Annotated in this window: 51 protein-coding genes and 3 pseudogenes (1 of these 54 cut by a window edge); 37 read left to right on the top strand and 17 right to left on the bottom strand. The window is 72.1% G+C overall.

What is annotated here, in order from left to right:
* On the bottom strand, positions 1–70 hold the beginning of the coding sequence (locus ABD999_RS32835) for a Vgb family protein (RefSeq protein WP_271276531.1). The gene continues 767 nt to the left of window position 1, outside the view; 70 of the gene's 837 nt are visible here — the first part of the coding sequence; the start codon lies at positions 68–70; its stop codon lies off the left edge, out of view.
* Positions 64–1,539, bottom strand: coding sequence for an ABC-F family ATP-binding cassette domain-containing protein (locus tag ABD999_RS32830; protein ID WP_246640305.1), 1,476 nt, complete (start codon positions 1,537–1,539; stop codon positions 64–66). The genes ABD999_RS32835 and ABD999_RS32830 overlap by 7 nt, the downstream gene beginning before the upstream one ends.
* A gap of 72 nt (positions 1,540–1,611) precedes the next feature.
* Here ABD999_RS32830 and ABD999_RS32825 point away from each other — a divergent pair, with 72 nt between their 5' ends.
* Entirely contained in the window at positions 1,612–2,199 is a 588-nt protein-coding gene (locus tag ABD999_RS32825) for a TetR/AcrR family transcriptional regulator (protein WP_271276530.1), read from the top strand.
* A gap of 630 nt (positions 2,200–2,829) precedes the next feature.
* Here ABD999_RS32825 and ABD999_RS32820 read toward each other — a convergent pair.
* The gene (locus ABD999_RS32820) at positions 2,830–6,333 is read right to left on the bottom strand and encodes an ATP-binding protein (RefSeq protein ID WP_271276529.1); all 3,504 of its coding nucleotides are present in this window, start codon (positions 6,331–6,333) and stop codon (positions 2,830–2,832) included.
* A 121-nt stretch (positions 6,334–6,454) separates the two neighbouring features.
* Between ABD999_RS32820 and ABD999_RS32815 the strand changes: the two genes are divergently transcribed.
* From ABD999_RS32815 to ABD999_RS32715, 21 genes are all read left to right on the top strand, one after another.
* Entirely contained in the window at positions 6,455–6,865 is a 411-nt protein-coding gene (locus tag ABD999_RS32815; RefSeq protein WP_246640304.1) for a YciI family protein, read from the top strand.
* On the top strand, positions 6,862–8,097 hold the full coding sequence (locus tag ABD999_RS32810) for an RNA polymerase sigma factor (RefSeq protein ID WP_271276528.1): 1,236 nt from the start codon (positions 6,862–6,864) through the stop codon (positions 8,095–8,097). The genes ABD999_RS32815 and ABD999_RS32810 overlap by 4 nt, the downstream gene beginning before the upstream one ends.
* A gap of 73 nt (positions 8,098–8,170) precedes the next feature.
* Positions 8,171–8,356, top strand: a complete 186-nt coding sequence (locus ABD999_RS32805; protein ID WP_271276527.1) for a hypothetical protein — start codon at positions 8,171–8,173, stop codon at positions 8,354–8,356.
* Positions 8,353–8,697, top strand: a complete 345-nt coding sequence (locus tag ABD999_RS32800) for an ArsR/SmtB family transcription factor (RefSeq protein ID WP_148031654.1) — start codon at positions 8,353–8,355, stop codon at positions 8,695–8,697. The genes ABD999_RS32805 and ABD999_RS32800 overlap by 4 nt, the downstream gene beginning before the upstream one ends.
* Before the next feature lie 56 nt (positions 8,698–8,753).
* Complete coding sequence (locus tag ABD999_RS32795) at positions 8,754–10,376, top strand: SulP family inorganic anion transporter (protein ID WP_271276539.1); 1,623 nt, start codon at positions 8,754–8,756, stop codon at positions 10,374–10,376.
* An 82-nt stretch (positions 10,377–10,458) separates the two neighbouring features.
* Positions 10,459–12,066, top strand: a complete 1,608-nt coding sequence (locus ABD999_RS32790; RefSeq protein WP_271276526.1) for an FAD-dependent oxidoreductase — start codon at positions 10,459–10,461, stop codon at positions 12,064–12,066.
* A 17-nt stretch (positions 12,067–12,083) separates the two neighbouring features.
* On the top strand, positions 12,084–13,142 hold the full coding sequence (locus ABD999_RS32785) for a pyridoxal-phosphate dependent enzyme (protein WP_271276525.1): 1,059 nt from the start codon (positions 12,084–12,086) through the stop codon (positions 13,140–13,142).
* Positions 13,143–13,189: 47 nt separating this feature from the next.
* Entirely contained in the window at positions 13,190–13,879 is a 690-nt protein-coding gene (locus ABD999_RS32780; protein ID WP_219546311.1) for a response regulator transcription factor, read from the top strand.
* Entirely contained in the window at positions 13,876–15,315 is a 1,440-nt protein-coding gene (locus ABD999_RS32775) for a sensor histidine kinase (protein ID WP_148031658.1), read from the top strand. Before ABD999_RS32780 ends, ABD999_RS32775 begins: the two co-directional genes overlap by 4 nt.
* Before the next feature lie 53 nt (positions 15,316–15,368).
* Positions 15,369–16,127, top strand: a complete 759-nt coding sequence (locus ABD999_RS32770) for a polyphosphate polymerase domain-containing protein (RefSeq protein ID WP_148031659.1) — start codon at positions 15,369–15,371, stop codon at positions 16,125–16,127.
* A complete protein-coding gene (locus ABD999_RS32765) occupies positions 16,124–16,810 on the top strand; it encodes a DUF4956 domain-containing protein (RefSeq protein WP_271276524.1) in 687 nt (228 codons plus the stop codon). Before ABD999_RS32770 ends, ABD999_RS32765 begins: the two co-directional genes overlap by 4 nt.
* Positions 16,807–18,279 carry a CotH kinase family protein gene (locus ABD999_RS32760; RefSeq protein WP_271276523.1) on the top strand — a complete coding sequence of 491 codons (1,473 nt, stop codon included), beginning with the start codon at positions 16,807–16,809 and terminating at the stop codon, positions 18,277–18,279. Before ABD999_RS32765 ends, ABD999_RS32760 begins: the two co-directional genes overlap by 4 nt.
* An 83-nt stretch (positions 18,280–18,362) precedes the next feature.
* Positions 18,363–19,478 carry an acyltransferase family protein gene (locus tag ABD999_RS32755; RefSeq protein WP_271276522.1) on the top strand — a complete coding sequence of 372 codons (1,116 nt, stop codon included), beginning with the start codon at positions 18,363–18,365 and terminating at the stop codon, positions 19,476–19,478.
* Positions 19,475–20,698 carry a sensor histidine kinase gene (locus ABD999_RS32750; protein ID WP_271276521.1) on the top strand — a complete coding sequence of 408 codons (1,224 nt, stop codon included), beginning with the start codon at positions 19,475–19,477 and terminating at the stop codon, positions 20,696–20,698. Before ABD999_RS32755 ends, ABD999_RS32750 begins: the two co-directional genes overlap by 4 nt.
* Positions 20,695–21,342, top strand: coding sequence for a response regulator (locus tag ABD999_RS32745; RefSeq protein WP_271276520.1), 648 nt, complete (start codon positions 20,695–20,697; stop codon positions 21,340–21,342). The genes ABD999_RS32750 and ABD999_RS32745 overlap by 4 nt, the downstream gene beginning before the upstream one ends.
* Positions 21,343–21,471: 129 nt before the next feature.
* Complete coding sequence (locus ABD999_RS32740) at positions 21,472–24,582, top strand: tetratricopeptide repeat protein (protein WP_148031662.1); 3,111 nt, start codon at positions 21,472–21,474, stop codon at positions 24,580–24,582.
* Positions 24,583–24,652: 70 nt separating this feature from the next.
* On the top strand, positions 24,653–25,057 hold the full coding sequence (locus tag ABD999_RS32735) for a GntR family transcriptional regulator (RefSeq protein WP_148031663.1): 405 nt from the start codon (positions 24,653–24,655) through the stop codon (positions 25,055–25,057).
* Positions 25,054–25,944, top strand: coding sequence for an ABC transporter ATP-binding protein (locus ABD999_RS32730; RefSeq protein WP_148031664.1), 891 nt, complete (start codon positions 25,054–25,056; stop codon positions 25,942–25,944). The genes ABD999_RS32735 and ABD999_RS32730 overlap by 4 nt, the downstream gene beginning before the upstream one ends.
* Positions 25,941–26,975, top strand: coding sequence for an ABC-2 transporter permease (locus ABD999_RS32725; RefSeq protein WP_271276519.1), 1,035 nt, complete (start codon positions 25,941–25,943; stop codon positions 26,973–26,975). The genes ABD999_RS32730 and ABD999_RS32725 overlap by 4 nt, the downstream gene beginning before the upstream one ends.
* On the top strand, positions 26,972–28,387 hold the full coding sequence (locus ABD999_RS32720; protein WP_271276518.1) for a S41 family peptidase: 1,416 nt from the start codon (positions 26,972–26,974) through the stop codon (positions 28,385–28,387). The genes ABD999_RS32725 and ABD999_RS32720 overlap by 4 nt, the downstream gene beginning before the upstream one ends.
* Before the next feature lie 12 nt (positions 28,388–28,399).
* Entirely contained in the window at positions 28,400–29,533 is a 1,134-nt protein-coding gene (locus tag ABD999_RS32715; protein ID WP_271276517.1) for an alpha/beta hydrolase family protein, read from the top strand.
* Positions 29,534–29,573: 40 nt separating this feature from the next.
* Here ABD999_RS32715 and ABD999_RS32710 read toward each other — a convergent pair whose 3' ends face one another.
* Together ABD999_RS32710 and ABD999_RS32705 are read right to left on the bottom strand one after the other, a co-directional pair.
* Positions 29,574–30,449, bottom strand: coding sequence for an SDR family oxidoreductase (locus ABD999_RS32710; RefSeq protein WP_271276516.1), 876 nt, complete (start codon positions 30,447–30,449; stop codon positions 29,574–29,576).
* 17 nt (positions 30,450–30,466) lie between these two features.
* Entirely contained in the window at positions 30,467–31,714 is a 1,248-nt protein-coding gene (locus tag ABD999_RS32705) for an MFS transporter (protein WP_187281162.1), read from the bottom strand.
* An 80-nt stretch (positions 31,715–31,794) separates the two neighbouring features.
* On the opposite strand from ABD999_RS32705, the gene ABD999_RS32700 reads away from it, so the two are divergent.
* Entirely contained in the window at positions 31,795–32,694 is a 900-nt protein-coding gene (locus tag ABD999_RS32700) for a LysR substrate-binding domain-containing protein (protein WP_271276515.1), read from the top strand.
* Positions 32,695–32,709: 15 nt separating this feature from the next.
* Here the strand turns inward: ABD999_RS32700 and ABD999_RS32695 are convergent, their stop codons facing one another.
* On the bottom strand, positions 32,710–33,153 hold the full coding sequence (locus ABD999_RS32695; RefSeq protein WP_271276514.1) for a MarR family winged helix-turn-helix transcriptional regulator: 444 nt from the start codon (positions 33,151–33,153) through the stop codon (positions 32,710–32,712).
* Between the two features lie 83 nt (positions 33,154–33,236).
* On the opposite strand from ABD999_RS32695, the gene ABD999_RS32690 reads away from it, so the two are divergent.
* The gene (locus tag ABD999_RS32690; RefSeq protein WP_425571071.1) at positions 33,237–34,274 is read left to right on the top strand and encodes an NADP-dependent oxidoreductase; all 1,038 of its coding nucleotides are present in this window, start codon (positions 33,237–33,239) and stop codon (positions 34,272–34,274) included.
* Positions 34,271–35,092: a Rossmann-fold NAD(P)-binding domain-containing protein gene (locus ABD999_RS32685; RefSeq protein WP_271276513.1), complete on the top strand. Its 822-nt coding sequence runs from the start codon at positions 34,271–34,273 to the stop codon at positions 35,090–35,092. Before ABD999_RS32690 ends, ABD999_RS32685 begins: the two co-directional genes overlap by 4 nt.
* Positions 35,093–35,095: 3 nt before the next feature.
* On the opposite strand, the gene rox is transcribed toward ABD999_RS32685, so the two are convergent.
* On the bottom strand, positions 35,096–36,526 hold the full coding sequence (gene rox, locus ABD999_RS32680) for a rifampin monooxygenase (protein WP_271276512.1): 1,431 nt from the start codon (positions 36,524–36,526) through the stop codon (positions 35,096–35,098).
* Between the two features lie 226 nt (positions 36,527–36,752).
* Here rox and ABD999_RS32675 point away from each other — a divergent pair, with 226 nt between their 5' ends.
* From ABD999_RS32675 to ABD999_RS32665, 3 genes are read left to right on the top strand one after another with little or no spacing between them, the layout of a single operon-like run.
* A complete protein-coding gene (locus tag ABD999_RS32675) occupies positions 36,753–38,531 on the top strand; it encodes an ABC transporter ATP-binding protein (protein ID WP_271276511.1) in 1,779 nt (592 codons plus the stop codon).
* Positions 38,528–40,264 (top strand): ABC transporter ATP-binding protein, encoded by a 1,737-nt coding sequence (locus tag ABD999_RS32670; RefSeq protein ID WP_271276510.1) that lies wholly within the window; start codon positions 38,528–38,530, stop codon positions 40,262–40,264. Before ABD999_RS32675 ends, ABD999_RS32670 begins: the two co-directional genes overlap by 4 nt.
* Before the next feature lie 39 nt (positions 40,265–40,303).
* Positions 40,304–41,014 carry a VOC family protein gene (locus tag ABD999_RS32665; RefSeq protein WP_271276509.1) on the top strand — a complete coding sequence of 237 codons (711 nt, stop codon included), beginning with the start codon at positions 40,304–40,306 and terminating at the stop codon, positions 41,012–41,014.
* Positions 41,015–41,027: 13 nt separating this feature from the next.
* Here ABD999_RS32665 and ABD999_RS32660 read toward each other — a convergent pair whose 3' ends face one another.
* Positions 41,028–41,630 (bottom strand): histidine phosphatase family protein, encoded by a 603-nt coding sequence (locus tag ABD999_RS32660; protein WP_271276508.1) that lies wholly within the window; start codon positions 41,628–41,630, stop codon positions 41,028–41,030.
* 54 nt (positions 41,631–41,684) lie between these two features.
* Positions 41,685–42,893: a PEP/pyruvate-binding domain-containing protein gene (locus ABD999_RS32655; RefSeq protein WP_271276507.1), complete on the bottom strand. Its 1,209-nt coding sequence runs from the start codon at positions 42,891–42,893 to the stop codon at positions 41,685–41,687.
* 57 nt (positions 42,894–42,950) lie between these two features.
* Between ABD999_RS32655 and ABD999_RS32650 the strand changes: the two genes are divergently transcribed.
* The 5 genes from ABD999_RS32650 to ABD999_RS32630 all read left to right on the top strand — a co-directional run bounded on the left by ABD999_RS32650 (position 42,951) and on the right by ABD999_RS32630 (position 47,537).
* A complete protein-coding gene (locus ABD999_RS32650; protein WP_271276506.1) occupies positions 42,951–43,346 on the top strand; it encodes a DNA-binding protein in 396 nt (131 codons plus the stop codon).
* The gene (locus ABD999_RS32645; RefSeq protein ID WP_219552524.1) at positions 43,343–43,978 is read left to right on the top strand and encodes a transcriptional regulator; all 636 of its coding nucleotides are present in this window, start codon (positions 43,343–43,345) and stop codon (positions 43,976–43,978) included. Before ABD999_RS32650 ends, ABD999_RS32645 begins: the two co-directional genes overlap by 4 nt.
* Positions 43,979–44,007: 29 nt before the next feature.
* Positions 44,008–44,190 carry a hypothetical protein gene (locus ABD999_RS32640; protein WP_271276505.1) on the top strand — a complete coding sequence of 61 codons (183 nt, stop codon included), beginning with the start codon at positions 44,008–44,010 and terminating at the stop codon, positions 44,188–44,190.
* Between the two features lie 128 nt (positions 44,191–44,318).
* Entirely contained in the window at positions 44,319–44,849 is a 531-nt protein-coding gene (locus ABD999_RS32635; protein ID WP_271276504.1) for a pyridoxamine 5'-phosphate oxidase family protein, read from the top strand.
* Positions 44,850–45,020: 171 nt separating this feature from the next.
* Complete coding sequence (locus ABD999_RS32630; RefSeq protein WP_271276503.1) at positions 45,021–47,537, top strand: excinuclease ABC subunit UvrA; 2,517 nt, start codon at positions 45,021–45,023, stop codon at positions 47,535–47,537.
* An 84-nt stretch (positions 47,538–47,621) separates the two neighbouring features.
* On the opposite strand, the gene ABD999_RS32625 is transcribed toward ABD999_RS32630, so the two are convergent.
* The 6 genes and pseudogenes from ABD999_RS32625 to ABD999_RS32600 form a co-directional block, all read right to left on the bottom strand.
* Positions 47,622–47,942 carry a DUF4158 domain-containing protein gene (locus ABD999_RS32625; protein WP_271276502.1) on the bottom strand — a complete coding sequence of 107 codons (321 nt, stop codon included), beginning with the start codon at positions 47,940–47,942 and terminating at the stop codon, positions 47,622–47,624.
* A gap of 93 nt (positions 47,943–48,035) precedes the next feature.
* Positions 48,036–49,259 (bottom strand): coiled-coil domain-containing protein, encoded by a 1,224-nt coding sequence (locus tag ABD999_RS32620; protein ID WP_271276501.1) that lies wholly within the window; start codon positions 49,257–49,259, stop codon positions 48,036–48,038.
* Positions 49,260–49,467: 208 nt separating this feature from the next.
* Complete coding sequence (locus ABD999_RS32615) at positions 49,468–49,875, bottom strand: hypothetical protein (protein ID WP_271276500.1); 408 nt, start codon at positions 49,873–49,875, stop codon at positions 49,468–49,470.
* 44 nt (positions 49,876–49,919) lie between these two features.
* Entirely contained in the window at positions 49,920–50,117 is a 198-nt protein-coding gene (locus ABD999_RS32610; protein ID WP_271276499.1) for a hypothetical protein, read from the bottom strand.
* A 347-nt stretch (positions 50,118–50,464) separates the two neighbouring features.
* Positions 50,465–51,001, bottom strand: a pseudogene (locus tag ABD999_RS44020) (recombinase family protein); the annotation flags it as partial.
* A 356-nt stretch (positions 51,002–51,357) separates the two neighbouring features.
* The gene (locus tag ABD999_RS32600; protein ID WP_271276497.1) at positions 51,358–52,257 is read right to left on the bottom strand and encodes a helix-turn-helix domain-containing protein; all 900 of its coding nucleotides are present in this window, start codon (positions 52,255–52,257) and stop codon (positions 51,358–51,360) included.
* A 334-nt stretch (positions 52,258–52,591) separates the two neighbouring features.
* Here ABD999_RS32600 and ABD999_RS32595 point away from each other — a divergent pair.
* From ABD999_RS32595 to ABD999_RS32580, 4 genes and pseudogenes are all read left to right on the top strand, one after another.
* Positions 52,592–52,684: pseudogene (locus tag ABD999_RS32595) on the top strand (short-chain dehydrogenase); the annotation flags it as partial.
* A 68-nt stretch (positions 52,685–52,752) separates the two neighbouring features.
* A complete protein-coding gene (locus ABD999_RS32590; protein WP_271276496.1) occupies positions 52,753–53,172 on the top strand; it encodes an SDR family oxidoreductase in 420 nt (139 codons plus the stop codon).
* A 193-nt stretch (positions 53,173–53,365) separates the two neighbouring features.
* Positions 53,366–53,737, top strand: a complete 372-nt coding sequence (locus ABD999_RS32585; RefSeq protein WP_271276495.1) for a beta/gamma crystallin domain-containing protein — start codon at positions 53,366–53,368, stop codon at positions 53,735–53,737.
* A gap of 374 nt (positions 53,738–54,111) precedes the next feature.
* Entirely contained in the window at positions 54,112–54,840 is a 729-nt protein-coding gene (locus ABD999_RS32580; RefSeq protein ID WP_271276494.1) for an ISL3 family transposase, read from the top strand.
* Here ABD999_RS32580 and ABD999_RS32575 read toward each other — a convergent pair.
* On the bottom strand, positions 54,822–54,944 hold the full coding sequence (locus tag ABD999_RS32575) for a DUF4158 domain-containing protein (RefSeq protein ID WP_271276493.1): 123 nt from the start codon (positions 54,942–54,944) through the stop codon (positions 54,822–54,824). The genes ABD999_RS32580 and ABD999_RS32575 overlap by 19 nt on opposite strands.
* 368 nt (positions 54,945–55,312) lie before the next feature.
* Positions 55,313–55,604, bottom strand: a pseudogene (locus ABD999_RS32570) (hypothetical protein); the annotation flags it as partial.
* Positions 55,605–56,332 lie beyond the last annotated feature (728 nt).

Below are 56,332 nucleotides of genomic sequence, written 5' to 3'. Positions count from 1 at the left end.
GGACGAGGGTGAACCAGAGCGCGCCGTCGGGGCCGCAGGTGATGCCGTACGGTGAACCGTCGATCAACATGAAAGAGCGATCTCCTTACCGGTGAAGCGACGCCGTAGCGCCCGGTCGTGCGTGACCACCACGAGCGTGCCCTGGTAGTCGCCGAGCGCCTGCTCGAGCTCCTCGACCAGGGTGAGCGAGAGGTGGTTGGTGGGTTCGTCCAGCAGCAGCAGGTCGTGTTCGCCCGCCAGCACTTCGGCCAGCGCCAGTCGCCGCCGCTGGCCCTCGGACAGTGCGCCGACTTTGAGGTGCAGCGCCTCGCGGTGGAACAGGCCCGTCGCGAGCAGGGCTTCTGGGTCGCCGCCGTAGGTCTCCATGACCGTCTTTTCGGGGTCGAAGGTGACTTCCTGCGCGAGGTAACCTGCCCGCCGACCGGCCTGGGCCGCGATAGCCGCCAGCAGCGTCGACTTGCCCGCGCCGTTCGGCCCGGTGATCAGCAACCGGTCGCCCGGTTCGATCCGCAACCTGCCGTGGTCGACGTGCGTGCCGGCGCCCGCGAACCTGCCGCGGAAACACAAAGGTTTGGGCGGTCGCGGTACCGGGTCGGCTTCTAGGCGGCGCAGGCGTTCTGTGGCTTGCCGTACCCGCGAGGCGACCGAGCTTTGCACGCGGCCGGCGTTGCGGTCGTAGGCCATCTTGTTGTTGTCCTTCATCTCGCGGCCCCGCGCGACGCGGCGCGCCGTGGTCGCGGCGAACTCCTTGACCTGCTCAACCTCCTCCCGCCAGGCGGCGTAGGCCTGCTCCCAGCGCTGCCGGGCGGCCGCCTTGTCGGTCAGGAATCCGGTGTAGCCGCCGCCGAACCTGGTGATCGTGCCGCCCTCGACCTCGAGGATCGTCGTGGCCACCCGGTCCAGGAAGGTCCGGTCGTGTGAGATTGCCACCACCGTGCCCTTGTGGGCGCGCAGCCGGTCCTCCAGCCAGGTGAGCGCCGCCTCATCCAGGTGGTTGGTGGGCTCGTCGAGCAGCAGGATCTCTGGTGAGGCGGCCAGCACGCAGGCCAGGCCGAGCCGGGCCTGCTCGCCGCCTGACAGGGTCGACAGCTCGCGTGAGCGCTCGATCTGGGCCAGGCCGAGCCCGTGCATGGCCTTGTCGACACGGGCGTCGGCCTCGTATCCGTCACGGGCCTCGAAGGCGGTGAGCAGCTCGCCGTACAGGGTCAGGTCCTGCTCCTCGGCGGCGCGCTGCATGTCGCGCTCGAGTGCGCGCAGCTCGGCCAGCGCGGCGTCGACGGCCTGCTGGACGGTGTGGTCGTCGGGCAGGTTGAGGGTCTGGCCCAGGTAGCCGACGCCGCCGGCGGCCGCTACCGTCACCTCACCGTCGTCTGGCTGATCCACCCCGGCGATGATCTTGAGCAGCGTGGACTTGCCGGAGCCGTTCTCGCCGACGACTCCGGCGCGCTCGCCGGGCCGGATGCTGAAGGTGAGCTGGTCAAGGACGCGGTGCTCGCCGTAGGACTTCGAGACTCCCCGGAGGGAAAGCTGTGTAGGCAGAGGTACTCCAATCGCAACTACTGTTGCTTTAAGCTAGCATAGAAATCCCTCCTAACGCAACTGGAGTAGACTTTGGGCAAACGTCCCGGCGGTCGCAGCGCCCGCGTGCGCGACGCCGTACGACAGGCGACCCTCACCGAGCTGGCCGAGCACGGCTACAGCGGGTTGACGGTGGAGAACGTGGCGATCCGCTCGGGCGTGCACAAAACCACCGTGTACCGGCGATGGGGCAGCGCGGAGGGCCTGATCGCCGACGCGCTCGAACTGGCCAGGGAGGAGCCGTGGCCGCTGCCCGACACCGGCTCACTCCGCGAGGACCTGCGGGAGATCGCCGGGCTGGTGCGAAGCGGGTTCGCCGATCCGGTCGCCGGGCCGATCTCCGCCGCATTCGTGTCGGCCGCCGTACAGAGCACCGGGCCCGCGCAGGCGCTGCACGACTTCTTCGCCGCCCGCCACGAACAGGCAGCCGAAGTGGTGCGGCGGGCGGTCGCGCGGGGCGAGCTCCCTGCGGACACTGACGTGGCAGACGTGATCAGAACGGCCGTCGCGCCCATCTACTACCGGCTGTTCATCACCCACGAACCGGTCACCGAACGCGACGCTGAACGTGCGGCGGATGCTGCCCTCGCCGCCGCCCGCGCCGGCGTTCTGCACTCCTGACGCCCGATACGCAGGGGGTGGAGAAGCTTCAGGGGTGGAAAGGAAGCCGCAAGGGGGGCCGTTGCGCGTCCGGACAGGCTCGCATGCGTGGCGAACACGCGGCACTCACCGGGCCCCTCCCTGGTCAGTCGCCGCGCATCGACGAAGTAGCGGCCCTTCCCTCACCGCCGGTCGTGTGTCCGGCCGACTGATAGCGGTACTACGGCCGGGCCTCCTGGCAGCTACCCGGGCCGGACTTCCACCGGCAAGCGACGACGAGCTCACGAACAACCGGATCCACCACTACGTCACGGCTTCACCTCCTGCTGGGCGCACGGAAAAGCCTCACTGATCGTGGTGCGACGTGGTGAGCTGACCGACAAGGCGTGGTCGCGGATCGAGCCGTTGCTGCCGGTGACCGATGGCCGGGTTGTCCCTGGCGCGATCAACGGCAGGTGGTCGACGGCATTTTGTGGCGGCTGCGCCCATCAACACGCGGCCGCAGCCCGCAAAAGGGGACGACGGTGGGACGATCGATACGAAGCAATCGCAAAACCGGCAGGCGCTCGGACGATCCCGCGGCGGACTGACCACCAAGCTGCATCTGCTCGTCGAAGCCCGCGTCCGCCACACCGAATTGTCAGGCACTCCCTAGGGGGCCGGGCGCCCGCCCGGGTCGTCGGAGGCTTCCGCCGCGCGCGGGACACGGACCAGCTCCTCCACCCTGGCGCTGATCAGCGCGAGCGCCTCGTCCGGGGTGCGGCCGCGGGCGTAGGCGGTCTCGTACCGCCGCGCGCCGAGGGCGGCGCGGAGTTCGGGGGCGAGGCGTACGAGGTCGTGGTCGAGCGCTTCGAGGGCGCCGATCAGGACGTGGGCGGCGCCGAGCAGCTCAGCCGCCTCGATCCGGCGGCCCTGGAACGCCAGGAGGTGCGCCAGGTGGGCGGCGGTGATGGCGGCCAGCGACGGCTCTCCCGCGCAGGCGTCGAAAGCCCGGGCGAAGCGCTCCCCGGCCCGCACCGGGTCGTCCCGCTCCATGGCCAGTCTGGCCCGCGCGCACGCGAGCGTGACGGCGAAGACGGGGTCCTCGGACGGCCGGAGACGCGCTTCGGCCTGCTCGTAATGGGCCTCCGCGCCCGCCAGGTCGCCGTCTCGGCGGGCCAGGTCGCCGAGCGTGACCCGGATGTAGACCGGCAGGCCGTCGGGAACGCCCGGCAGCGCGGCCAGCGTTTCGAGCTCGGCGCGGGCGGTCGCCGTGTCGCCCGCGCGGGCCCGGGCCTCGGCCAGCCACACCCGCTGGGACGCGGCCTCGTCGGACGGGTCCAGCTCCCGCAGCAGCCGCACCGCCTCCTCCAGCGCGGCCACCGCCTCCGCGTACGCGCCCCCGTTCGTCCGCACGTCGGCCAGCGACGTCAGCGCCCACGCCAGCCCGGCCCGTTCCCCGCCGGCGCGGAACCCGGCGACCGCCACCTCCAGATCGTGGCCCATGCCCGCGGCGTCGCCCGCATTTCCCCGCAGAACGGCTCTGACGAGCCGCAGCATCGCCCTCGTCCAGGCGTCGGGATGCGACAGCCGCCGCTCGATCGCGTCCAGCGCCGCCGCCTCGTCCCCGCACGCGGCAGCCAGCACCGGCTCGACCAGGACGACGAGCGGATGCCCCGAAAAGGACCCGGACTCGGCTCCAGAACCCCGCTCCGCCTGCTCCGGGATCAGGCCGGATTCCGGGTGGCCGGGTGCTTCCTCCGGCAGCAGGTGGCGGACGTGGGCGGCGTCCCGCGCGTCCATTTCCAGGCCCGCCCAAGTGGTGGCCGCCAGCAGGTGGAGGGCGGCCGTCACGGCCCTGGCCTCGGCGGGGGCGCGGCCGGGGGTGTCCAGGGCCAGGCGCGTCCAGGATTCCATGGCCGCCCGGTCGCCTCGTACCAGCCAGAACACCCCCAGCGCCACGCAGAGCCGCAGCGCTCCCGCGGCGTCGCCGGTCTCATGTGCGAAGCGGAGCGCGGCGAGCAGGTTGCCGCGTTCGGCGGCGAGCCGGGTGATCCACCGGAGCTGCCCGGCCTCGCGCAGCTCCGGTTCGGCGCGGGCGGCCAGGCCGGAGAAGTAGGCGGCGTGCGCGGCGCGCACCCGGGCGAGCTCCCCGGACTCGACCAGCTCGCGCAGCCCGTACTCCCTGATCGTCTCCAGCATCCGGTAGCGCTCGCCGTCGAACCGCAGCAGCGACCGGTCGGCGAGGGCCGCCAGCAGGTCAGGGCGGGCGGCGGCGACCGCCTCCGCGCTCTCCACGGTGATGCCGCCGGGGAAGGCCGCCAGCCTGCGGGCCAGCCGCCGCTCGTCCTCGTCCAGCAGGTCCCACGTCCAGGCGACCACCGCGCGCAGCGTACGGTGCCTCGGCTCGGCTGCCCTGCTGACCCCCGAGAGCAGGGCGAACCGGTCGTCCAGCCGGGCCGCCAGCTCGTCCAGCGGGAACGAGCGGAGCCGGGCCGCGGCCAGCTCGATCGCCAGCGGGAGGCCGTCCAGCCGCCGGCACACCTCGTCCACCAGTCCCGGGTCCCGCACCGTGAACCCCGTCCGCGCGGCCGCCGCCCGCTCGGCGAACAGCCGCGCCGCCGCCTCCGGCTCCAGCGGCGGCACCTGCAGCACGGTCTCCCCCGGCACGCCCAGCGGCTCCCTGCTGGTGGCGAGCACGCGCAGCCCCGGCGCGCGGCCCAGCAGGTACGTGACCGCCCGGGCCACCTCGCCGGCCACCCGCTCACATCCGTCGAGCACCAGCAGCGACCCCGACAACGCCTCGGCCACCCGATCGAGCAACCGCCCTCCGCCGAACGCCCCCTCACGCACCCCGGCCACCCGCGCGAGAGCGACCACGACCCCGCCCTCCCCAGCATCCGGGAAGGGCCCCGCACGCCCCCGCTCGGGTGGAGGCGAAGCACCAGCGGATCCGGCAGCGCTGCTCCCGTGGGACCGAAGAGCCTCGCGGGCCTGAGACGGAGAGCTCTCGGCCGCGAGGTCCCCCACGGATCGAGGGGCGCCCCCGGTCGCGCTGCTCTCTCTGGGCTGAGGGGTGCCATGGGAAACGTCATGGGACGGGAAGCCGCCGGCCGCGCCGGGCTCGGGGGTGTCGCGGAAGCCGTCGTGGGGCGGAGAGCCGCCCGCTGCGGGCCGGGCGAGGTTAGCGGAGCCCGCTGTGCCGGGCTCGGAAGGGGCCGCGGGTCCGCGTTCCGGGGCGGTGGGGTCGCTCGTCGGCTCGCCCAGTGGGGACAGCTCGACCAGCCAGGCCGTGGGCGTGTGGCCGGCGACCTCGATGGCCAGGCGGGTCTTGCCGACGCCGCCCGGCCCCGTGAGCGTCACCAGCCGCCCGGCACGCAGCGCCTCGGCCGTCGCCGCCGTGTCGTCCTCTCGGCCCACCAGGGACGTGAGCGGGGAGGGCAGGTTGCCGGAGCGCGGACGCGGCTCGTCGCGCAGCAGCTCCAGGTGGATCTCGCGCAGCTCGGGCCCGGGGTCGGTGCCCAGTTCGTCGGCCAGGAGCCGGCGGACGTCCTCGTACGCGGACAGGGCCTCGGCCCGCCTGCCCTCCGCGTGCAGGGCCCTGATGAGCAGACCGCGCAGCCTCTCCCGCAGCGGGTGCGCGGCCGCGAGCGATTCCAGCTCGGCGACCAGCCCTTCGGCCCGTCCGACGGCGAGCGACGCCTGCGCGTGGTCCTCGCGGGCCGCCAGCCGCAGCTCCTCCAGCCGCCGCCGCACCGGCTCGGGCACCTCGCCGGGCAGGTCGCCCCGCCACAGCCCGAGCCCCTCCCCCAGCAGCCGCAGCGCCGTGTCGGGCCGGCCGCCGGTCAGGGCCCGCCGCCCCTCTCCCGCGAGCCGCTCGAACCGGCGCGCGTCCACCGCGTCCGCCTCGACGTCGAGCCGGTAGCCGCCGTCCGCCGACACCAGCAGCCCGGCGGGCAGCGCCCGCCGCAGCCGGGACACCAGCGAGTGCAGCGAGTTGACCGGATCGCCCGGCGCCCCTTCGGGCCACAGCGCCTCGGCGAGCGCCCCCGCCGTCACGGTGCGCCCGGCGTCGAGCGCGAGCCGGGCCAGCAGCGTACGCAGCCGTCCACCGCCGACGGGCACCCGCTCCCCGCCGGCCACGACCTCGACCGGCCCGAGAATGTGCACCCGCATGCCCTCCAACGTAGTGCCCTGGCGCCCGGTAAAACTTCCGAGAAGGATGTGTCCGGACGGGGCGGGCGGCTCCGACGTCTCCGGTGAAAGGCATCGAGAGAAGGAGAAACCCGTGAAGTACATGATCATGCTGTACGGCTCGCAGCGGGACTACGACATGCTCACCGGCAAGGCCGTCGACGGCAGGCCCGCCTGGACGCAGGAGGAGATCGGCGCCCTGCACGCGTTCATGGGCAAGTGGAACGGCGACCTGGTCGAGTCCGGCGAGTTCGTCGACGCCCAGGGGCTGAACTCCCCGATGCTCACCCGGCGGGTGCGGCTGAAGGACGGGGTCCCGGTCGTCACGGACGGCCCGTACGCCGAGACGCAGGAGGTCCTGGCCGGCTACACGATCGTGGAGTGCGATAGCTTCGACCGGGCGACGGAGGTCGCCGCGAGGCTGGCCGGCGCGCCGTACCCCTACGCCGCGCTCGACTCCGAGTGGCATGTGGACGTGCGGCCCATCCACGGCGGGGTGGACGAGATCGAGTGACTCCAGGCGGGGTCGAGGACCTGCTGCGCGAGCTGGCGCCGCAGGTCCTCGGCGCGCTCGTGCGCCGCTACGGCCACTTCGACACGGCCGAGGACGCCGTCCAGGAGGCGCTGCTCGCGGCGTCCCGGCAGTGGCCGGCGGAGGGCGTGCCGGACAGTCCGCGCGGCTGGCTGATCACCGTGGCCGCGCGCAGGCTCACCGACCTGCTCCGGGCCGAGCAGGCGCGGCGGCGCCGCGAGGACGTCGTGGCCGCGTGGCGGCTGCCCGAGGAGTGGCTGGCCCCGCCGGCCGACCGGCCGCCGCAGAGTGCCGACGACACGCTGGTGCTGCTGTTCATGTGCTGCCACCCGTCGCTGTCGCCGGCCTCGCAGATCGCGCTGACCCTGCGCGCGGTGGGCGGCCTGACCACGGCGGAGATCGCCCGGGCGTTCCTGGTGCCGGAGCCGACCATGACCAGGCGCATCACCCGGGCCAAGCGGCAGATCAGGGAGAGCGGCATCCCGTTCGGCCTGCCGCCCGCCGCCGAACGGGCCGAGCGGCTGCGGGCGGTGCTGCACGTGCTCTACCTGATCTTCAACGAGGGGTACGCGAGCACGTCGGGCCCCCGGCTGCGGCGGGACGAGCTGTCGGCGGAGGCCATCCGGCTGACCCGCGTCGTGCGCCGGCTGGTGCCGGACGATCCGGAGGTCACCGGGCTGCTGGCGCTCATGCTGCTCACCGACGCCCGCCGCCCGGCCCGTACCTCTCCCGACGGGGCGCTGGTCCCGATGGCCGAGCAGGACCGCGGCCGGTGGGACGCCGGGCTGGTCGCCGAGGGCGTCGCGCTGGTCTCCGAGGCGCTGCCGCGCGGCCCGACCGGCCCGTACCAGCTCCAGGCGGCGATCGCCGCCGTGCACGACGAGGCGCCCAGCGCCGCGGAGACCGACTGGCCGCAGATCGTGGCCCTGTACGAGGTGCTGCTGCGGATCTCTGACACCCCGGTCGTCAGACTCAACCACGCGGTCGCCGTCGCCATGGCCCGCGGCCCGCACGAAGGGCTGGAGCTGCTCGGCGAGCTGGCCGCCGACGAGCGCATCGCCGGCGACCACCGGACGCACGCCGTCCGCGCCCACCTGCTGGAGATGGCGGGTGACCGGAAGGCGGCGCGCGAGGCGTACGAGGAGGCGGCGCGTCGCGCCGGCAGTCTGCCCCAGCAGCGGTACCTGAACGGGCGCGCTGCCCGGCTTGAGTGAATGACTTCAATTGCGAATGTTCGCAATTGCTGAGGTACCCTTCCTCATGTCGGACGTAGATATGGGGTGAGATGTGAGCGGGCCTTTCGCCGCCGCCATCAGGGAACGGGCACGCCAGGCGCACGCGGCGCTGGAGACGGCGCGCGCCGAAGACGACCCGGAGGCGCTGATCGTCGCCGAGGGCGAGTGGGACGACGTGAGGCGGATGGCCCGCGAGCACGACATCGAGCTCGGCCCGGATGGCACGGTGGCCGAGTGAGGTCGGTGCCGCTCTACGAGGCCAAGGCGGAGCTGTTCCGCCTCCTCGGTCATCCCGTGCGGATCCGCGTCCTGGAGCTGCTGCAGGAGCGCCCCATGCCGGTGCGCGACCTGCTGGCCGCCATCGAGGTCGAGCCGACCGGGCTCTCGCAGCACCTGGCCGTGCTGCGCCGCTCCGGCATGGTGACCGCCCAGCGCGACGGCTCCACCGTCGTCTACTCCCTGGCCGGCGGTGACGTGGCGGAGCTGCTGCGGGCCGCCCGCCAGCTGCTGACCCAGCTGCTCACCGGGCAGCACGAGCTGCTGAGCGAGCTGTTGCAGGCGGAGACCAAGACCCGGTGAACCAGTTCTTCTCCTCGGTGCGTTCTCTCCTGCCCGCCCGCGCCGACCTGGTCGCGATGACGCGCCGCCCGCGACGCGACCTGCTCGCCGGGCTCACCGTCGCGATCGTGGCGCTGCCGCTGGCGCTCGGCTTCGGCATCTCGTCCGGCATGGGCGCGGAGGCGGGCCTGGCGACCGCGGTGGTCGCCGGCGCGCTGGCGGCCGTGTTCGGCGGTTCGGGGCTGCAGGTGTCCGGGCCGACCGGGGCGATGACCGTGGTGCTGGTGCCGATCATGGCCCAGCACGGCGCGTCCGGCGTGCTGACCGTCGGCGTGCTGGCCGGCCTCATGCTCATCGCGCTCGCGCTGGCCAAGGCCGGCAAGTACATGGCGCTGGTGCCCGCCCCCGTGGTCGAGGGCTTCACCATCGGCATCGCCTGCGTGATCGGCCTCCAGCAGGTGCCCGCCGCGCTGGGCGTGCCCACGCCGGAGGGCGAGAAGGTCGTCGTCGTCGCCTGGGAGGCCGTGCGGGACTTCGCGGCCCGGCCGCAGTGGTGGGCCGTCGGCATCGCGCTGGCCGTCGCCGCGATCATGATCGTGGGGGCGCGGTGGCGGCCGACGGTGCCGTTCTCGCTGCTGGCCGTGGCCGCCGCCACCGTCGCCGTCGCGCTGGCGGACCTGCCGGTGTCGACGATCGGCGAGCTGCCCGCCGGGCTGCCCGCGCCGTCGATCGGCTTCATCGACCCGGCCGCGCTGTCGTCCCTGATCGCCCCGGCGATCGCGGTCGCCGCGCTGGCCGGGCTGGAGTCGCTGCTGTCGGCGGCGGTGGCCGACGGCATGAGCGTCAACCACAAGCACGACCCGGACCGCGAGCTGTTCGGGCAGGGCCTGGCCAACCTGGTCTCACCCATGTTCGGCGGCGTCCCGGCCACCGGCGCCATCGCCCGCACGGCGGTGAACGTCCGCTCCGGCGCCTCCTCCCGGCTGGCGTCCCTGGCGCACGCCGGCATCCTGGCCGTGATCGTCTACACGGCGGCCGGGCTGGTGGCGAAGATCCCGCTGGCCGCGCTGGCCGGGGTGCTGCTGGCCACGGCCGTGCGGATGGTCGAGGTCGGCTCCGTCAAGGCGATGGTCCGCTCGACCCGCGGCGACGCGGTGGTGCTGGTGCTGACCGCGATCGCCACGCTGGCGCTCGACCTGGTCCAGGCCGTCATCCTCGGCCTGCTCGTGGCCGGGGCCCTGGCGCTGCGGTCGATCGCGCGCAACGTCCGCCTGGACGCGATGCCGATCCACGACGACCTGACCGGCGACCACACCGACCAGGAGCTCGACCTGCTGGCCGAGCACATCGTCGCCTACCGGCTGGACGGGCCGCTGTTCTTCGCCGCCGCGCACCGCTTCCTGCTGGAGCTGTCGGAGGTGGCCCACGTGTCGGTGGTGATCCTGCGCATGTCCCGCGTCACCACCATCGACGCCAGCGGCGCGCTCGTCCTCGGCGACGCCATCGCGCGCCTGCGGCACCGCGGCATCACCGTGTACGTCTCCGGCATCAGGAACGGGCACCACAAGCCGCTGCGCGCGCTGGGCGTGATCGAACGGCTGGCGGAGGAGGGCCGCGTGTTCGCCACCACGCCGGAGGCCATCGCCGCCGCCCGCGACCACCTCCACCACAAGGGCGTCATCCCCGCCACCACCGGCTGAGGCCCACGGGTTGCCGTTATGGCAAAGATGTTTGCGATCAGGTGGGGTGCGGGCAGACCATTTCCCCGGAAGGGGAGGTGTCATGAGTCGTACGTACGAGGTGGTCGTGGTCGGCGGTGGGGTCGCCGGGCTGAGCGGGGCGGTCACGCTGGCCAGGGCGCGGCGGACGGTGCTGGTGGTGGACTCGGGCCGGTCGCGCGAGGAGCCCGCGATCCCGGGCGTGGGGCGGGAAGAGGTGGCGCGGTACGGGGGCGAGGTCGCCGACGGGACGGTCACCGAGGTCGGGCGGGTGGACGGCGGCTTCCGCGTCGCGCTGGCCGGCGGTTCCTCGGTGGTGGCGCGGCGGCTGCTGGTGGCCACCGGGGTGAGCGAGGAGCTGCCCGGCGTGCCCGGCCTGGCCGGGCGGTGGGGGCGGGACGTCGTGCACTGCCCGGACCGCCACGGCTGGGAGATGCGCGACCGGCGCGTCGCCGTGCTCGCCACCGGCCCGATCGCGGCGCACCAGGCGCTGACGTGGCGGCAGTGGAGCGCGGACGTCACGCTGTTCCTGCACACCGCGCCCGAGCCTGCGGGCGAGGAGTACGAGCGGCTGGCCGCCCGCGACATCGCCCTGGTCAACGGGAAGGTCACCGGCCTGGAGGTGACCGGAGACGCGCTCACCGGCGTCACCATGGCCGACGGGCGGGTCATCGCCTGCGAGGTGCTGGTGGTCGCCCCGCGCGCCTCCGCCCGGGCCGGCTTCCTCGCCGGGCTCGGCCTGGAGACCGAGGAGCAGCGGGTGGCCGGCGTCCCGGCCGGCGTGCGGCTGGCCGCCGACGCCACGGGCGCGACCGGCGTGCCGGGGGTGTGGGCGGCGGGCGGCGTCACCGACGTGACCGAGACCGCGCTGGGCGCCGCCGCCGCGGGCGCCCGCGCGGCCCGTGCGGTCAACGCCGACCTGATCGCCGAGGAGGCCCGCCACGCGGCCGAGACCCGTCCCGTCCCGTTCTCCGCCGAGGCGGAGCGCGGGGTCTCCGAAGGCGTGCAGAAGCGGCGCCTGCACAACAGGTACGCGGCGGACCAGGAGATGTCCGGTCAGCAGTGGTGGGACGCCCGCTACAGCGGGAGCACCCGGGTCTGGAGCGGCCGGCCGAACATGATCCTTTCCAGGGAGGTCCCGGCGCTGACCCCCGGCACCGCGCTCGACCTGGGGTGCGGTGAGGGCGGCGACGCGATCTGGCTCGCCGGTCAGGGCTGGCGCGTCACCGCGGCCGACATCTCGGGCGTGGCGCTGGAGCGCGCGGCCCGGTTCGCCGCCGAGGCCGGGGTGGCCGATGCGATCGACTTCCAGCGGCACGACTTCGGCGCGTCCTTCCCCGCGGGCAGCTACGACCTGGTCTCGGCGCACTACCTGCATTCGTACCAGGACCTGCCGCGCGAGCGGATCCTGCGCGCGGCAGCCGGTGCGGTCGCGCCCGGCGGCGTGCTGCTGATCGTCGGCCACGCCGGGTGGCCGTCATGGCAGGACGACCACCCGGACGTGCACCTTCCGACCGCGCGGGAGGTGCTGGACTCGCTGGAGCTGGCGGAGGGCGAGTGGGAGGTGGAGCTGTGCGAGGAGTTCGAGCGCGCCCAGGACGCGCCCGACGGCACCCCCGGCACCCGCACCGACAACGTGCTCAAGATCCGCCGACTGGACCCGGGCCGATGATCACGCGACCATGAGATGTGCTCACATCGTTCTGGTACGCCAATCCCGCCGCCCGCCACTGGAGCTGCGCGCTCCCGTCGGACCAGGCCAGGAAACTCCACGCCAAGCTGCCCGGCTACTCCCCCACCCCCCTCACCGAGCTGCCCGCGCTGGCCGGAGACCTGGGCGTGGGGCGGGTGCTGGTCAAGGACGAGTCGTCACGGCTGGGGCTGCCGGCGTTCAAGGCGCTGGGGGCGTCCTGGGCGATCCACCGCATCCTGGAACGGCGGGAGGGGCCGCTGACGCTGGTCACCGCCACCGACGGCAACCACGGCAGGGCCGTCGCCCGGATGGCCCGGCTGCTCGGGCAGCGGGCGCGGGTGTTCACCCCCGGCGGCGTGCACCCCGAGGCCGTGGCGGCCATCGCCGCCGAGGGCGCCGAGGTGACCGAGGTGCGCGGCAGCTACGACGAGGCGGTGCAGCGGGCGGCGTCGGCCGCCGGGGAGCCGGGCGCGGTGCTCGTGCAGGACACGGCCTGGGCCGGGTACGAGGAGACGCCCGGCTGGATCGTGGAAGGGTACGCGACCCTCTTCGCGGAGCTGGACGAGCAGCTCGGGGAGGCTCCCGGGCTGGTGGCGGTCCCGGCGGGCGTCGGCTCCCTGGCCCAGGCGGCGGTCGCCCACTACCGGGCCCGGCCGGGCGGCACCGCCGTCATGACCGTGGAGCCGGAGACCGCCGCGTGCGTGCTGGCCAGCCTGCTGGAGCGGCGGCCGGTGCGCGTCGAGACCGGCGACACCATCATGGCGGGGCTCAACTGCGGCACCCCGTCCAGCCTGGCCTGGCCGTACCTGCGTGACGGCCTGGACGCGGCCGTCGCCGTCGGGGACGCCGACAGCACCCGCGCCGCGAGAGAGCTCCTGGCTCTGGGCGTCGACGCGGGACCGTGCGGCGCGGCCTCGCTGGCCGGGGTCCGGGCCGCCCTGGACTCGGCCGAGCGCCGCGCGTCGCTCGGCGTGCGGCCGGGCTCCACGGTGGTGCTGCTCAACACGGAGGGGACCACGGCGAACCCGGCGCTCTGCCCCGCGGGCAAGGACTGACCGCGGCTTTCAGCGGACTCTCAGACAGTGGCGGTATCCAGGAGGCCATGGACGCGAAGGTGCTGGTCGTCGACGACGAGCCGAACATCCGCGAGCTGCTCTCCGAGGCGCTGCTGCTCAACGGCTTCACCGTGACCACCGCGTCCAGCGGGTGGCGCGCGATGGACGCGGTGGCGCGGGAGAGGCCGGACATCGTGGTGCTCGACGTGATGCTCCCCGATCTGGACGGGTTCGCGGTCGCCCGGCGGCTGCGGGAGCGTGGCGAGAGCCCGATGGTGCTGTTCCTGACCGCCAAGGACGCGGTGTCCGACCGGATCGCCGGGCTCACCGCGGGTGGCGACGACTACGTGACGAAGCCGTTCAGCCTGGAGGAGGTGGTGCTGCGGGTCCGGGCGATCCTGCGCCGCGCCCGCCCGCCGGAGGACCGCGCGGGCGACGGCGTGCTCCGCTACGCGGACCTGGAGCTGGACGAGGAGGCGCACCAGGTGCGGCGGGCGGGCCGGGCCATCCACCTTTCGCCGACCGAGTTCAGCCTGCTCCGCTACCTGATGGTCAACGCCGAGCGGGTGGTGTCGAAGGGGCAGATCCTCGAGAGCGTGTGGGACTACGACTTCGACGGCGACAGCCGGATCGTCGAGTCGTACATCAGCTACCTGCGGCGCAAGATCGACGTGCTCGGCCCGCCGCTGATCCACACGCTGCGCGGCGTCGGCTACCGGTTGCGGGACCCGTCATGAGACGGGTCGTGAACCGGCCGTGGCCGCTGCGGCACCGGTTGCTGGCGGCGCTGGTCGGCCTGTCCGCCGCCGGGCTGGCGATCTTCGCGGTGTCCGGGGTGCTGCTGCTGGACCGTTCGCTGATGGCGCGGGCGGACGGCCAGCTCGCCGAGTTCGCCGACCGGGTCGGCAGGCGCCCGCCGCCGATCGCGCCGCCGCCGCGCCCTGACGAGGTGCGGGTGCCCACCCGGTTCGACGTGGACGTCTACAGCCCGGCGGGGACGCTGCTGGAGGACGTCCCCACCGGCGCCCAGGACGGCCCGGCCGTGCCCGCCGAGCTCGTCGCCGGGCCGCCGCGCGGCCCCTTCACCGTGCCGGGCGAGGACGGCACGGGCGATTGGCGGGTGCTCGTCGTCCCGCTGCCGGACGGCAACCGGGCGGCGGTGTCGATGTCGCTGGAGTCCGACGACTCCACCGTGCGGGAGCTGCTGGTCATCCAGCTCGCGGCGGGCGGGCTGGTGCTGGGCCTGCTCGCCGCCGCCGCCCTGGCGGTGGTGCGGCTCGGGCTGCGCCCGCTCACCCGGATGGAGCGTACGGCCGAGGCCATCGCGGCCGGCGACATCGACCGCAGGGTCGCCGACAGCGACCCGCGCACCGAGACGGGCCGGCTCGGCACGGCGCTCAACGTGATGCTCGAACGCCTGGCCCGCGCGCTGCGCGAGCGCGAGCGCTCCGAGCGGCGGCTGCGCCACTTCGTCGCCGACGCCTCGCACGAGCTGCGCACACCGCTCACCTCCATCCGCGGCTTCGCCGAGCTCTACCAGCACGGCGACGCGCCCAGGGACCCGGCGGCCGAGCGGCTGCTGCGCCGCATCGGGAGCGAGGCCGAGCGGATGGGCGTGCTGGTGGAGGACCTGCTGCTGCTCGCGCGCCTGGACCAGGAGCCCGCGCTGGAGCTGACCACGGCCGACCTGCACGTGCTGGCAGGTGACGTGGTGCACGCCGCGCACGCCCGCGACCGCGACCGTCCGGTCCGCCTGACGCTGTCCGACCGGCCGGTGCGGGTGAGGGGCGACGAGCACCGGCTGCACCAGGTCATCGCCAACCTCGTCGGCAACGCGCTCACCCACACCGCGCCCGGCACACCGGTGCGGGTGACGGTCGGGCACGCCCGTGTCGGCCCGCCCGAGGGCGTGCACGCCGGGCCGGGACCGGCTCCGGGCACCGAGGCCGCGCTGGTGGAGGTGGCCGACGAGGGTTCGGGCATCGACGCCGAGCACCTGCCGTACGTGTTCGACCGGTTCTACCGCGCCGATCCGAACCGCTCCCGCGACCAGGGCGGCACCGGCCTGGGGCTGGCCATCGCCGCCGCGCTCGTCAGCGCCCACGGCGGCCGGATCGAGGTTTCCAGCTCCGGGCGGGGCACCCGCTTCCGCGTTCTGCTCCCGTCCGCCTGACCTTCGCGGCGGGTTCACACACTATTCCCAGGTTCGTTGGGTCACATATCGGCATGCTGCGCCTTTTCAACCGGTACGAGATCAAGTACCTGATGGACGCGGGCCTCGTGGACGAGCTGCGAGAGGAGCTGGAGCGGCGGCTCGACCGGGACCGGCACTGCCCGGACGAGGGCTACGCCATCTGGAGCGCCTACTACGACACCCGGCACCTCCGGTTCTACTGGGAGAAGATCGAGGGCCTGAGGTTCCGCCGCAAGCTGCGCATCCGCCACTACGGCGACCGTTTCTCCGCCGCCGGGGACACGCCCGTGTTCGTGGAGATCAAGCAGCGGGTCAACCGGGTCACCCAGAAGCGGCGGGTACGCGTGCCGTACCTCGACGCGCTGCGGCTGTGCGACGGCCGCGAGATGATCGCCCACGAGCCGTCCCAGCGCGCCTTCCTCGAAGAGGTGCTGGACCTGGTCTGCCGCCTGGACCTGCGGGCCACCGCCATGACCGGCTACACCCGCCACGCCTACCTGGGCAGGGACGCCGACACCGGGCTGCGGGTGACGTTCGACCGGCGGGTGCGGGGCCGCGACCGCGACTTCGGCTTCGGCACCGACGCGCGGAACCGCTTCATCGTCCCGCCGCACAAGGCGATCATGGAGGTCAAGGCGAACGAGCGCGTCCCGTATTGGCTGACCGACCTGACCGCCAAGCGGAACCTGCAGGTCGTGCGGGTCTCCAAGTACTGCCAGAGCATCGAGGCGCACGGGCTGGCCCCGCGCTCCGTCTTCCACGTCCCCGATCATGATCTCTCGGAGGCATGACCCCCATGGACTTCTCGTTCCAGGATCTCTCGGGCACGTTCAGCGTGGCCGACGTCGCCATCGCGATGACGCTGTCGTTCGTGCTCAGCGCCATGATCGGCTGGGTGTACCGGGCGACGCACCGCAACGTCTCCTACAGCCAGTCGTACGTGCAGACGCTGGTCGTCCTCGGCATGCTCATCTCGCTGATCATGCTGGTCGTCGGCTCGAACATCGCCCGCGCGTTCGCCCTGGTCGGTGCCCTGTCGGTGGTACGGTTCCGCAACGCCATCAAGGAGACCCGCGACGTCGGGTTCATCTTCCTGGTGATGGGCGTCGGCATGGCCGTCGGCACCCGCTTCTACCTGCTGGCGGTCGTCGCCGCGGTGACGATCTCGCTGATCGTCGTGGTGATGCACCGGTTCGACTGGTTCCAGCTGAACGTGCGCCGCCAGGTCGTGAAGGTGCAGGTGCCCGCCGACGAGGACTACACCCACGCCATCCAGGACGTGCTGATCCGCCACACCGACGAGTTCGAGCTGGTCAGCATGGAGTCGATCAGGGGCGGGGCTCTCACCGAGCTGATGTACACGGTGAAGATCAAGAAGGGTGGCGAGCCGGCCGACCTGATGGCGGCCCTGCGCGAACGCAACCACGGCCAGTCGGTCACCGTCCTGACCGGCTACGACCAGACCGACCTGTGACGAGGCTCAGGCGCCGGCTGCCGGTCAGGCTCCGGCAGAACGGGAAGCTCCTCGCCGCCTGCGCGGCCTTCCTGGGCGTGTGCTGGGGGGTGTTCGGCAGCGGCACGGTCCGCCCGTACGCGGTCTCGGCGCCGGACACCACGGCCGGCGCCGTCACTCAGGACATCACGGGCACCAAGGACCTGTTCGACACCTCGGTCGCGCACCAGATCACGCTCACGTTCCGCGACGAGAGCTACCAGGACATGCTGACCGCGTACGTCAAGGACGGCGAGAAGGAGTACGTCGAAGCGGACCTGACCGTCGACGGCACCACGATCCCGAGCGTCGGCATCCGGCTCAAGGGCAACTCGACGCTGGCGGGGCTCACCTGGAAGGGGGAGAGCGCCGGCCGCCGTCCGGCCGGGAGACCCGGCGGCGAGCGCCCCGAGGGCTTCCGGCCTCCCGAGGGTTTCCAGCCACCTGACGGTTTCCAGCCACCCGACGGGAACCAGCCTCCCCGCGAGGGCCGGCCCCCTGCTGAGGGTGATGAGCAGACCGGTGACCGGGGCCGGAGGCGCGGCGGCATGGGCGGCTTCGGCGCCGCGCTGAAGGCGGAGGAGCCGGAGACGCTGCCCTGGCTGATCAGCTTCGACGAGTTCGTGGAGGGCCGCCGCTACCAGGGCCACTCGCAGGTCGCCGTCCGCCCCGTGACCGGCCGGGCCCCGACGATGCTCAACGAGGCGCTCGCCATCTCCACCGTCGGCGCCGCGGGCGAACCCACCCAGAGCTTCGCCTACAGCGCGTTCACCGTGAACGGCCGCAGCTCGGCGCCCCGCCTGGTGGTGGAGTACCTCGACGAGGGCTACGCCGAGAACCTGGGCGACGGCGTGCTGTACAAGTCGCTCGCCACCGGTTCCTTCACCTACAAGGGCGAGGACCAGACCCGGTACGCCTCCGACTTCAAACAGGTGAACAAGGTCGGCGGCACCGACCTGCAGCCCGTGATCAACCTGATCCGGTGGGTGGACGAGGCGTCCGACGAGGAGTTCGCGGCCGGGCTGCCCGCACGCCTGGAGGTGGAGTCGTTCGCCCGTTACGTGGCGCTGCAGGAGCTCATGCTCAACTTCGACGACATGAGCGGGCCTGGCAGGAACTACTACCTCTGGTACGACCTGGGCACCCGCAGGTTCCGAGTCGTCACGTGGGACCTCAACTTCGCCTACAGCGGCGACGCGTTCGGCGGCGGGCGGACGGGCAGCCACAAGCTGAAGGAACGCTTCCTGGCGACCCCCGCCTTCAAGAAGCTGTACGAGGAGCAGTACGCCGCACTCCACCGGAAACTCATGGCCGGCGGCATCCTGTCGGGCCTGCTCGACGACATCGTCCGCGGCTACAAGCTCAACGCCGGAGCCGGCGCGGTCGACGCCGACGCCGAGACGCTCCGCGCCCTCCTGCGCGAGCGCGCCGAGGCGACGAGCGCCGGCTGAACCTGCCTCATACTTCAGGACCAACGGCGAATGAGCTCTCCAGCGGGATTCGGGTCAGGGGCGGCGGTTCCTAGGTTCTCCTCATGCCATCCCTGGTCGAACTCGTCCACCGGATCGACACCGCCACCCCGCCGGGCCGTGACCGCGCCGTCGACGGGCTGCGCGCGCTGGCGATCGCCGGCGTCGTGCTGGGCCACTGGCTGGTGACCGCCCTGGTGGCCGGCGGCGACACGCTGCGCGCCGGCAGCCCGCTGCGGGTCATGCCGGAGCTGGCGCCGGTGTCCTGGGTGCTCCAGACGCTGGCGGTGTTCTTCCTGGTGGGCGGGCTGGTGAACGGCCGCCGCCGCGGCCCGTACGGCGCGTGGCTGAAGGCACGGACGGCGCGGCTGTTCCGGCCGGTCGGCGCGCTCGCGGGGGTGTGGGCGGTGGCCGCGGGCGCGATGTTCGTGTCCGGGGCCGAGCTGGAGACGGTGCGCACGCTGGGCACGCTGGTGGTGTCGCCGCTCTGGTTCCTGCTGGTGTTCGCGCTGCTCACCGCCGCCACGCCGCTGGTGTCGCGGCTGCACCCGGCGTGGCCGCTCGCCGCCGTCGCCTGCGCCGACCTCGTCCGGTACGGGCTGGGCGGGCCTTCCTGGGCGGGCTGGGTGAACGTGGTGGCCGGCTGGCTGGTGCCGTACTGCCTGGGCCTGACCTGGGCCGCGCGCGGCCTGCCGGGGAGGGCGGCCGGGTGGGGGCTGGTGGCCGGTGGCGGGCTGGCGGCGATCGGGCTGGTGGCGTGGGGCGGGTACCCGGCTGCCATGGTCGGGGTGCCGGGCGCGCCGGTGTCCAACCTCGACCCGCCGACCCTGGCCGCCGTCGCCTTCGGGCTCGCCCAGTGCGGGGCGGCGGCGCTGCTGGCCGGCCCGCTGCGGCGGCTGCTGGCCAGGCCCGCGGCGTGGGCGGCGGTGGCCGCGGTCAACCTGGCGGCGATGACCGTCTTCCTCTGGCACCAGACCGCCATGATCGCCGTCACCGTCGCCGGCCTGCACGCCGGTGGCCGCCTGCCCGGCCTGCACACGGCGCCCGACGGGCTCGGCTGGGTGGCGGCCCGGCTGGCCTGGCTGCCGGCGTTCGCGGTCGCGCTGGCCCTGTGCTGCCTGCTCTTCCACACCTACGAGCGATCTTCCGTACGGGCTCCGCGCCGTAGGGTGGAGCCGTGATCGGGACCCTGCGGTCGGACCTGTGGACGGCGGCGGCCGATCCGCTCCCCCGCATGCGCGGCCCGCGCCCGCTGGCGCGGCTGCCGCACGTCCTGGTGGTGCTGTACGCGGTCGTCATGGTCGATGCCGCGGGCGGCCACGGCGACCCCACCTATTCGCCGCTGGCGATCGGGCAGGCGGCGGCGGTGGTGCTGGCCCTGTTCCGCCCGGTCCCGGCCTGGTGGGTGTCGCTCCTGGTGATGGCGGTCGGCTCGCAGACCGGCCTGCCGGTGCGGGAGCACCCGATCTACCTGTCGCCCGGCACGCCGTTCTCGTGGTCCAGTTTCGCGGCCGCGCTGCAGGCCATGCTGTTCCTGCTGGTGGCGTTGCGGGTCAGGCCGAGAGTGCTGGCCGAGATGGTGGCGATCACCGTGCTGGTCGCGCTGGCGTTCCTGGTCGGCGAGCCGTGGGGCCACCACACGGGCGCGGCGGCGGTGTGGCTGGTCATCGTCCTGGCGGCGGCGGTCATCGGGGCCGCGCTGCGCGGCGCGCGGGTGGCCCGCACGCAGCTCGTCGTGCAGGAGGAGGTCACCGCCGAGGAGCGGGCGCGGCGGGCGGTGCTGGAGGCGCGCAACCGGATCGCCCGCGAGCTGCACGACGTGGTGGCCCATCACATGTCGGTGATCTCCATTCAGGCGCAGGTGGCCCCGCACCTGGTGGAGAACCCGTCGCAGGAGTTGAAGGACAATCTGGCGGGCATCCGGCAGAACGCGGTGGAGGCGCTCGCCGAGCTGCGGCGCGTCCTCGGCGTGCTCCGCTCGGCCGACGGACCGGCGGACGACGCCCCGCAGCCGACGCTGGACCAGGTCGACGACCTGATCGCCAAGGTACGGATTGCCGGGCTCACCGTCACCGCCACGACCACCGGCGAGCCGAGGCCGCTGTCGCCCGGCATCGAGCTGTCGGCGTTCCGCATCCTGCAGGAGGCGCTCAGCAACGCCATGCGGCACGCCCCGGGCGCCTCCGTACGGGTCGAGATCGCGTACCGGCCCGGAACGCTCGCGCTCACCGTGCGCAACACCGCGCCGCGGCGCCCGGCCCCGTCCTCGCACGGGGCCGGGCTCGGACTGCTGGGCATGCGCGAACGCGCCCACATGCTGGGCGGCGAGCTGGCCGCTGGTCCCACCCCCGACGGCGGCTACGAGGTCACCGCCGCGCTCCCCGCCGAGGACACCCCATGATCCGCGTGCTCGTCGCCGACGACCAGACGATGGTCCGCCAGGGCTTCACCGTGCTGCTGAACGCCGAGCCCGGCATCGAGGTCGTCGGGCAGGCGGTGGACGGACTGGACGCCGTCGCCAAGGTCGCCGAGCTCTCCCCCGACGTGGTGCTGATGGACATCCGCATGCCCGGGCTGAGCGGCATCGAGGCGACCCGCCGGGTCAGCGGAGCCGTCAAGGTGCTGGTGCTGACGACGTTCGACCTGGACGAGTACGTGTACGAGGCGCTGCGGGCGGGCGCCTCCGGGTTCCTGCTGAAGGACGCCTCGGCGGCGGAGCTGGCGCACGCGGTGCGGGTGGTGGCCGCCGGTGACGCCCTGCTGGCGCCGGGGGTGACCAGGCGGCTCATCACCGAGTTCTCCCGGATGGCCGGGCCCCGGCAGCGCATGGACCGCCTCTCCGGCCTGACCGAGCGCGAGACCGAGGTGCTGGCGCGGATCGCGCAGGGCCTGTCGAACGCGGAGATCGCCGAGCGGCTGGTGCTCGCCGAGCAGACGGTCAAGACCCACGTGAGCCGCATCCTGGTCAAGCTGGGCCTGCGCGACCGCACCCAGGCCGCCGTGTTCGCCTACGAGACCGGGTTGGTCCGCCCGCCGAACCCGTAGGGATTTCCGCTTATCTGCGCTTCGGCGGGCAAATGCTTCATGTCACTTCTGCGGCATGGGTGGTCGCTCGGCGTGACGGCGTGTTGACTGAAATGTGCCGGCTTCGGGTGCCGGTTCAGGAGGTGGCGGGTGGCGGCGTTGTTCGTGGGGCGTAGCGAGGAACAGGACCGATTCCGGCTGGTCCTGGCCGAAGCCGCAGGCCAGACCGACGACGGCCCCGACGAGGGATACGTCGTGTTGGTGCAGGGTTATGGAGGGATCGGCAAGTCGACGCTTTTGCGCCGGTTCGCCGAGATCGCGGCCGGGCGGCTGCCCGAGGTCTCCGCCGGCAGATTCACGGTCTTCCTGGTGGATTGGGAACGGGACCGGGAGCTGCACGCGGAGGAGTATGTGGAGTTCGCCGGCCCGGCGATTTGGCGGATCATGGAACGGATCCGCACCCGCATCGAGAACTCCACCACCGCCTGGGGGCCTGTCAAACGGCGGCGTCTGAAGGGGTTCGCCGCCTTCCAGCAGCAGGTGACCAAACTACCGGAGCTGGAAGCCGAAGCCGCCCGGCTGGGCCTGGGCAAACAAGTGGGTCATAGGCCCCTGACCTTCACGCAGATCGCCGCGATGGTCAAAGCCGGAGGAGAGATCGCCAAGGCGGCGGGCGTCCCATCAGCGATCACCGACGCCACGAGCACCGTCGCGGGCACGGGGGCGCAGATCGCCACGAGCTTCCAGCAGAACCGGGCCACTCAGATCGACCCCGCCGCCTACCGGGCACTGGTCGACCAGATCGACGGGCTGGTGACGGCATTCACCGACGGTTTGAAGACCCTGTCGCGCAAGCAGCCGGTGGTATTGGTCCTGGACACCTGTGAGCTCCTGGGTGGATCCGGGCCTTGGCTGCGGGAGGTGATGAGCCGTTCCGGCCGCCGGGTGGTATGGGTGATCGGCACCCGCCTGGAATCCGATCTCGTGGCCGCCGGAGACAGCGAATCCATCCGATACGAGCGTGAGGTGGACGAGCAACGGCTGCGGACCATCACGCTGCGCCGATTCGACGACCGCACCGCGGCCGAATACCTGCAGCAGCGGTTAGGTTCACTTCCGCCCGAACTGGACCTCGACCGAGTGATCGCGTTGACCCAGGGCGTACCCCTGGCGCTGCACATCATGAGCAAGATGATCGCCGACCAGGTCCGCACCGGCCGCCCTCTCGAACAGCTCTACGACGAGGTCGCCCCGGACGGCACCGTCTCCACCGTCGTGGCCCGGATGGCCGAGCGCTACCTCCACCACGCCACCTACGATCCCGATTCCGACCTGCACCGGGATCTGCCCGCCCTCCACGGGCTGGCCCTCGTCAACGTCGAGCAGAACCCCACCCGCCCGAGCGCCTTCCCGCCTGACCTGTTCGACTCCCCCTGGGCTCCGCGCCGCGAGGACACCGTGGTCGCGATCGACCGTGACCCCGCCATGCTCGCCGCCCTGTGGGGCATCGAGGCCGGAGACGTCGCCGCCCGCCTCCGGGAACTCGGCCGGCACCATGACTTCGTCCACAGCGGCGACGGGACCCTGCACCGCGACGTCCGTGACGCCATCCGGACCTTTCTCCTGGTCCCCAAGCACCGCGCCACCGTCACAGACATCAATACCCGCGCCGTCGACCACCTCCGGCAGCAACTCGCCGGCCATCAGCACAGCAGCATCGAGGCCCAGCTCACCGACACCGCCTGGCGCACCACCACGGCCGCCTTGCTCTGGCACACCTGCTGGATCAATCCCTCCGACGGCATCCCTGTCCTGCGGCACCTTTACGCCCCCGCCCGTGTCCTCCAGCCTTCCTACGCCCGCCTTCTGATCGGCATCACCACCTACTTCATGCCGTACCTCACCGAAAGCGACCAGAACCTCCTCACACAGCTCATGGACCTGAGCTCCCCAGTTCCTCGCCGCGCGTCAGCCAGAGCCGCCATCCACGCCCTCACGGCCGCCCCCTCCCCAGAACCTCCTCTCCTCCATGGCGACAGCCGGCCCCTCCTGCACCTTCTTCGAGCCGAGATCGCTCGCGCTCTCGGCCTCGACCTCGCGGACCAGGTCAGCTGCTTCCGCCGCGCCGCTCGTGTCTTCACGCCCGGCAGTGGTCCCACGGCCATGAAGATCGGCCAGCTCGCCCTTTCATGCACTTTGGCGGACCCCGAGACACAACCCGTACGACTGCAGAAGGCTCTGGTCGAGGCAAGAAGAATCGCTGTCCGCTACCGGCCCGACGACGTAGTCGCCCACCTCAATTTCGGGTACCTGCTGTACGACCTGGGGCGGTTCGCTGAGGCTGAAGGTGTCTACCGCACGGCCGTCAGGATCGATCCCGATTACGCCGTCGCCTACAACGGTCTCGGCAACGTGCTGCACGCCCTGGGACGGTTCGCTGAGGCTGAGGATGCCTACCGCGAGGCGATCAGGATCGATCCCGACTACGCCTTCGCCCACAACGGTCTCGGCAACCTTCTGTACGACCTGGGACGGTTCACCGAGACCGAGGATGCCTACCGCGAGGCGATCAGGATCGATCCCGACTACGCCTTCGCCCACAACGGTCTCGGCAACGTTCTGTACGGCCTGGGGCGATTCACTGAGGCTGAGGATGCCTACCGCGAGGCGATCAGGGCCGATCCCTATTACGCCTTCGCCCACAACGGTCTCGGGATCATGCTGAAAGAGCAGGGCCGATACACCGAGGCTGAGCGTGCCCACCGCAGGGCGATCGAGAGCGATCCTGGCTATGCGATCGCGCATGGGTGGCTGGGCTTGTTACTGATGTGTGTCGGGGAGTTCGAACGGGCGCGGCTGGAGCTGGAGCAGGCCGACGCCCGGCCGCGCAGCGAACTGTCACGGTGGATCCTGGACAGGGCCCACCCTCCCAGCGGTGCGTCCGTTCACACCCCGGATTCCGTGCACGCCGCCTTCGACGAGCCCCTGCCGCCTCGAACGGTTCTTCCGTCGACGTTCACGATGGCCGAGATCCGCGCGCTGGCCACGGCCGGCAAAGGCGACGGGCCGAGGGCTGTGGAGATCCTCCGGTCCGTGGTGGACCAGCGCCGCCCCAGCGATCGGTTCGTACGGCCTCTGTATGACCTGCTGGCCCGCCCCGAGCCGATCGCCGGGCTGGAGCAGCTACTGGATGTGTGGCGGGAGATCATCGCGGCGGATCCGTCGGCGGTGGGCCCGTGGGGCGGCCCGAATCCGGCCTGATCCATCCATCCACGCGGCGGCTTACGGCTTCTTAACATCCATACTCCTAAAGTACTAGGAGACTAGATGAATGGAGAAGCTGTTGATCGAGTTCTACCTCGACAGCCGGTCCGGCGTCTCGCCCTATCAGCAGCTGGTCCAGCAGGTGCGGCACGCGCTGCGGCTGGGGCTGCTGCGCGTGGGTGACCAGCTTCCGACGGTCAAGGACGTGGTGGCGGGGCTGGCGATCAACCCCAACACGGTGCTCAAGGCCTACCGGGAGCTTGAGCACGAGGGCCTGGTGGCCGCCCGGCCGGGGGTCGGCACGTTCGTGACCGCGACGCTGGCCGGCGCCTCGCTGGCCGCGCACGGCCCGCTCCGCGCGGATCTGCGGCGCTGGCTGGAGAAGGCACGCAGGGCCGGGCTCGACGACGAGAGCATCGAGGCCCTTTTCATGACCACCTTTCGGACCGCCTCCCAGGAGGAAATAGCGTGACTTCTGTCCTGCAAGCCCAGGAACTGGGCAAGAAGTACGGCAAACGCTGGGCGTTACGCGAGTGCACCGTCGACATCCCGGCCGGGCACGTGGTCGGCCTGGTGGGCCCGAACGGGGCGGGCAAGACCACACTGCTGAAACTGGCCGCCGGCCAGCTCGAACCGACGGCGGGCGCCATCACCGTGCTGGGCGGCCGGCCGGCTGGCGGCCCGGCGCAGCTGGCCAAGGTCGGGTTCGTCGCCCAGGACACCCCGGTCTACGCGGGGCTGACCGTCGCCGAGCACCTGCGTCTGGGCACCCGGCTCAACCCCCGCTGGGACGCCGGCCTCGCGCGGGAACGGATCGCGCGGCTCGGCCTCCCCTCAGGCCACCGGGCGGGGAAGCTGTCCGGCGGCCAGCGCGCCCAGCTCGCCCTCACCCTGGGCCTGGCCAAGCGGCCCGAGCTGCTGATCCTGGACGAGCCGGTCGCCTCGCTCGACCCGCTCGCCCGCCGCGAGTTCCTGCAGGGGCTGATGGAGGCCACCGTCGAGCACGAGTTCAGCGTGGTGCTCTCCTCCCACCTGGTCGCCGACCTGGAACGGGTCTGCGACTTCCTGATCGTGCTCGTCGACTCGCGCGTGCAGGTGGCGGGAGAGGTCGACCGGCTGCTGTCCACCCATCACCGGCTCACCGGCCCCCGCCGCGACCCCGCCCGGCTCCCCGCCGGCCAGCAGGTGATCTCCGCACGCCACACCGACCGGCAGAGCACGTACGTGATCCGCACCGACGCCCCGATCCACGACCCCGCCTGGACGGTCACCCGGCTCGACCTGGAGGACCTCGTCCTGGCCTACATGGACAGGTACGTCGCCGATGACCGGCGGCCCGTGCTGGAGGTGCGGCGATGATCTGGCTGACCTGGCGGCAGTTCCGCGGCTCGGCCGTGATGATGGCCGCCGTTCTCGGCGTGCTCGCCGCCGTCCTGGCCGTGACCGGCCCCGGCCTGGCCTCCGGTTACGCCTCCGGGATCGCCGCCTGCGCCCAGGACGGCAGCTGCGGCCGCTTCTACGACCGCTTCTTCGACACGTACCAGCTCCCGTTCATGGCCCTGACCCTCGTCGTGCTGCTCCTGCCCGCCCTGGCGGGGCTCTTCTGGGGGGCGCCGCTGATCACCCGCGAGCTGGAGGCCGGGACGCACCTGCTGGTGTGGAACCAGAGCATCACCCGCGCCCGCTGGCTGACGGTCAAGCTCGGGCTCGTCGGCCTGGTCACGGTGGCCGCCGCCGGCCTGTGCGGCCTCATGGTGACCTGGTGGTCCGACCCTCTGGACAAGTCGGCCGCCGACGGGCTGGGCCTGATGGCTCCCCTGGTGTTCGGCGCGCGCGGCATCGCCCCGATGGGGTACGCGGCCTTCGCCTTCGTCTTGGGGGTGACCGTGGGCATGCTCGTGCGCCGCATGCTGCCCGCCATGGCCCTCACCCTGGCCCTGTTCGCCGTGGTCCAGCTCGCGATGCCGATGCTGGTCCGGCCCCATCTGATGTCCCCGGTCACGGCGACCTTCGAGCTCGGCCAGGCGAACGTGGACGGCATCGGCATGGACCGCGACGAGGGCGGCGCCGTGCACGTCATGCTGAGGTCGGCCGTCCCCGGTCACGCCGGCGCCTGGGTCCTGTCCAGCGAACTCGTCGACCCGTCCGGGCGCACTGCCGGCGCGGAAGGCACCGTCGGCGTCTCCACCACGTCAGGACCCTGCGCGCCGTCCGGAGGCATGGACACGTGCGTGGCCGAGATCAACCGCCTCGGCTACCGGCAGCAGGCGACCTACCACCCCCTCGACCGTTTCTGGCCCTTCCAGTGGATCGAGACCGGGATCTACGCCCTGCTCACGGCCGGCCTCGCGGGCTTCTGCTTCTGGTGGACCAGGAGGCGTCTGTCATGACCGCCGCCAGGATCGCGGCGGCCGGGATCGCGCTCCTCCTGGCGGCGGCCTGCGCCGCGCCGACGCCACCGCGCGGCGAGGCGGGCACGGCGGCCGGCACGGTCTGCGCGCGGCCCCAGGATCCGCCCGCTGCGGAGACGGCCACCACGATCGACGTCATCGAGCAGGCGTACTTCTGCATCCTCGGCAACTACTACGGCGGCGCCACGCTGGACGCCCGCACGCTGCTGCTCGCCGGATTCGCCGCCCTGACGCAGGAGCTCAACCGCAACGGCCGCGACGTGCCCGAGGCGGCCATGCCGGCGCTGACCGGTGACAGGAAAGCCGACTGGACCGCTTTCGAGACCGTCTACCGGAAGACCACCGACCAGGTGCCCGGCCTGCGCGACGAGCTGGCCGTGGTCACCCTGGAGGCCATGGTGGCGGCGCTCGGCGACAACCACGCCCGCTGGGCGCACGGCGTCGAACGGCACCCCGACGCCTACGACGGCGACGGCTACGGACTCGGACTCCAGGCGAACGTCGACGGCCCGCAGGTGACGGGCAACCCCGGCACGGCCCTGCCCCCGCTGTTCGTCACCGCCGTGGAGGGCGGCGCGGCGCACGCCGCCGGTCTGCGCCCCGGCGACGTCGTCGAGTCGATCGACGGCTCGGCGCCCTTCCTCGACGGGAAGGCCACCGCCGCGATCGCCGCCCTCTACCCGCGCTACCCGCAGGCCCGCCCGGTCCGGCTGCGGCTGCTGCGGGAGAGCACCGGCCGCCGCTGGAGCGTGACGCTCAAGCCCGGCCTCTACCAGCGGGACCTGGCCACCTTGCAGGCGGTGCGGTCGAAGCTGCTGGACGACGTCGCCTACGTGCGGTTGCGGGGGTTCGGCTCCGACGCCGCGAACAGGGTTCTCAAGGCGGTCGCGCGGCTGCGTACCGGCCGGACGCTCTCCGGCGTCGTGCTGGACCTGCGCGGCAACGGCGGCGGCAGTCCCGTCGAGGCGGTCCGGCTGGTGAGCGCGTTCGCCCACGGCAAGATCACCGCCTACCAGTGCACCGCGGAAGGCGACTGCGAGGCCATGCGGACCGACAACACCGTGGAACTGGTCGGCCTGCCGCTGGTGGTGCTCACCGACCGCGGCTGCGCGTCGGCGTGCGAGCACTTCAGCTCCGCGATCAAGGACCTGGGCGCCGGCCGGCTGGTCGGCACCAGGACCGCCGGGGTCGTCTCCGGCCCGGCGCAGCCGTACCTGCTGAGCGACAACACCCTGCTGAGCCTCCCCTCCAGGCACCACCTCGGTCCCGATCGCGAGGTGATCGACCGGATCGGCGTGCCGCCCGACCACCACGTGGCCCCGGCCCCGCGCGACGCGGCCGCCGGGCGCGACCCCGCGCTGGCCAGGGCCCTGACCTTGCTGCGGAAGTGAAGGGACCCTGCGATGAGACACCTCCTGGCGGTCCTGGCCGTCCTGGCCGTGTCGGCCTGCGCCGCGCCGACGCCGCCCCGCTCCGCCGCCCCGTCGCCCACGCCGACGGGCCCGGCGGTCCTGCCCGAGCCCTCCGGCGCCCACCCGGTCGGCACCACCGTCCTGCACCTGGAGGACACCTCCCGCCCCGACCCCTGGGACCTCGACGCCGAAACCAGGGAGCTCAAGGTCACCCTGTGGTACCCGACCAGGCAGCGCGACGGGGAACGCGCGCCGTACATGACGCCGCGGGAATCGGAGCTGTTCCTCAAGGGCTCCAGGATCACGGGCGTTCCGTACGACGCGCTCAGCCGGACCCGCACCAACGCCGTCGAAGACGCCGAACCCGCGGGGCGGAACCTTCCGCTGGTCGTGCTGTCCCCCGGCTTCACCAAGCCGTTGAGCACGCTCACGTCCCTGGCCGAGGACCTGGCCAGCCGGGGGTACGTGGTGGCGGGGATCGACCACACCCACGAGAGCTACGCCACGACCCTGGCCGACGGCCGGGTGGCGGAGTGCCTCGCGTGTGACAGCGACGCCGATCCGGGTTTCGGCGCGGGGGTGGTCCAGGTCCGGGCGGCCGACGTCTCCTTCGTGCTCGACCAGCTGCCGTCCCGGTGGGACGGCGCCGGGCTGATCGACCGCTCCAGGATCGCGATGGCCGGCCAGTCGATCGGCGGGGCGAGCTCGGTGGCCGTCATGGTGAAGGACTCCCGGGTACGTGCCGGCATCGACATGGACGGCACCACCTACGCCCGGATCCCCGAAGGCGGGTTCTCCAGGCCGTTCATGTTCATCGGCTCGCCGGAGCACGTCCCCGGCGGCCGGGACACCACGTGGGAGCGCGACTGGAAGCTGCTGACCGGGTGGAAGCGGTGGATCGTCATTCAGTCCTTCACCGACCTCCCGGTGCTGGCGGGCGCCCTCGGCATCGGACCCGCCGGCCCCGAACTGGCGGCGGCGCGCGCCGCCGAGCTCACCCGGACGTATGTGGCGGCCTTCCTCGACCAGCATCTGAAGGCGGAACGGCAGCCCCTGCTGGACAAGCCGTCGGCTCGGTATCCCGAGGTCGCGCACTGCGCCCCGGGCGGCGGGGCCTGCCTCTAGCCGCACGTCCCGCCCGGCGCTCCGCGAGGTTCGCCCCGGCTCAGACGGCCGGGGCGAACCTGGCGGCGTGGTCGCGGGCGAAGTCGGCGACGTCGCGCGGCGGGCGGCCGAGCAGGCCGGCGACCGCGTCGGTGGTGACGTCGCCCCAGCCGGAGACGTACGCCCGCGCGTACTCCTCCAGCATGTCGGCGATCCATTCAGGGACACCGTGGCCGAGCAGCGTCTTGTGCTTGGCCTCGTCGCTGACCGGCAGATAGGCGACCGGCCTGCCGAGGACACGGCCCAGCTCGGCCGCCACCTCGTCGAAGGTCAGCGAGCGCGGGCCGGTGAGCGTGTACGTCCGGCCGTGGTGACGGTCGGGGGCGTCGAGGAGCACGCGGGCGGCGCATTCGGCGATGTCGCGCACGTCGATCATGCCGACCCTGGACGAGGCGACGTTCAGCGAGAACGTGCCGGTGGCGGCGATGTCGCCCGTCTCGTTCAGCAGGTTCTGCATGAACCAGTGCGGGCGCAGGATCGTCCAGCGCAGGCCGGACCGTTCGAGCTCCTGGTCGGACAGCGCGTGCAGCCTGCCGCTGCGGTTCGGCGCGTCGTGGGCCGCGCCGATCACGGACAGGCGCACGACGCGCTCCACGCCGGCCTGGCGTGCCGCCCACACGGCGTTCATGCTGTTCTCCGGAGCGCGCGGGCTGTTCGGGGTGAGCAGCCACAGGTCCTGCACGCCCTCGAAGGCGGGCGCCAGCGACCGGGGGTCATCGAGGTCGCCGACGACGACCTCGGCCCTGTCCCTCAGCCCGTCCGCCCTGGACGCGTCGCGGACGAGGGCGCGCAGGCGGACGTCGGCCCCTTCCAGCGCGTCGATCAGCGCGGTGGACACGGTTCCGGTGGCTCCGGTGATCAGTACGGTGCGTGACATGTTCGTTCTCCTTGTGACTAGTTGGCAGACCCGGCGGTCGCCGGGTGGGCGGCGGGCCGCGGGGGTTTCCCGGCGGCCCGGCCGGTGGTGAGGCGCTCCAGGACCCAGAGCACGACGGTCCCGGCGGACAGGACGGCGCCCAGGACGCACACGGCGGTCCAGCCGCCGTGCACCCAGACCACCGAGGTCAGCGCGGAGCCCACCGCGCCGCCGACGAAGAAGGAGGTCATGAAGGCGGAGTTGATCCGGTTGCGGGCCTCGGGCCGCAGCGCGTAGATGACGTTCTGGCTGCTGTTGAGCACCGCCTGGTGCGCCAGGTCCAGCACGACCACGCCGGCGAGCAGCCAGATCAGGGAGCGTGTCCCGGCGGCGAGCGCCAGCCAGGACGCCGCCAGCAGGACCGTGCCCGCTCCGGTCACGATCTGCACGAGCCCGCGGTCGGCCAGCCGTCCCGCGACCGTGGCGGTCAGCGCGCCCACGACGCCGACCAGGCCGAACAGGCCGATGCCCGACTCCGACCACTCGTACGGCGCCCCGGCCAGCAGGAAGGTCAGCGCCGTCCACAGCACGCTGAACGAGGCCAGGCTGAGTGCGCCGATGGCCGCCCGCCACCGCAGCAGCGGCTCGTACCGGAACATCGCCATCGTGGAGCGCAGCAGCTTCGGGTACGACAGGCGCCCGCCGTCGCCGCCGAGCCGGGGCAGGAAGACCCGCAGCAGCACGGCCGTCAGCGCCATCAGGGCGGCGTTCACCCAGTAGACGGTCCGCCAGCCGCCCAGCTCCGACAGCGTGCCGGAGGCGGTGCGCGCCAGCAGCAGGCCGAGCATCAGCCCGGTCATCACCGTGCCGACCACGCGGCCGCGTTCGGCGGGGGCCGCCAGCGTCGCCGCGAACGGCACCACGACCTGCGCGCCGACCGAGGCCAGGCCGGTCAGGGCCGTGCTGACCAGGAGCACCGTGCCGTCGGCCGCGGTGGCCGACACCAGCAGGAACACCGCGGTCGCCGCGTAGAGCGACACGGCGAGCCGCCGCCGCTCCACCAGGTCGCCGAGCGGCACCAGCAGGATCAGCCCGAGCGCGTACCCGGCCTGCGCGGCCGTCACCGTGAGCGCCGCCATCGAGGGTCCGAGGCCGAGCTCCCTGCCGATCAGGTCGAGCAGCGGCTGCGCGAAGTAGTTGCCCGCGACCGCCAGCCCGGTCGCCACCGACATGAGCAGGAGCAGCCCGTGCGACAGGCCGCCCTCAGGATGGGGTCTTGGCGTCATGCGTCCCAGCCTGAGGCATGAGCGATCAATGAGTCCAACGCATGTTTGTCATCTCAACGATCGTGAATCACGATTGATCCATGGAGCTTCAGCAGATGCGCTACGTCGTCGCCGTCGCGGAGACGGCCAACTTCACCCGCGCCGCCGAGCAGTGCCTGGTCGTCCAGTCGGCGCTGAGCCACCAGATCGCGCGGCTGGAGCGCGAGCTGGGCGCCAAGCTGTTCGACCGCACGAGCCGCAGCGTCCGGCTGACCCCGGCGGGCGAGGCGTTCCTCCCCGCCGCCCGCCAAGCTCTCGACGCCGCCGAGCGGGCCAGGGCCGAGGTGGCGGCCGCCGCCGGCGAGATCCGCGGCCGGCTCGCCATCGGCGCCATCCCCACCGTCACGGCGGTCGATCTGCCGGTCGCGCTACGGCGCTTCCACCTGCGCCACCGGGAGGTACGCATCAGCCTGCGCTCCGGCGCGAGCGAGGAGTTCGTCGAACGGGTGCGGCAGGGCACGCTCGACGTCGCCTTCCTGGGGCTTCCCCTGGGCGTCCGGCCCAAGGGCGTCCGCGGCCGTGAGCTGGCACGCGGCGACCTCGTCGCCGTGGTCGCGCCCGGCCACCCGCTGGCCGACAAGGAGCACGTGAAGCTGGACCGGCTGGCGGACGAGCGGTTCGTCGACTTCCCCGCGGGCAGCGCCGGGCGGATCCAGTCCGACGAGGCCTTCGCGGCGGCCGGGGTGCGGCGCGAGGTCGCCTTCGAAGTGTCGACCCCCGATTTCATGGCTCGCCTGATCCGGCAGGGCCTGGGCGTCGGGATGCTGCCTGCGGCCTTCGTGTCCCAGCTCCCCGACCTGCCCGTGGTCCGGCTCAGCGACGCCCCGGCCCGCGTGGAGCATCTCATCTGGAGCCGGCACCGGCCCTCCCCCGCCGCCGCCGCGTTCCTGTCGGCGCTGGGCGTCCCGGCGTCGTCCGAGGAGGCCGAATCCGGCGCGTGAGAGGCGCCGACCGGCTCACCCCGCGGGCCGGTCGTTCCCGTGGAGCGCCTTGCGGAGCAGGGTGGCCAGCTGGTCCTGCTCGCGGGCGCTCAGGTTGGAGACGGCGGAGCGGGCGAACGCGAAGGACTCCTCGAAGGCGGCGTAGAGGCCGGCGCCCTCGGGGGTGCGGACGATCTGCCGGGAGCGGCGGTCGTCGGGATGGGGCTGACGGCGGACGAGGTCGCGCGCCTCCAGCCTGCGGATGATCTGGGTGATGTTGGAGGCGTCGCATCCGAGCTCGTCGGCCAGCTCGCCCATGCCGCGCTCCCGGGTCAGGCGCCCCAGCACGCAGGCCTGCGCCACGCTCAGCCCGTGTCGCACGGCGGCGGTCTCGAAGGCGCGGTCGTAGGCGTCGACGAAGTCGAACATCGCGCGTTCGGCGTCGGTCGACGCGGTGACGGGCCCTGTGGGTAGCGCCATGGCACCACCCTACCAAGAACTTGACTCACTCAAATATGTGTGCCAGGTTTAATGCTTGATTGACTCAAGCATCTACGAGAGGCATGCCGATGACGGTTACCAGCAAGGGACGGGCCCGGGAGTGGCACCTGGCCCGACGGCCGCGAGCACAGGCGTCGGCCGACGACTTCACGCTGGTCGAAGCCCCGATTCCCGACCTGCGGCCCGGTGAGGTCCTGGTCGCCAACACCCACCTGTCGGTCGACCCGTACATGCGTGGCCGGATGGACGACCGTCCGTCCTACATCCCGCCGTTCCCGCTGAACGCGCCGCTGGAGGGAGGAGCGGTCGGCGTGGTCGTCGAGTCCCGCGCCGGCGGTGTCAAGCCGGGCCAGGTGGTCGAGCACTTCCTGGGGCTGCGCGAGGCCGCCGTGGTCGACGCGGCCGGGGTCTCCCCGATCGACACCGGCGATCTGCCCGCCGAGAGCTATCTCGGCGTGCTCGGCACGACAGGCCTGAGCGCGTGGCTGGGCATCACCCGGATGGCGGAGGTACGTCCCGGCGACACGGTGTTCGTCACCGGAGCGGCGGGGGCGGTCGGGAGCGTCGCCGGTCAGATCGCCAGGCTGCGGGGAGTCGGGCGGGTGATCGGCAGCGCGGGATCGCCGGCCAAGGTGCGCCATCTGGTGGACGACCTCGGTTTCGACGCCGCCTTCGACTATCACGACGGCGCGGCCGAGGAGCTCCTCGCGCAGGCCGCGCCGGACGGCGTCGACGTGGTCTTCGACAACGTGGGCGGCGTCCAGCTGGAGGCCGCGATCGGCCGCCTGCGGGTCGGCGCCCGCCTGGCCCTGTGCGGGATGGCCAGCCAGTACGACGGCCGGGAGCCGCACGGCGTGCGCAACCTGTACGAGCTGGTCACCAGGCGGGCGACCGCACGCGGCTTCCTGGTCGGCGACCACCGGGACCAGATGCCCGCCTTCCGGGCCGAGGTGGGTTCCTGGGTGCGCTCGGGCCAGATCGTGCACCGGCAGACGGTGCTCGACGGCATCGAGCGGGTGCCCGAAGCCCTGCTGGGCCTGCTGCACGGCGGAACGTCCACGATCGGCAAGGCCGTCGTCCGGCTCGGGGAGCAGGCATGACCCGCACGGTGCTGGTGACCGGGGCCCGGGGCAAGACCGGCAGCGAGGTGACGGCCCGGCTGCGCCGCTCCGGGACCCTCGTCCGGGCCGGGTCGTCGCGGCCCGCCGCCGATCAGGTCCGCTTCGACTGGCACGACCCGGCCACCTGGCGCGAGGCGGCGGACGTGGACGCGATCTACCTGGTGCGCCCCGACCTTCCCGCCGCTCCCGACCTCATGGCCGGCCTGGTCGACGTGAACCCGGACGCCCATGTCGTCCTGGTGTCCGAGCAGGGGGCCGAATCGCTCGCGCCGGACCACTGGGCGCGCCGGGCCGAGGACGCGGTCGTCACCCGGGCCGCCTCCTGGACGCTGCTGCGCCCGTCCTGGTTCCATCAGGTCCTGACCGACCCCCGCTTCTACCGGGACGCCATCCGTGACGACCGCGTCCTGAGCCTGCCCTCGGGCGGCGGCCCGATCGCGTGGGTGGACGCGCGCGACATCGCCGACGTGGCCGTGGCCGCGCTCGGCGCGCCGGAGGATCACCGTGGCCGGGCGCACACGATCACCGGCCCGGAGGCGGTTCCGGTCGCGTCCGTCGCGCGGGAGCTCTCCGCGCGCCTGGGCCACCGGATCCGCGCCGAGGACCCGCCCCCGCACGAGACCCTGCACGGCCTCGACCCCTGGACGGCGGGCATCCTCGACGACCTCTACCACCGCGTCCGGCACGGCGGCTTCGCCGAGCTCTCGCCGGCCGTGAAGCGGATAACCGGCCGGGAGCCCACCTCGATGGGGGCGTTCATCGACGCCCACCTGGACGAATGGAGGACGAGCGAGTAGCGCTCAGCCGGCCGCGGCGCCGAACCACCGGGACAGCCCGCTGGTCAGCTCCCGCCGGTCGTCGCCGGCCCACGCCACGTGGCCGTCCGGCCGCAGCAGCACCGCGGGCACGTCCAGCTCCTCGCTGCTGTCGACGACGTGGTCGACCCGATCGGCCCACCCCTCCACCGAGAGCCGGCCGGTCCGGTCGAGCAGCAGTCCGCGACCGGCGCGCATCAGCTCGTAGAGCCGGCCGTTCTTCAGGGGCACGTCCCGCATCCGCCGGCCGAGCAGTTCGTGCCCCTCGCCGAGGTCGTAGCGGATCCCGATCGCGACGATCTTCTCGATCAGGTGGCGGTTCACGTCCTCGAAGTCCATCAGCTCCGACAGCAGCCGGCGCACCGCCTGCGGGCCGGGTTCGGTGGACATCAGCTCCGCCTGCGCGCGGGTGTTGTCGAGCACGTCGGCCGCCACCGGGTGCCGTTCGGCGTGGTAGCTGTCCAGCAGGCCTTCCGGCGCCCAGCCGGCGACCTCGGCGGCCAGCTTCCACCCGAGGTTGAACGCGTCCTGGATGCCGAGGTTGAGCCCCTGCCCGCCCATCGGCGGGTGGACGTGCGCGGCGTCGCCGGCCAGCAGCACCCGGCCGGTCCGGTACCGTTCGGCCAGCCGGGTGGCGTCGCCGAAGCGGGACAGCCAGCGGGGTGAGTGCACGCCGAAGTCGGTGTCGGCGACCTTCCGCAACTGCCGCCTGAACTCCTCAAGGGCAGGCGGGACCGAGCGGTCCTCGGCCACCCCCTCGGCCGGCACGACGACCCGATACAGGCCGCCGTCGCCGAAGGGCCCGACGCCGAACCTCAGCTGGGTCCTGCGGACCTCGGCCACCACGGCGGCCACCGTCTCCTGCGGCACCCCCACCTCCATCTCGCCCAGCAGCGTGTCGGCCCTGGAAGGCTCGCCGGGGAAGCCGACGCCGAGCAGCTTGCGCACCGTGCTGCGGCCGCCGTCGCAGCCGACGAGGTAGCGCGCGCGCAGCCGCGAGCCGTCGGCCAGCTCGGCGCTCACCCCGTGCTCGTCCTGGCTCAGCCCGGTCAGCTCGCGGCCCCGCCGGACGTCGGCGCCGAGCTCGGCGGCGCGCTCGGCCAGCAGGCGGTCGGTGACGGGCTGCGGGATGCCGAGGACGTAGGGGTGGGTGGTGTCCAGCAGGCCGGGCGACGGCTTGGCGATGCCGGCGAAGAACCCGCCGAGCGGGTGCTTCCGGCCCTCCGCGAGGAAGCGTTCCAGCAGGCCGCGCTGGTCCATCACCTCGATGCTGCGCACGTGCAGGCCGAGGGAACGGACGTTCGGCGTCGGTTCGGTCTCCTTCTCCAGCACGACCACGCGCACGCCGTGCAGCCTCAGCTCGGCGGCCAGCATCATGCCGGTCGGCCCGCCACCGGCGATGATCACGTCAATCATGGAATCCCCCATTGTCGAGCTCGCGTGTCGGCCGACGATTCTGCGGTACGACCCGGGTCTTGCCGCAAGCCCCCCTGTCCGCTATACGTTGAGAGTGGCAAGAGGTGGGTGATCCCTCTTTGTCACGTCCTCCCCCCGTACCGTGCGCCGTTCGGCGCGTGATCCGTGCGGGATGTGCGACGGATGGCGGCTGATCCGCGGGAGTGGCGGCCGGGAGGATGCCTGCATGGCTCCCGAACTCGCAACGAGGCAGCGGTCCGCGCCACCACCGGTGGGGCTGTTACGCCCTTACCTGGGAAGTTTCGCCGCCGTGGTCGTCCTGCAGGTGATCGGCTCGGTCGCGGGCCTGGCGCCGCTGCTGGCGGTCGCCGAACTGGGCCGCGCCCTGCTCTCGCCCGGCCCGCTCGATCACGGCCACGTCCGGATCGTGGTGATCGCGGGCGCGGCCGGTCTGCTCGTCCGGCTGGTGTTCACCGCGGCGTCGTCCGGCATCGGACATCTGCTCGATGACCGGGTGCAGCTGGCGTTCCGCCGGCGGCTGGCCGAGCGGCTGGGGCGCGTGCCGATCGGCTGGTTCTCCCGGCGCCGTACGGGCGAGCTGGCGAAGGTCGTCGGCGACGACGTGAGCGCCGTGCACCCGTTCGTCGCCCACGCCCCCAGCGAGCTCGTCGCCGCCTTCGTGGTGCCGCTGGTGTCGCTGCTCTACCTGTTCGCCGTCGACTGGCGGCTCACCCTGATCACGCTCGTCCCGGTGGTGCTGGCGGTGGCGCTGGTGCCCTTGATGATGACTCCGGCCCGGCTGCGCGAGCAGAAGGCGTTCGACGCGGCCATGGGGCGCGTCGCGAACACGGTGGTCGAGTTCGTGCGGGGCATCGCGGTGGTCAAGGCGTTCGGCACGGGCGAGCGCGCCCACCGGAGGTTCGTGACGGCCGTGGACGAGTTCGTCGCCGTCTTCTTCCGCTGGGTGCGCGGCATGTCGGTGATCGCCGCGGGCATGCAGCTGGCGCTGTCGCCGCCGTTCGTGCTGCTGGCCGTGCTGGCCGGCGGCGCCGCCCTGATCACCTCCGGTGACCTGCCCCCGGCAGACCTGCTGCCCTTCCTGCTGCTCGGGCTCGGCCTGACCGCCCCGGTGGCGGCTCTGGGCCACGGCTTCGACGACATGCAGGCCGCCCGGCGCGCGGTCGGCCGCATCAAGGAAGTGCTCGCGGTGCCGCCGCTGCCCGAGCCCGTCCACCCGGCTGGACCCCGGGGGCACCGCGTGGAGCTGCGTGACGTCCGCTTCGGCTACGAAGCCGGCCGCGAGGTGCTGCGCGGGATCGACCTGGTGCTGGAGCCCGGCACGGTCACCGCGGTCGTCGGGCCGTCAGGAAGCGGGAAGTCCACGCTGGTCCAGCTGCTGCCCCGGTTCTACGACCCGACCGGCGGGTCGGTCACCCTCGGCGGCGTCGATCTGCGCGAGATCGGCAGCCGGGACCTCTACCGGCTGGTCTCCTTCGTCTTCCAGGACGTCCGGCTGCTGCGCGCCTCGGTGACGGACAACATCGCACTGGCGGTGCCGCACGCCGGCTTCAACGACATGGTCCGCGCCGCCCGGCTGGCGGACATCCACGACCGGATCGCCGAACTGCCTCGCGGATACGACACGGTCATCGGCGAAGAGGCCGGGCTGTCGGGCGGCGAGGCCCAGCGGATCTCGATCGCCCGCGCGCTGCTGGCCGACGCGCCCGTCCTGGTGCTCGACGAGGCGACCGCCTTCGCCGACCCGCGGACCGAACAGGCGGTGCGCCGGGCCCTGGCGACCCTGCGAGGCGACCGGACGATCCTGGTCATCGCCCACCGCCTGGAGACCATCGCCGACGCCGACACGATCGTGATGCTGGACGACGGGGTGATCGTCGAGCGGGGAAGCCCCGCCGAGCTGCTGGCACGGGACGGGGAGTTCGCCGCGTTCTCGCGGACCTACCGGTCGGCGACCGCCCTGACGCGAGGAGGAGAGCCTCGATGATCCGCATGCTGATGCGCGTGCTGGGACCCGAGTACGCCGGGCCGGTGCGCCGCACCGTGGCCCTGATGACGGTGACCGCGATGGTGGAGGGCCTGTCCTACGGGCTGCTCGTCCCGGTGCTGCGCGCCCTGTTCGGCGGCGAACCGGGCGGGGCCCGGCCCTGGCTGATCGCGTTCGGGGCCGCGGTCGCGGTCTACGCCGTGCTGCGCTACCTCAGCGACCTGTCCGGCATGCGCGTCGGGACCGTGCTGCTGCGCGGCATGTACCACCGGCTCGGCGACCATCTGGCGCGGCTGCCCATCGGCTGGTACGGCGGCGCCCGGGTCGGCGAGGTGTCGGTGCTGGCCAGCCGCGGCGTCCTGGAGGCGATGGGCGTGCTCGCGCACCTGCTGGGGCCGTACGTCTCGGCCTGTGTGACCCCGTCGACGATCGTCGTGGTGATGCTCGCCTTCGACTGGCGGCTGGGGCTGGCCGCGCTGGCCGCCGCCCCGGTCGTGGCGGCGATCCAGGTCTGGACGGGACGCTCGATGGCCGCGTCCGACGCCGAGCGGCACGAACGCGGCCACGAGGCCACCGGGCGCGTCATCGAGTATCTCCAGGCCCAGCCGGTGCTGCGGGCCGGCGGCCGGACCGGCGAACGCTTCCGGCTGCTGGACGACTCGCTGCGTGAACTCCAGCGCGCCTCCCGCCGCACCGTGCTGTCGGCGCTGCCGGGCGTGCTGGGGCTGACGCTCACGGTCCAGGCGGTGTTCACCGCGCTGCTGGCCCTGGGCGCCTACCTCGCGCTCGGCGGGCACATCGGCGCCGCCGAGCTCCTGGCGATCCTGGTGCTCGCCGCCCGCTGCGCCGATCCGCTGCTGTCGCTGTCGGACCTCGGCGGCAAGCTCCGCGCGGCGCGCGCCGAACTGGGCAGGCTCGACGCGGTGCTGAGCACCGAGCCGCTGCCGGAGGCCCCCGACCCGGTCCGGCCGGCGCACCATGGCCTGGAGTTCGACTCCGTCACCTTCCGCCAGGACGGCCGCACGGTGATCGACGACCTGTCCCTCTCCGTACCGGAAGGACAGCGGCTCGCCGTCGTCGGGCCGTCGGGCGCGGGCAAGAGCACCCTGCTGCAGCTGCTCGCGCGGTTCCACGACGTGGACGCGGGCGCGGTGCGGGTGGGAGGCGCCGACGTGCGCGATGTCGGCACCGAGGTGCTGACGTCGCGGATCGCCATCGTCTTCCAGGACGTCTACCTCTTCGACGGCACGATCGAGGAGAACGTACGGCTCGGCCGTCCCGACGCCGGCGAGGCCGAGCTGCGGGCGGCCGCGACGGCGGCGCGGCTGGACGAGGTGATCGAGCGGCTGCCCGGCGGCTGGGCGGCGAAGGTCGGCGAGGGCGGCGCGCTGCTGTCGGGCGGCGAGCGTCAGCGGGTCTCGATCGCGCGCGCCCTGCTGAAGGACGCGCCGATCGTGCTGCTGGACGAGGTGACCTCGGCGCTGGACCCGGTCAACGAGGCGGCCGTGCACGAGGGCGTCGAACGCCTGATGGCGGGCCGCACGGTGGTGATGGTGGCGCATCGGCTGCGGACCGTCCAGCGGGCCGACCGCGTCGTCTTCCTGGACGGCGGCCGGATCGTGGAGGAAGGCGGCCACGACGAACTGCTGCGCCGCGGCGGCCGCTACGCCGGCTTCTGGCACGGCTCCACCGCGCCGGATATTCGTTGGCGTCACGGTCGCCGGGCGGGTTAGCGTTGCCGCCGTCACGCGTCGGCGGATTGGAGAGACCGGATGCGTTCCCAGCTCATCGCGCTCTGCTTCGATGCGCACGACCCGCGAGGTCTCGCCCGCTTCTGGACCCAGATCCTGGGCTGGGAGACGCACGACGGCGTCACGCTCCTGCCGAACGACGACACCGGGTTCCAGATCCGGTGTCTTCCGTCCCAGGAGAAGAAGACCACCGAGAACCAGATCCACTTCGACCTGACGAGCCAGTCCTCCGAGGAGCAGGAGCGGACGGTGGCCAGGGCGCTCGAGCTCGGCGGCCGCCACATCGACATCGGGCAGAGCCCGGACGACGGTCACGTGGTGCTCGCCGACCCCGAGGGCAACGAGTTCTGCGTCATCGAGCCGGGCAACAAGTTCCTGGCCGACTGCGGGTTCATCGGTGCGCTCGCGTGCGACGGCTCGCAGGAGGTCGGATACTTCTGGAGCGCGGCGCTGGACTGGCCGCTGGTCTGGGACCAGGACCAGGAGACCGCGATCCGCTCGCCGCACGGCGGCCCCAAGATCACCTGGGGTGGTCCGCCGGTCGCGCCGAAGAACGGGAAGAACAGGCTCCACTTCGACCTCGCTCCGCCCGCGGACGGGGATCAGCTCGCCGAGGTCGACCGTCTCGTCTCCCTCGGAGCGACCCGGCTCGACGCCGGCCGGCCCGAAGGCGGCCGGGTGCTGATGGCCGACCCCGACGGCAACGAGTTCTGCCTGCTGACCCCCCGCTAGCGGCGCGGACCTCTCACGGCCGCACGCCGCCGGGAAAGCCGGTCCAGCGCAGGTCGGGCGGAAGATGGCTCATGTCGTTGAACATCACGACCGTGGGCGGAAGCCCGCTCCGATACTCGATGACCGTCAGCGCGGTGTTGGCGCTGTTGAGCCCGAGCCACCGCGACGGCGGCGCGTCCAGCGCGTGCCGCACCAGCCAGGCGATCTGGTAAGCGTGCGTCACCAGGACCTCGTGGGTGTCGGGCTGAGCCTTCTCGGGCGCCTGCGCGAACCGGGCGACCAGCGCCTCGGCCAGCCGGTGGCCCGAGGCCGCCTCGGTCTCGTCGTAGCCGTCGAAGAAGCCGGCCCAGGACGGCGGTGTCTCGGCCGGGGAGGGCACGTAGGGCACGTGGTCGACGAGTTCGGCGGCCTCGGCCACGGGCACGTCCGGCAGATGCCGGGAGAGTTCGTGCGCGCTCGCCGCGGCGCGTGACAGCGGAGAGTGCCACACGGCGCCGACCGGGAGGCCGGCGAGCCGTTCGCCCAGCAGCTCCACCTGCCGGCGGCCGACGCCGGTGAGTTCCCCGAACGCGTCGGCCGCGCCGTGGCGTGCCAGATAAAGGTGTCGTGTCGGCATGTTCAGGCGCGGGCGCGCGGCCCGCTTCCCCTTTCTCTGTGGTGGAAGGTCCGGTCACGCGTCCGTCGCCGTGACGGTGCCGCCGGTGCCGTCGACGGTGATGACGGCGCCGTCGCGCAGGCTGCCCGTCGCGTCCCGGACGCCGAGGACGGCGGGGATGGCGTGCTCGCGGGCGACGATCGCCGCGTGCGAGAGCACGCCGCCGGTCTCGGTGACGACACCGGCGGCGATGCGCAGCAGCGGCGTCCAGGCGGGGTCGGTGAAGGGGCAGACGAGGATGTCGCCCGGCCGCACCCGCGCGAAGTCGCCGGGGCCGCGGACGACCCTCGCGGTGCCGGTCACGGTCCCGTGGCTGCCCGGGGTCCCGGTGAGCGCGCCGGCCGGGGCGCCGGAAGACGCCGGTGGCGGGGGCGTCGCGGTGACCGGCCGCGCCTGCAGAACCCAGACGCGGCCGCCGGCGATCGCCCACTCGACGTCCTGCGGCCCGCCGAGTACGGCGGCGATCTCCTTGCCGAGCTCGGCCAGCCGGGTGGCGGTCGCGTCGTCGATCGCCGGTCGATCCCGCGTACGGGCGGGCACGTCGCGGGTGACGAGCCGCGCGCCGCGCCGGTCGAGGCGCGTGCGTTTGTCCGCGACGGTGCGGGTGACCGGCCCGTCCGCGGCGACGCGGTAGGAGTCGGGGGTGACCGTGCCCCCGACGACGCTCGGGCCGAGGCCGAAGGCCGCCTCGATCTCGGTCGCGCCGTCCGGGTCGGCGGGGGTGAACATGACCCCGGCCACCTCGGCGTCCAGATGACGTTGCACGATGACGGCCATGGCCAGATCACCGGGCGGCTCGGCGGCGGACCGGTAGCCGATGGCGCGGGCCGAGAACAGCGAGGCCCAGCAGGCACGTACGGCATCGCCGACGTCGCCGGCCCCGCGCACGGCGAGAAAGCTCTCGTGCTGACCGGCCGCCGACGCCTGCCCGGTGTCCTCGCCCGCCGCCGACGACCGCACCGCCACGGGCGGATCGCCCAGCTCGCCGAGCCCGCGTCCCAGCGCGTCGATCACGCTCGCGTGGACGGGACGCGCCTCGATCGCCCGCCGGGCCGCGTCGCCGTCCAGGCGGCCCAGGCCCAGGTCGCGGACGGCGGCGCGGTAGACGGCGAACGGGACGACGAAGCCGTCGGGAACCGGCCGGCCCGCGCGGAGCAACGCGCCGAGCGCGCCGGCCTTGCCCCCGCAGGTCTCGGCGACGGCCTCCTTGAGGGGTACGATCATCCGCGCCCTTTCAACGAAAAGTTGACAACATTTCGTTGAGTGTGGAGCATGAGGCGCATGTCACGCAACCACGACCCCGGTAGCGGCGCGCACGACGACCACGCCCAGGCGCGCCGCGAGCAGGACGCGCGGGAGCATCTCCTGAGCCTGGGGGCGGACGCGATCGGCGCCCGCCCGTGGCGGCCCGCACCCGTCCCTCCGTCGGCGGTCGACCTCGCGCAGTTCGCCCTCTGGCGCTCCGCCGACCTGGGGCCGGAGGGCATCCTGAGCGCGCTCGCCCTCCTGCCCGCCGCCCGCGCCGAGGTCGAAGGACTCGAATCGGGCCTGTTGTTCACGGCCCGCGCCGCGGGGCTGACCTGGGCGCAGATGGCGCACGCGATGGGGTTCAACTCCCCGCAGGCGTGCCAGCAGCGATACATCCGCCTGACGACCCGACAGGACTCCGACTCATGACACCCGACTCCTCGCCGGACCTCCTGGTCCTGCACGCCGTGCGCATCACCGGGTTCGCCGACACGCCGGTGCTCGCCCGGCGGTACGGGCTGGACCCGGCCGAGACGAAAGAGGCGCTGCTCGACGCCGAGGCACGCGGCTGGGTCGCGCACACCTCCTTCGCCGGCGACGGAGGCTGGTCGCTGACCGAGCGGGGCCGCGCCGAGAACGAGCGCCTGCTCGCGGCCGAGCTCGCCCGCGTCGGCGGCGCCGAGGAGGTCCAGGCCGTCTACCGCGCGTTCCTCCCGCTGAACGGCCGCCTCCGCAAAGCCTGCACCGACTGGCAGCTCCGGCCCGCCGCCGGCGACCGGCTCGCGACCAACGACCACTCCGACCCCGCCTGGGACGCCGCGGTGCTGCGCGAGCTCGCCGCCGTCGGCCACGCGCTCACGCCGCTCGCCGACCGGCTCGGGAACGTGCTGACGCGCCTGCGCGGATACGACACCCGCTTCACCGCCGCGCTCACCCGCGCCCGGGCCGGGGACGGAGCCTGGGTCGACCGCACCGACGTCGACTCCTGCCATCGTGTCTGGTTCGAGCTCCACGAAGATCTCATCGCCACACTCGGCCTCGACCGGAACGCGCACCCCTGACCCAGTCCGTACGCGCGATGGAATGAGTGATGCTCGCCGACCGGCCCGCCGACGCGGGCGACCCGCTCATCGCCCGCCATCCGGAGCCTGATCCGGCCCGTGCCGGGATGCGCGAGCGCAGCACCCTCGCGGCCGGGCCGGTCCCCGGACCGGCCGCTGATCACCTTCACCGGCTGAGGCCGCGAAGGTCGTGGACGGCCTGGCCACCGTGATCGCCCCCCGGGATGGCGTCCTCAAGACGGATGGAAAACATGACATAGGACGTCGGGTTTCAGACCAATCATGGGTTCACCGGTCGGCACCGACGGGGGCCGGGCACCACGGACAGACAAGGACCGCAATGCGCGAAACACCAGAAGATCTCAAGGAGCTTCAGGCCCTCCTGGACGCCTCGCTCTCCCGCTCCACCCCGCACCTGCGCTCGATCGTCACCACCGAGCGCACCCTGACGGCGGAGCAGCTCACCCAGGTCCTCACCGGCATGTGCACCCTCGCGCTCTCGACCGTGACGGCGAAGGGCGAGCCGCGGATCAGCGGCGTGGACGGACACTTCCTGCACGGAAAGTGGCACTTCGGCACGGCGCCCGGCGCCGCCAAGGCGCGCCACCTCGCCGCCCGTCCCGCCGTCAGCGCCGCGCACATGCGCGGGGAGGATCTGGGCGTGTTCACCCACGGCACGGTGGAGATCCTCAACCCCCGGCACGGCGAACGGGACGCGGGCTGGCCGGACCTGCTCGCCTACCTCAAGAGCTTCTACGGCGACGATTTCTTCGACTGGGACAACGACGTGGTCTACTACCGGCTGCGTCCGCACTGGATGACCGTCTACGCCCCCGACGTCGACAAGCTCACCGCGGCGTCCCGGTCCTGATACGCGGCACGGGCGGCATCGAGACCGGCCAGGTGCTGAGAGACCTGGTGAAGCGGCCGCCCAGTGCCCTGGTGACGAGCGCCGCCGTGCAGTGGCGTGATCGGTTTGTTCGGCATGGGTGGGGTGCGTGCCCGCCCATGCTCTGCTGTGTCGCGAGAGGATGGACGAAGGTTGACTGCGTTCGTACGGGACGTCGTGAGTGTGGACGGCGAGACCATCAAGGTGGTGGGGGCTCGTACCAACAATCTGCGGGACGTGTCGGTGAGCATACCCAAGGGGCGGCTCATCGCCTTCACCGGAGTGAGCGGCAGCGGCAAGACCTCGCTGGCCATCGACACCCTGCACAACGAGGCCCAGCTGCGGTATCTGGAGGGACTTTCGCCGTTCGTGCGGCAGTACATCACCCAGCGCAATCGGCCGAAGGTCGACCGCATCCTGGGACTCGGCGCGACGCTCGCGGTCGACCAGCGCCGTCTGAACCGCAACCCCCGGTCCACGGTCGCCACGATCACCGGCATCGACGGGCATCTGGGACTGCTGTACTCGCGCCTTCCCGCGATCGACGCCGACCCGGCGGAACACGGGAACGGGCCTCTGACGACCGCTCATTTCGACCGCAATACGCCTGAAGGGAGCTGTTCGGACTGCCACGGGGTGGGCGGGCGCTGGCAGGCGCAGGAGGACCTGGTCATCACCCATCCGGAGCTTCCGCTCTTCGAGGGGGCCTCCCCTTGGTACGCGAAGTGGCGGTCGGGGGAGCACGCGTTCGTGCCCGCCCTCGCCGAGAAGCGGGGAGTGGACCTCGGCCGGCCATGGCAGTCGCTGCCTGAGGAGTTCCGTCGCTGTGTGCTGTACGGCACGGGAGAGGAGAAGATCGAGGCCACCGTCGACATGACGAACAAGAACGAGACGGCCCAGGTGACCTACACCTCCAGCCAGCCGCTGCGGGGCGCGCTCGCCGAGGTGGAGCGGGTGTTCGTGAACGCCCAGACCTCCAGCGCCAAGGAGCGCTACCTGCCGTACATGCGCAAGCAGCCGTGCGGCACCTGCGGGGGCAGCGGGTACGACCAGGTGGCACGGTCCGTGCGGCTCGGCGGGTTCACCTATCCCGACCTGATCGAGGTAGAAGTCCGGGAGGTGCGCAGTTGGGCGAAGCGCGTGGCGGACGACCTGGACGCCCGGCAGCGCGAGGTGGGTGAGCCGCTGCTGCAGGACCTGGGCCGCAGGCTCGGGGTCCTCGACCGGCTCGGCCTGGCCCATCTCCAGCTGTCGCGGAGTGCGGCGACGCTGTCCGGGGGTGAGTTGCAGCGAACCCGGCTCGCCGCTCAGCTCAGTACCGAGCTGAGCGGCCTCGTCTTCGTCCTGGACGAGCCCGGGACCGGGCTACATCCGGCGGACAAGGCGCACCTGCTCGACATCGCCCTGGAACTGCGCAAGGCGGGCAACACGGTGCTCCTGGTCGAGCACGACCCCGAACTGATCGCCCGGACCGACTGGGTGATCGATATGGGGCCCGGTGCCGGCCGCCTCGGCGGTGAGATCCTGGTGTCGGGACCTCCCGCCGACGTGGCCGCCCACCCGGCGTCGCTGACCGGACGCTATCTGGCCGGTGAGGGGCCGCGGCTGCGTCGGACCCGCCGTCCGATCGGTGACGGAACCCGCTGGGTGGAGCTGCACGGCCTGCGCGCCCACAACCTGACCGCCGACCTGGTGCGTTTCCCCGCCGGTCGGCTCACCTGCCTGACCGGGGTGAGCGGCAGCGGCAAGAGCAGCCTGCTCGGGGCGCTCGCGGGGAGTGTGGAGGCCGCCCTGAACGGGACGATGACCGACACGGTGCAGCAGGTGATCGGCCTGGAAGGGTTCGACTGGGTCGCCGTCGTCGATCAGGAACCACTCGGGCGGACGCCGCGCTCCAACCCGGCCACCTACAGCAAGGCGTTCGACCTGGTCCGCAAGCTGTTCGCCGAGACCGACGTGGCGCGCGGACGCGGCGTCAATGCCTCCTGGTTCAGCTTCAACACCGCGGGCGGCGGCCGTTGCGAAACCTGCACCGGTTATGGCCGCAAGCTGGTCGACATGCACTTCCTGCCGGATGTGTGGGTGGTCTGCGACGCGTGCGAGGGCCGACGCTACAAGCCGGAGGCTCTGGAGATCAGGTATCAAGGGCTGGCCATCGATCAGGTGCTGGAGCTGACCGTCGCCGAGGCTGTGGAGCGGTTCTCCCGACCCCGGCAACTCGCGGAAACCCTGGGAGCCTTGAACCAGGTCGGACTCGGCTATCTCCAGCTCGGCCAGAGCGCCACAGAGCTGTCCGGCGGTGAGGCGCAGCGGCTGAGGCTGGCCTCCGCTATCCAGCGCGGCGCCGCAGGCCGCAAGGCGGGCCTCGTCGTCCTCGACGAACCCGTCTCGGGCCTGCACCCGTCCGACATCCAGCGGGTGGTGGACGCGCTCGACGTGCTGCTCGACTCGGGCAACACCGTCGTCGTGGCCGAACACGACATCCCCGTCGCCGCGTCCGCGGACTGGGTGATCGACCTGGGGCCGGGAGCCGGTCCGGATGGGGGCGCGGTGATCGCGGAGGGCACCCCGGACGCCGTCGCGTCCGCGGACACCCCGACCGCCGGTTTCTTCCGTCGGTACGCGGCGGGCCTGCCGCTCCTGGAAGTGCAAGAAGGCGCGCGCTGCTGAGGGGCGAGGTCCGGTGCGGCCGCTGGTGGTGGAGCGGCACCCCCAAGGGGGTTTCCCGTCCGGCGGCGTGCACCTGGACCTCACTCAGCTCCTTGATCCGCCGATGCACGTCCTGCCGCTGCCGGTAGCCGTAGGCGTCCCGTCCACGCGTGCCCATACGCCCGTATCCAGCCGCTCGCCGTACCTCTTGACCCGCGACCTCAGCTGCTCGGCCAGATAGTCCACCACCGGCCACGGCACCGCTGGCGGAAGCCCTTTGTACCGGACCGTCCAGATCTGGACGGCCACGCCCAGGCGATGGGAGTCCTGGCGCGATTCGGCGATCACGCCGAGCCGAGATGAATGCGCATCGAAACCAGGCGTCACGTTCCCCTCAAGATCATTCTCAGGGCCAACCCCGACCATGGCAGGCGTCACCCCGCCGAAATGGGCTAGCCGTTGCGGGGTGACGCGCTCGGGCTCATGGCAGTGGCCCGGCGCCGGACGGCGAAGACACCCTCAGCCGAGCCGCAGCTCCGCCGCGACCGCCCGTTCCCGCAGCTGCGCGGCCTCGGCGCGGGCCGCCTCCAGCTCGGCACGCAAGTCCTCCAGCCTCGACCGCTCCACCCGCAGCTCCAGCAGCGCCTGGTCACGCTGCCGCACCGCGGCGGCGGCCTCCTTCTCGACCCGCTCCCGCTCCCGCCGCACACTCTTCTCGACCTTGGCCGTCTCCGTCTCCGCGGCCTTGCGCGCCCGCGCCACCTCGACGTCCGCCGTCGCGCGCGCCTGTTCGGCCGCCTGCCTGGCCACGGCGGCCTCGTTCAGGGCGATGGCCCGCTCCCGCTCGGCCGCCGCCGCCGAGCGCTCGGCGCTCTCGGCACGCGCGACGGCCCGGTCACGCTCCTGCCCCGCCGCCTCCGCCCGGGCCAGCGCCCCCGCGACGTCCCGTTCGGCCTGCTCACGGGCGCGCACGGCCGCCGCCGTCTCCTCACGGGCGCGATCACGCTCCGCCACCGCCCGCTCGACATCCTGACCGGCCCGTACGGTCTGCGCCCGCGCCTCCTCAGCCCTGACCTCGGCCGCCTCCACCCGCTCGGCCAGCTCCTGAACGGCCTGGTCGCGGGCCCGCTCGGTCATCTCGACCCGGCGGAGCGCCTCCTCGGCCCGCTGATCGGCCGCCTCCGCGCGCCGGCCCGCCTCCTCGGCCGCCTGGAGCGCCTGGCGTTCGGTGCTCGCCGCTTCCCGCAACGCGGCCAGCGCCTGCTCGCGCGCCCGCTCGGCGTCGGCGAGCGCGGTGTCGCGCTCGGCCTCGGCTTCCTCCGTGCGCGCCCGCATCTCCTGGGCCTGCCGCCGCGCGTGCTCGGCCGCCTCACGGGCCAGCCGCACCTGCTCGAACGCCTGCTCCCTCTCGGTACGCGCGATGGCCACCCGGGTGTGCGCCTCGGCCTGAACGGCACTGATCCGCGCCTCGACCCCCGCCGGGCTCAGCTCGTCGGCCAGCGCCCTGGCCAGCGGCTCGATGGCCGCCGACAGACCGGTCTCCATACGCTCGTACAACTGCTCGGCCCTGGCCAGCGCCCCTTCCAGCCCGGGCGTGGCCCGCCGCAACTCCCGCTCCCGTTTCGCGGCGGCCTGGCAGTCACCGTCGGGACAGTATTCCTTCGGCCTCCCTCTCCCTCGCCTCTGCTCGATCGGCGCACCGCAGTGCTTGCACGGCGTCACCACCATGTCGGTTTCCGTCACGCCAGGATCCTAGCATTATTTATTTTCTGGAAAACAGTATCCGGAAAATCAGTTCTGTTGCGTACGAGACGAGCACAGGTTACTTGCGAGAAGGCAACATTCCCGCAAGTAACTATCCGAGACGACTCCCTTCATGTCCCGGAACTCATGTGCCGCGCAGGCTGAATGTCAGCGGAAACGCTGAGCTGTGACAACCGACGACGCAGACCTATGGCATTGAGAACCCCTTCGTATAGCCAGCATCCTGCGGTTTCAAGGTGCCACACACCGTCGAGCCCAGGCGGGAGTTCCACAGGTGCGCCAGGGAGGCACCGATTCCGCTCTGGCGCTGGTGCTGGCGGAGACGCTGGTATCCCAGATCACCCTCGTGCTCGAACAGGCGGTTCAGCTGCCGGGTGGCCTCGGCGGCCGCCGCGGCTGAATCGGGGAGCACGGTGAAGATGACCAAGGCCTTCATCGCGCTCAGGACCACCTTGGCCTTGGCCAGTTCGTCTTCCTTGAGCAGGAGGGTGTCCCACAACTCGATGATCTCGTCGTATCGCCGGGCGGGGGAGCCGATGAGCGCGTCCAGTTCGTCGCTGTCGAGGTTGGTGCACCTCTTGCCTGCGGTGCTCACGGGCACATCCTCCTGGTGATCGGGGCTGATACGGGGCGTGCTGGTCAGCGGCCCGGTGGTGGCTGCTGGGCGGTGGAAATGCGAGTGGCGTACACCCGGTAGGCCTTGCGTTCGGCCGGCCCGGCGCCCTCGGCGGCGAAGGCTGTGCTCTGTTGCAGCGCGGCGTGGTGGAGTTCGAGCGGCACGGTGAGGCGGATGGAGTAGCCCTTGCCGCGGCGGATGATCCGCCCCCAGATGAGCATCTTGCGGATGGTGTCGTCGCCGACGGCCCGCAGGGGTCGGCGAGCAGGCCAGGCACGTCGAGCGTCACGGGCGTGTCCGCGGCAGGGCCCGACGGCTCCTCGGGAACGGACAGCGCGTCGAACTGGTCGGGGAGTCGGCGGGCGTGAGCGGCGTCCAGGCCGCGGCGGATGGTCTTGGGCGCGACGTGATGCTCGCGGGCCAGGGCCTTGACGGCGGCGCCTTGAGAGTAGGCGGTGACGACTTCGGCGGCCTTGTCCGCAGGGAGCGCGGTCGGGCGGCCGAAAGTCTTGCCGGAGGCCTCGGCGGCGGCGACGCCCTGGCGGGTGTTCTCGCTGATCATGTCCCGCTGGAACTCCAGCACCGAGGCCAGCACGTTGACCATCATCTTGGTGCCGGGATCATCGGCGGCCAGATCGATCCCCGACAGCAGCCCGGACTCCACCCGCAGGTGCAGGCCGCGGCGGAGGAGGACGGGCCGCAGGGCCAGGATGTCGGCGACCGAGCGAAACAGGCGGGCGGCGTCGGCGATGCGGATGGTGTCGCCGACTGCGGCCTCGTGCAGCAGCTTGGTGAACCCCGCCCGGTCCAGGGAGAGCTGGCGGCTGGAGGTGGCCGGGTCCTCGTAGACGGGGGCGCCGGAGGCGATCAGCGCGGCCAGGGCGTGCCGCCGGCGGGCGTCGGTCTGCTTGTCGGTGGAGTGTCGCAGGTAGACGCGGTCGGCCTGTCCGATCAGGTTCCTTCCCCGCAGGGTGGCCCGGGAGGTGTCCGGCGGGCTCTGAGGCCACTTTGGGGGGCGAAAAGGAGGGGCGGAAGTGGGGATCGGATCTGATTGGATCGGCGTCCGGTTTCGGCAGGTCGGGGCGCTGGGTCCTGATTGGATCAAGCTAGGGGGCGTAGTCGGTCGATTGCGCCCCCGCTCGCCATCGGCTTGGCACGGCGGGGATCACGCTCTCGTCGTGCCGCCCCTGGGAGATCGTTTCTCGAAGCACACCTGGACCTCGATGATGACAGGCGTCGCCGTGGCTATCTGGGGTTGTTCGCATCTTTTCGCAGGGCCGGGAGATGTGATCTTGCCAGGCACGTAAAGGCACGTTGGCTGGCATGCTGGCATGCTGGGGTGAACGCGTGTTCAGGTCGTGGTGATGTTAGTTCGATGCCTGTCCGCGGGGCCCGGTCAGCGCAGCGGCTCGCCGTAGCTATAGGTGCCCGAGCTGCAGGCCGTGAGCAAGTCGGCGCGCTTCAACGCGGCTGGCTGGTGGGGTGTGCCGGCTGGGTGGCTGCCAGGCTGGTCAGGAGCTTGAGCCGCTCTTCGGAGGTGCTGCCCGGTTCCGTGGTGTAGATGGTGAGGTCGTACACTGTCCGGCTGGAGATGGGCAGGTCAAGGGACTGGTAGGTCAGCTCCAGGTCGCCGACCTGCGGGTGCCACAGCCGCTTGCCGCCAGCGTGGCGGATGCGCACGTCGTGGGCGGCCCACTGGCCGCGAAACGCGGTGCTGAGCGTGGACAGCTCGCCGACGAGGTCGCGTAGCGCCCGGTCGTGGGGCTCGCGTCCGGCCTCGGCGCGCAGCAGCGCGGCGCTGATGGCGGTGGCCGTGTCCCAGTCGGCGAAGAACCGCTGGGAGCCCGGGTCGAGGAAGATGTAGCGGGCGAGGTTGGCGCGGCCGTGCCGGGTGGTGGCAGGGCTGTCGAAGACCGGCGCGAGCAGGGCCCGAGCCAGCGCATTGTGGGCGACGATGTCCTGGCGGCCGTTGCGTACGAACGCCGCCGACATCGTCATGGAGTCCAGCAGCCACTGGACGCGCGGCGGGACCTGGACGTCCTTGCGGCGCGAAGGTGCGCGGCGGGCGGGCCGGGCGGCCTGGGCCAGGTCGAACAAGTAGGTGCGTTCGTCCTGGTCCAGGCGAAGGGCCTGGGCGACCGCGTCGAGTACCTCTTGCGATACGCCGCTGATGTGGCCCTTCTCCAGCCGGGTGTACCATTCGGTGCTCACACCGGCCAGCAGCGCGACCTCCTCGCGGCGCAGCCCGGGGACTCGGCGCCGACCGCCGGTGGGCAGCCCGACCTGCTCCGGAGTGAGCTTCGCGCGCCGGATGGCGAGGAAATCCCGGATCTGGTCGCGGTTGTCGGGCCGGTCGTCCATGCTCCCACGGTAACCGGAGGGTTCGCGCAGGCGCCGACGGTAAGGGGGTTGAGCTTATCCCCCCTATAAATGCGCTCTGTCTCGCGCCCGGCCAGGCGGGTTTCCTGGGATCAGCGAATCGAACGCGACCTGCGACACGGAGATGGACCCTGTCCGACCAGCTTTTGTAGTGGTGATCGGGCCGCCCATCGCCGTCGACGCCCTCCTGTGATGCACCACCAGGACCTCCAGCACCCGGGAGTATGACCATGACCGGCGAGACCGTACTGATCACGGCGCGACCAGCGGCATCGGCGCCCACACCGCACGATTGCTCCTCGACCGCGGCCACCGCGTGGCCGTCACCGGCCGCGACGAGACCAAACTCAAGTCCTTCCTCGACGAGACCGGCCACCCCGACCGGCTGCTCGGCATCATCGCCGCCGCCGCCGACTGGCCGGCCACCCAAGCCGCCGTGAGCCGCACCGTGGCACACTTCGGCGCCCTGCACCCGCGGTGGCCAACTTCGGCTTCATCCCCGCCGACCACCCACGCACCGTCGCCGACGGCGACCCGGAACCGTGGGCGCCCATGGTCCTCACCAACGTCCTCGGCCCCGCCCTGCTGGCCAACGCCGCCCTGCCTCACCTCGAGACCACGGGCGGGCGGCTGGTGCTCATCGGCAGCGTCGCCGGCCTGAAGAACAGCCCCGCCAACCTCTACTCCGCCACCAAATGGGCCGTCACCGGCATGGCCGAGAACCTGCGGATGTACGCCACCAGCCGCGGCGTCGGCGTCACGCTCGTCAACCCCGGCGTGACCGACACCGCCTTCTGGCAAGGCGGAGTCCCGCCCTTCGCCCTGTCCCCGAGCCCATCGCCAAGGCCATCTGCTTCGCCCTCGGCCAGCCGGCCGACGTCGACCTCAACACCCTGACCATCCGGCCGGTCGGCCAGCCCGTCTGAGGCAGATCTGACACCCTGTGGCATCGCAGCCGGTCGTGAGCCGTGGTGTTCGTATCGGAAGCGAGACAGCCACCCCGGCAGGTGGCCAGAGATCTCCTGGTCAAGTCTGCGGATAGTCCGGCTCCATTTCCACCGCATGAATCTCACCTGCAAAGGAGAAGTCCATGAAACGCATCGCCAAGCGCGCGGCCCTGGCCACTCTGGCGTCCGTCGCGATGACGGCCTCACTTGCCGTCGTCCTCCCGACGGCGGCGTACGCGATCGATGAGGTCCCGTGCGGCGACCGGACCGACCTCGTGCGCGCCACAATCCACGCAACCAGCAGCTCGTCAGTCGACTACTGTTACGCCAACGCCGGAGAGGACATGTACGCCCTGAACATCTGGTGGGTCACCCGGATCTCGACCGGTAACAACCGCGTCCAGTGGTACGGAGACGGGAGGTGGCAGCCGGCTCAGCCGATCCCGAAGTGGACCGTGTTCACCTGGCCGAACCATCCCGGTGGGGTCCGCATCCAGGGGATCAGGATCCTCTGAACTGCCGGCGATATCGGGGCGGCGATCCTGCCCGATCGCCGCTCCGGCCGGCAAGGCCCCGGGGCACAGCCCCGGGAAAGCCGGGCTCCCACATTGAGGTCGCGAGTTCGCGTCACCGCCACTGACATCAACTGGCTCTGGCTCACTCACGATGATCAGCTACTCAGGGTGAGCTCGGCGAGAGGATCCCGGTGCTGTTTCTCGTTATCGCGATCTTGTAACGGACCCCACACGGAGATGGCCGCTCGTCAACGATCTGGTTTGTCGAGAACCTGATCACCAACGAGCGGCCGTGGGGATCATTGTGCTGCATGCTTCGGCAGGCGAGAACGCCTGCTGCCTTCGTTTGTTCTGCCCCGCGCTGCGGGAGATGGATGTCCTCTGTTGAGGACCTCGGTGACACCATGCTGATCGCGGCGCGCACCGTGGCGAGTGAAGCCCCATGCCCGAAGTGTGGGCTGCCCTCGGCCCGGGTGCACAGCCGGTATCGCCGGACCGTATGGGATCTGGCGACGGGAGGGCGGCCGGTCAAGGTCGAGATGGAGGTGCGCCGCTTCTTCTGCGGCGAACCCTCTTGCGACCGAGAGATCTTCGCCGAGCAGGTCGGCGGGCTGACCCAGCGGCATGCCCGTCGCAGCACCGCCCTACGCACTCTTCTCACCTCGATCGCGATAGCACTTGCCGGGCGAGCCGGTGCCCGCATGGCCTACCTGGTCGGCGTGCCGGCCAGCCCATCCACACTGCTACGGACACTGCGGGCGTTGCCCGATCCCGAGATAGGGAAGGTCACAGTGCTGGGCGTCGACGACTTCGCGAAGAAGCGCGGACACTCCTACGGCACCGCCCTGGTGGACATGGACACCCACCGTCCTATCGATCTGCTGGACGGCCGGACTGCCGATGACCTGGCCACGTGGCTGAAGGACCATCCCGGGGTGCAGGTGATCTGCCGAGACAGGGCCGGCTCCTACGCCGATGGCGCCTGTGCGCCGCTCGGTGTACTGGCTGATCTGCGAGACATCCTCGATCCCGAGTTGCTCGCCGAGGTACACCAGCACCTCATCGGGCACATCCAGCGGGTCGGTCAGAAACGCCCGACGTAGCGGGCTGTCGTCAGCTGGAGGGCGAAGCCGAGGCGGGCGTGTGTCCCACGCCGCTCGGCGATCAGCGCCCGATCCGCGTCGTCCAGGTAGAAGAACCGCTCCAACTCCGCTTGCGACGGAGCACCGAGAAACGGCCGTACGCGGCCGCCTCACCATCACTCAAGAACTCAACCGGCATAGACGCCGAAGGTTGGGCAGTCCTGGCAAGCAGGACGAGCGGAGGATCAAATAGTTAGCTGTAGCCACCCGCTAACGGGACTTTTCGTTCGGATGCTCGTCATGCCCGTCACCTCCTAGTACTCCAGCCGCATTTAGTGATCGATGAGTCGTCGCTGCCGTTGGTAATGGCAGCGGCGGGCGCGGGTCTGATGCCGACGTCGCCACCGTGAGCAGCGGATCCGGTGGCTGGCGGGGTGCCGGGGCTGGGCGAGGTGGGCGTGCAGACGCCGGATCTCGTTGACGGTGAGCGGGATCAGCTCGCCGGAATCGTCACCGTTCGTACTGTCAGGTCGTGATCGTCCCGGTCGGCAGGGCCCCTATGTGGCCAGGCCCGAAAAAGTCTCTCCCTGTGCTGATGGCCTGTTGCGCCGGGCGGGCCAGCGGCGAGGAAGGCCAGGTGAGCGTGGGCGACCACGGCCAACGTGACGTGCCGATACCAGACCAGGTGCTTGCGGACCTGATAGTGGTCCAGTCCGACCTCGTTTCTTGGTGGCCTGGAAACACTCCTCCACGCTCCACCGCGATCCGGCCACCCGTACCATCTCCGGCCCGTGCACGCCGAGCTGGTGCGCGAGGTGCACACCGAGACCACCGTCCGCACCCCCACGCGCGTGGAGACCCGGCTGGAGCGGCAGCCGCCGAGCACCGCCCGCGACTGGGTCGAGCACCTGGCTGTGCTCCGGGCAGCTGCGCGCCAGCGGGGAGCTGGCTGCCCGGCACTGGGATCACCGCAAGCTGTGCCACGCCTTGATGGAAGCTCTCGTGGCGCTGGGAGAGGCGCATCCGGGCGGACTGGACGAGCTGGCGGCGCGGCGCTGAAACCCCCTTACGCTTTCGTCCCGGATGTAGCAGGCAAGAGCGGAAATGGACCAAGGTATCTCCCCGCCGGATACGACCTCCGACCAAGATCGGATGCCGCCTTTTGTCCTGTCCGGGGGAGCCCTGCGACGTCCGGCTTACCTTGCGATCGATCTTGCGACGTCCGGAGTAACTCTGCATCCGACGTGCTGGGCGTTCGGACCTACGTTGGGCTATCCGCGCAGTTCGCGGCACAGCCGCTCTGAGAGTGCGTTCCGCGAGCATATGCCTGTGATGTCGCTATGTGATCGTATGGATTTGTAGCGTTACCGCCGGTCGGTGGGGTCTGGGCCGCGTCCAAGATCGTGGTGTATGAGAATGAGGCCACTCTGCGATCTGGTGCTATTTAAGCAGCAATACCATTCATTGTCACACTTGCATCATCTATGTCTTCTTCATCCTTTTTCTCGGTGGC

The organism is Nonomuraea ferruginea, from assembly GCF_039540635.1.
Taxonomy (GTDB): Bacteria; Actinomycetota; Actinomycetes; order Streptosporangiales; family Streptosporangiaceae; genus Nonomuraea; species Nonomuraea ferruginea.
This window is presented reverse-complemented; position numbering and strand designations above follow the sequence as displayed.

What these genes read in the sequence shown, in the direction of transcription:
- ABD999_RS32670 (WP_271276510.1), top strand. Translation starts at nt 38,528, where the DNA reads ATGATCCGCATGCTGATGCGCGTGCTGGGACCCGAGTACGCCGGGCCG.
- ABD999_RS32795 (WP_271276539.1), top strand. Translation starts at nt 8,754, where the DNA reads ATGACGCGCCGCCCGCGACGCGACCTGCTCGCCGGGCTCACCGTCGCG.
- ABD999_RS32720 (WP_271276518.1), top strand. Translation starts at nt 26,972, where the DNA reads ATGACCGCCGCCAGGATCGCGGCGGCCGGGATCGCGCTCCTCCTGGCG.
- ABD999_RS32820 (WP_271276529.1), bottom strand. Translation starts at nt 6,333, where the DNA reads ATGCGGGTGCACATTCTCGGGCCGGTCGAGGTCGTGGCCGGCGGGGAG.
- ABD999_RS32650 (WP_271276506.1), top strand. Translation starts at nt 42,951, where the DNA reads ATGTCACGCAACCACGACCCCGGTAGCGGCGCGCACGACGACCACGCC.
- ABD999_RS32655 (WP_271276507.1), bottom strand. Translation starts at nt 42,893, where the DNA reads ATGATCGTACCCCTCAAGGAGGCCGTCGCCGAGACCTGCGGGGGCAAG.
- ABD999_RS32585 (WP_271276495.1), top strand. Translation starts at nt 53,366, where the DNA reads ATGAAACGCATCGCCAAGCGCGCGGCCCTGGCCACTCTGGCGTCCGTC.
- ABD999_RS32745 (WP_271276520.1), top strand. Translation starts at nt 20,695, where the DNA reads ATGATCCGCGTGCTCGTCGCCGACGACCAGACGATGGTCCGCCAGGGC.
- ABD999_RS32705 (WP_187281162.1), bottom strand. Translation starts at nt 31,714, where the DNA reads ATGACGCCAAGACCCCATCCTGAGGGCGGCCTGTCGCACGGGCTGCTC.
- ABD999_RS32665 (WP_271276509.1), top strand. Translation starts at nt 40,304, where the DNA reads ATGCGTTCCCAGCTCATCGCGCTCTGCTTCGATGCGCACGACCCGCGA.
- ABD999_RS32695 (WP_271276514.1), bottom strand. Translation starts at nt 33,153, where the DNA reads ATGGCGCTACCCACAGGGCCCGTCACCGCGTCGACCGACGCCGAACGC.
- ABD999_RS32625 (WP_271276502.1), bottom strand. Translation starts at nt 47,942, where the DNA reads ATGGTCGGGGTTGGCCCTGAGAATGATCTTGAGGGGAACGTGACGCCT.
- ABD999_RS32660 (WP_271276508.1), bottom strand. Translation starts at nt 41,630, where the DNA reads ATGCCGACACGACACCTTTATCTGGCACGCCACGGCGCGGCCGACGCG.
- ABD999_RS32580 (WP_271276494.1), top strand. Translation starts at nt 54,112, where the DNA reads ATGTCCTCTGTTGAGGACCTCGGTGACACCATGCTGATCGCGGCGCGC.
- ABD999_RS32685 (WP_271276513.1), top strand. Translation starts at nt 34,271, where the DNA reads ATGACCCGCACGGTGCTGGTGACCGGGGCCCGGGGCAAGACCGGCAGC.
- ABD999_RS32765 (WP_271276524.1), top strand. Translation starts at nt 16,124, where the DNA reads ATGACCCCCATGGACTTCTCGTTCCAGGATCTCTCGGGCACGTTCAGC.
- ABD999_RS32725 (WP_271276519.1), top strand. Translation starts at nt 25,941, where the DNA reads ATGATCTGGCTGACCTGGCGGCAGTTCCGCGGCTCGGCCGTGATGATG.
- ABD999_RS32640 (WP_271276505.1), top strand. Translation starts at nt 44,008, where the DNA reads ATGCTCGCCGACCGGCCCGCCGACGCGGGCGACCCGCTCATCGCCCGC.
- ABD999_RS32700 (WP_271276515.1), top strand. Translation starts at nt 31,795, where the DNA reads ATGGAGCTTCAGCAGATGCGCTACGTCGTCGCCGTCGCGGAGACGGCC.
- ABD999_RS32780 (WP_219546311.1), top strand. Translation starts at nt 13,190, where the DNA reads ATGGACGCGAAGGTGCTGGTCGTCGACGACGAGCCGAACATCCGCGAG.
- ABD999_RS32755 (WP_271276522.1), top strand. Translation starts at nt 18,363, where the DNA reads ATGCCATCCCTGGTCGAACTCGTCCACCGGATCGACACCGCCACCCCG.
- ABD999_RS32635 (WP_271276504.1), top strand. Translation starts at nt 44,319, where the DNA reads ATGCGCGAAACACCAGAAGATCTCAAGGAGCTTCAGGCCCTCCTGGAC.
- ABD999_RS32735 (WP_148031663.1), top strand. Translation starts at nt 24,653, where the DNA reads ATGGAGAAGCTGTTGATCGAGTTCTACCTCGACAGCCGGTCCGGCGTC.
- ABD999_RS32815 (WP_246640304.1), top strand. Translation starts at nt 6,455, where the DNA reads ATGATCATGCTGTACGGCTCGCAGCGGGACTACGACATGCTCACCGGC.
- ABD999_RS32775 (WP_148031658.1), top strand. Translation starts at nt 13,876, where the DNA reads ATGAGACGGGTCGTGAACCGGCCGTGGCCGCTGCGGCACCGGTTGCTG.
- ABD999_RS32710 (WP_271276516.1), bottom strand. Translation starts at nt 30,449, where the DNA reads ATGTCACGCACCGTACTGATCACCGGAGCCACCGGAACCGTGTCCACC.
- ABD999_RS32790 (WP_271276526.1), top strand. Translation starts at nt 10,459, where the DNA reads ATGAGTCGTACGTACGAGGTGGTCGTGGTCGGCGGTGGGGTCGCCGGG.
- ABD999_RS32690 (WP_425571071.1), top strand. Translation starts at nt 33,237, where the DNA reads ATGCCGATGACGGTTACCAGCAAGGGACGGGCCCGGGAGTGGCACCTG.
- ABD999_RS32675 (WP_271276511.1), top strand. Translation starts at nt 36,753, where the DNA reads ATGGCTCCCGAACTCGCAACGAGGCAGCGGTCCGCGCCACCACCGGTG.
- ABD999_RS32600 (WP_271276497.1), bottom strand. Translation starts at nt 52,257, where the DNA reads ATGGACGACCGGCCCGACAACCGCGACCAGATCCGGGATTTCCTCGCC.
- ABD999_RS32645 (WP_219552524.1), top strand. Translation starts at nt 43,343, where the DNA reads ATGACACCCGACTCCTCGCCGGACCTCCTGGTCCTGCACGCCGTGCGC.
- rox (WP_271276512.1), bottom strand. Translation starts at nt 36,526, where the DNA reads ATGATTGACGTGATCATCGCCGGTGGCGGGCCGACCGGCATGATGCTG.
- ABD999_RS32715 (WP_271276517.1), top strand. Translation starts at nt 28,400, where the DNA reads ATGAGACACCTCCTGGCGGTCCTGGCCGTCCTGGCCGTGTCGGCCTGC.
- ABD999_RS32770 (WP_148031659.1), top strand. Translation starts at nt 15,369, where the DNA reads ATGCTGCGCCTTTTCAACCGGTACGAGATCAAGTACCTGATGGACGCG.
- ABD999_RS32610 (WP_271276499.1), bottom strand. Translation starts at nt 50,117, where the DNA reads ATGCTCATCTGGGGGCGGATCATCCGCCGCGGCAAGGGCTACTCCATC.